The sequence below is a fragment of the Colwellia sp. E150_009 genome (assembly GCF_053543955.1).
On the sequence record NZ_JBHFOM010000012.1, the window covers coordinates 1 to 57,671 of the forward strand.

Here is a 57,671-nt window from a genome sequence, read left to right on the forward strand (position 1 = left end):
TGAATACGCCTATCTGTTTGGTGCTGTGTGTCCAGCAACAGGTGACACTGAAGCATTGATAGCACCATGCATGAATATGGATGTAATGGAAAAGCACCTAGCGTTAATATCAAAAAAAGTCCCAGAGGGGCGCCATGCAGTTATCGTTGTCGATGGTGCCGCTTGGCATCAATATCATTTAACGGATAAGTTCGATAATCTATCCATCATAAAGTTGCCTCCCTATTCACCAGAGTTAAATCCTATAGAGCAAGTTTGGCAATGGCTACGCCAAAATGAACTCGCCAATAGATGTTTCAAGGGCTATGACGATATTGTTGATGAATGCAGTAGAGCTTGGAATCGTTTTATATCTGATGCCTCTAGAGTGATCAAATTATGCTCTAGAGACTGGATAAAGGTGGGAACTTAATTAATGCAATTGGTATTAACCTAATACAAGCTAGTTATTGAGTAATAAGTCTTAACGTTTGATAAAGTATATTCTTTATTGAATTCACGACAAATATTAATTAAAAGGAAAGTAAGTTATAAAGCTTGCTACCCACCTCAGAGCGTGTCGTTATATAAAGATGTCGCGTGTTAGCTAAGTAGAGTGAACCAACCCATTAACATTGGCAATAAAGGACAAGCAATTAATGCTACTATTATTAATAAAATCTGGCCTGCGCCGGTAGTATCTTTAAAGTCTTCTTCGTGTGACATGCCTATTTACACTCCTATAAATTATAAAGGGGGCATTTTAACGAGTTATGAGTATAAAAAGAAGCTAATATTGATCTATATCAAACATAATGCTTGATGATATTTAAATAAAAATAAAAGATGTACAAAAAACAAACACAAAATACCCAACTGCTAATCTGGCTTTATAGCAACTATTTGTGCAATAGCTTGTTTGGTATGCTCTTGTGTAGGAACATCAACAACTCCTTCAAAACTATGCACTATTTTCCAACCAGAAAAAGTAGTAGTTAATTCACCTGTTTTTAATAAAAAATTAGTATTTTTAGGGCGTCCGAATTGCGCTTGTTGCTCGATAAATGTTTCATAAATAATCATACCACCAGGCATTATTGCTGCTTTAATTTGTTCAAATAAAGGTCGGTGTAAATAGCGAAAAACAATAACTGCGCTAAACAATTTATTTTTTAATGGTGTGATGATAGTTGGTACGGTGTCTAATGACACTGCATTGCTTTGCTCAAAATCTACGTGCCAAATGTTTGCTAGTGTTTGCTTATCTGTTGCTAACTTTTTTACCGATTGGTTGACTTGCTCAAGAGATTCGCTATTCACATCTGCAAAAGTGACATTAATATTGTTTTCAATTAAATATAAGCCATTTCGACCATTACCGCAGGCAAGATCAAGTACAGGTGCTTTTTCTCCCCCTTTTAACGCCTGTAGTGACACTAAATATTTATCTAGTAGTAATGAATGCTGCAAGTTAAGCACCTTTTATATACGAGTGTAGAAATTAATTGGATCGTAAAACAATGCATACTTTATACCGTGTATAGTATTAGGCAGACTGCGGAACAGAGTACGTACCAACAACATGCGCTACAGGTTTAGGGTCACCTTCTGAATATAATGAAACTTCTCCAACAACTAGGGTTCTACCCACCTTTAATAATTTGCATTCACCAATAATAGCCTTTTCTGATGACGGCTTTCGCATAAAGTTAATTGTCATACTGGTGGTTACCGTAAGCACAACAAGACCTAGTTCACCTAAAATAGCAACATATAACGCATAGTCTGCCACAGCCATTAAAACAGGTCCTGAAACAGTGCCACCTGGCCGTAATTCATCAAAGCCAACGGGGTGTTTTACAACTGATGATTGATTTCCCACTTGTTCAATTATGCATTTAGCTTGTGGAAAATCTGTTTTCATGAAATTTATAATTTCGTCTTTAGTGCTCAAAATTCTTCTCCCTAAAATGCAATCAAACCAGTTGAAGCAACTGTTATCAGTACAATTCACTTAACTGCTTTATTACTTTAACATTATCAGGAACTGGTTCTGTATTATTTTTGGAAAACCAAATAGCTTGAATACCAAAAGCTACGGCAGGTTTAATATCTTTTTCAAAACTATCTCCCACCATAGCCACATTAACAGGTAATACGTTTAATTTACCAATAATAGTATTAAGAAATTGAGGTGTGCCCTTTGATATCCCTGTATTAGCCTTACAAAAATATCCAGATATGAATTGACTTAAACCTACGCGCTTAAAGGCTTGTTGTATTTCTAATTCAGTTGAGTCAACTGCACCTGTAGCAATATACACTTGTGCAGTTTTAGATAATGTAGCTAAAGCTTCTTTAGCACCCGAAACCGCCTGAACAGTTTCCCATTCACACATTTTGCCAGTACTATCAGGGAAATCAACCATCAAGGTATCTCCCCAGTCAAATAAATAGACGCTTATCATCAACGTACCTTATACAAAAAACGGGATAGAAAGTAAGTTATCAACTAATATCAGTATTATAGCTCAAAGTAATTGCAAAAAACCTTATACAACTCTGTGCCTTGATTTACACTGGCGGAGGCAAAATGCAAAATGGGGATCACATCACGGTCTAAATAAACATTGTGTAAAGGATCGCCATCACCGTAATTATCCATACGTAAAATACGCGCTAATGGCTCGCCTGCTGGCAAGGGTTTACCAAATTCAGCTAAATAATCTACCATCCCCCCCATTGGCGAATATAAGGCTTTGTAGTCATCTAAATAACAAGCATACCGTGTCATTTTTTGAGGAAAATAACCATTAGGTTGCTTATATTGTGAAGTGATTTGTGAAGCAGTAGATTTATCATCTTCTTGTGTAATAACACCTTTATATTGCAAATAACTTAAAATACTTAAAGCATCCTTGTGTGCTACTGCTAAGTCAATTTGCTCTTGAGACCCTAGCTCAACGGTAAAACTTTCTTTCGCAAATATGCCTTCACCCATAACAAAATTTCTGCCTAGTTTTTTATACGCTTCTTGTAAACTCCACCACGGACAAAAGGTTGACTCATCCATCGCACCACCAAAATCATTAGGAATTAATAATGTGTGAGGAATATCAAAATAGCTTGCACTTGCCTTGGCATATTCAGGACAATATAAGTGTTTGCTCGAAATAGGACCCGTGTGTAAATCAAGTACCAAATCAGCTTGGTGTGCCATACGTTGCAGTTGATAAGCAATACGCTGCCCTGTCGTTAGCCCCCAAATGTTATGATCAAGTTTTTGCTCAATTTGTGCTAGTAATAATTGTTGAAAATTGGCCTGTATTTCATCGTCTGTAGCATCAATATTTTGCTCTGCAAAAGGTGCTATCACTGTTTCATCAAAATGATACATACGGTTCCAATTAACGCCAGTTATGGGGTCAAACCGACCTAGTGTATATTCACCATTTTTATGATTACAAGCAACGGGATTAGCATAAGGCACTAGCGTTATATTACTTTGAATATTGCAATTTTTTAATAATTCGAGTAACTGAAAAATTACGGCATTACCTTGTACTTCTGCGCCATGCATATTAGCTTGAATATACACATTAGGTACTTTACTTTTCAGACAAGCATTTTGGCCTGTTGGTTCAATGTCAAAAGAGTAAACGGGTACTGTCAGTTTAGCACCACTAGCCATTTCACCCATATGCATAATGCTTTTTTCAAAGGTATTAGTCTCGAAGTTATTCATATTTTCTCTCATCTTTCATCTCTCAAACAAAAGGTAATCTACTTTACATAAAATAAATTTACGCTAGATTTACGCTAAATAACTACTCGCTGGCTTAGCCGCTCTAATTTCAACTAATTCACCTTTTTGTACAACATATTCCGCCGCCAATTGATGGCATAAAAAGAATGGCATACTTTCAGTAAATCCATATGCACCACAGTAACCAAAAACTAATTCATCACCTATCTGAACATCTGAAGGCAATGGTAAATGACCTAGCTTATCCATACTAGTACATAGTGGGCCATGAATATCAAAATATTGCTCAGCTTGGTCTGACTGACGAAGTAAAGTCACTGGAAAAGGTTGTTCTGTAATTGCTGGGCGAATAATATGGTTAATGCCCGCAGCCAACACGAGTTGTTCTTGACCATAATTTATTTTTCTATCAACCACAGGCACAACATAATAACCACACTCTGCTACCGCAAAGCGCCCTAATTCTAACCAAAGTTCATCAACACCAGCTTGAGATTTAATATCGGCTAAATCACAAATAATTTGCTGCCAAGTTAAGGTTTTTCCTTCCCTAAGGTAGTCAATTCCTAAACCACCACCCAAATCTAAAACCTTCAGATCCATACCAATATCAGTGGCAAGTTGGGTTAGCGGTGCCACCATTTGTCTCCACAAAGAATACATTTTTTCATTACTGAGCATATTGCCCCATTGAAAAATATGTAAACCGCAAATATTTAAAGCGGAATAATCACTCACCTGTACGCTTTGCCATTCTTGTACTGACAAACCAAAAGGCGTTAAACTATTTCCCCCTAAAGGGTTTTTTTCACCGTCAGGCCATTGTAGCTGTACTCGCAATAACACCGTTGGCTTCCCAAAATGTTCATCCTGAACAATTTCATTAAGCCAAGTTAATTGGTTTAAACTTTCAACAACAAACGTAGCAACCCCTTGCCTTAAGAATGCCCTCAGCTGTTTTTTGGATTTAGCTGGTCCAGTATTAAGTATTCGATTAGGATTAATTCCTTGTGCTAACACTTGCGATAATTCACCTGAACTAGCCACATCAAAATTAAAACCTTCACTATCAAGAGTTTGAATTATTTTTGATAAGGGGTTAGCTTTCACAGCAAACCACAGCTTAATCACATCTTGCTGCTGTAATTTAGCAAGGTGTTGTTTTAAGGCATCAAGTTGATAAACAAAATAACCTTGCTCATCTTCTGGCGACTGATGCGCTAGTAATGCACTTTCAATAGAGGAGTCGAACCAAACGGGTTTAGTCATAATGCTTATCTCAAAATTGACTCTAACTCGAGTGCGGCATCACTTTGCTCGTCTCGATATTTTACAATTAAAGCACAAGCCATACTCAAGCCCTGTGCTTTTGCCCATTCGCCTTTAACAGGGCGTGTACCTGGCACTACAATAGCATTCTCAGGAATTTCAGCGCCTTTTTCACGCATCACTTCATTAACACAATCATACACAGGAACTGATTTAGATAACGTAACGCCAGGGGCTAAAACAGCGCCCTTTTTCACCACAATACCTTCAACTATTACAACACCTGCACTTAAAAAGGCATTATCTTCAATAATGACAGGGCTAGCACCAATAGGCTCTAATACACCACCAATTTGTACTGCGGCAGACACATGCACATTACGACCAACTTGTGCACATGAGCCAATTAAAGCATGGCTGTCTACCATTGTGCCACTATCAACATAAGCACCAACATTAATATAAGCTGGTGGCATAATAATAACGCCTTCGGCAACATAAGCACCTGCGCGAACAGAAGATCCGCCAGGGACTAAACGCACACCATCTTCGGGTGAAAATTGGCGAGCGGGTAAATTGTCTTTATCAACAAAGCCTAAATAATTATCTTCAAAACTAATATTTTTCCCTGCTTTAAACGCAGCTAAAATACCTTGCTTTACTTCAACATTAGCATACCAATTGCCATTTTCGTCTTGATTTGCTGCGCGTAATGCGCCTGTTTCTAACTGTGCTATAACATCTTGCCAGTTCATGCAATATTCCTGTTTTCATGTATATTTATAAAAGAAGATTGGCTAACCTGCGTTAACCATTGATTAATTTGTTCGTCAAAACCTAATAACACACTGCTATCAGATAATTCTAAGTGGGTAAGTGGTGCACGTAATACTGGTGTCTGAATATTGTGTTGTTGCTGCATTAACACTTTCACAGGAATGGGGTTAGCAACACAAAAAAGCGCTGCTACAGCGTTATTCCACAGGGGAAACATATTTTCAGTTTTACCAGCTAAACATAACTGTACGTAGCTTTGAGTAGCTTGTGGCCAAGCATTAGCACACACAGAAACCAAGCCTTTAACGCCTGCAGGTACTAAATACGGTAACATAGCATCTTCACCACTGTATAATTCAATATTGGGACAAGACTCACGATAATTCAAAAACTGAGTGAGATCGCCACTCGCCTCTTTCATAGCCCAAAAATTAGGATGATTCTGTAAGCTTTTAACTGTTTCTACAGGAATTGCCACACCACTGCGAGAAGGTACGTTGTAAAGCATACAAGGGTATTTTGCCGCGTCTAATAACGCCTCAAACCACTGCGTTTGACCAACAACACCTGGTTTCGCATAAACAGGCGTACCCAGTAAAAAACAGTCGATATTAAACTCATTACATTGCTGAATCCAATTGACTTGTTCTGGTAAATTGTAGCCTCCCACAGCAACCATTATTGGCACATTTAGCTGTAAGCCACATACAAACTCCACAATACTTAACTGCTCAGCATTGGTTAATGCTAAACCTTCCCCTGTACTGCCTAGTAGCAATAAAGCATTACCTGCTTGCGCTTGCGCAGTTGCAATATTTTTTAAACTAGTAAAATCAATGTGATTATTTTCAAGAAAAGGCGTAACTAACGCTGTCCATAATGGAAAGTCCTCAATACTGCGCACAGCATTACTTTGACTACCAATACTTTGGGAATTTATGTTTATAGATGATGTATTATTCATTGCTCTCGAACTCATTAATGATTGTACTGCGCACAGTACATATTAGTTCGGAGAACTTAACGGCATTCACTAAAAACCAAATAAAAATACCACGGTATTTTTGTAAACAGGGTGTTTACTGGCTTTTATGCAAAGGCCAGAAGCTCTCCACTCAATTATAACCTACACTGGGTAAGCTAATATCAGTGACAGTTGTTGGGATTCAGCCCAAGCAACCGATAACTATTTCATCAAATAAATAATTATCTCGGCATTAATCCCCCTTACTACTGTTATCAGAGTTTGATCTCTGGGCAATAAATATTGCAACAGTAGTTACCTGGTTAATGCTCCTCTTCTGGCCCCTTTAGAACTTCGCGGAATAAAAAAACCACAAAGTTATAATTAGGGACGCGGCTATTAAAACACTTCAAGCACTTTTTTGTCAATATTGAACGTCTCTAAAAGTTGAATTCAACAGGTTATTCAGTAGAATACTATCTTCTATCATATTCACTATTATACCCATTCATGCCAACGTCAAATATCAGCCAAGTATTATTGCGTAATGGTGCGCTATTATCTGCTAACACCCCATTGTTTATAAATTTAACGGCAGATGGCTTCATCGACCGTTATTTAGATGAAAACCCTAATGCAACAATTAGTTGTTATAACACCAATTATATTGACCACATGGCAATTAATAACAAGTACAGTGCTCGCGTTGCTTCACAATTTAACAGTGAATATCAAAGTGACCTAAAACATGACTTAGTCATCATCAACTTTCCAAAAAGTAAAGACGAATTAACTTTCACTTTCGCAATGATTGCTCCTTACTTACTTGAAAGCGCTAAAATAATACTCGTAGGCGAGAAAAAAGGGGGGGTGCAATCAAGTCCTAAATTAGCACAAAATTTTTTACAACACTGCCAAAAGATTGATGCGGCTCGCCACTGTTTAGTTTTTGCCGGCATTGTTAAATCTGACAGCCTAAATAAAGCATTCAATATTGATAACTGGTTTAAAAAATATCAACTATCTGTGAGCAATGTAACCTTAACCGTCGCTTCCCTTCCCGGTGTTTTCAGCCAGAAAAAACTCGATGTTGGAACCGCTTTACTGTTAAACAACTTACCAGAAGTAATGCAAGGAAAAGTATTAGATTTTGGCTGTGGTGCTGGGGTGATCAGTTGCTTTATAGGTAAAAAACACCCTAACACACACTTATCCTTACTTGATGTGAGTGCTTTAGCAATAAGGTCAGCGGAAGAAACACTTGCTCTAAATAATTTATCAGGTAATGTTTTTCCCTCAAATAGCTTATCCATGGTTAAAGATCACTATCAACATATTGTTTCCAACCCTCCTTTTCACCAAGGAACAAAAACCAGCTATCAAGCAACAGAAGAGTTTTTAAAAGGCATTAGCCACTACATGGCACCTCAAAGCAATATCACCATAGTCGCCAATAGTTTTTTACAGTATCAACCCATCATGCAACAACACATTGGTAAAACAGACAACCTTACCAGCAAGCAGGGTTTTACTATTTATTACAGTCAATTGAACTAAATACAGTGAAGCAAACTTGATATATTTATATTTTTCAGCGATGGTGACATTATGAATAAAAAAATCAAATTAATGTCTAATCAAAAGTTTTTATTTAGCTCAATTCTGGGAGGGGCTTTTTTTGTATTAACGCTCATTTTGGTTAGTACTATCTACATCGCTGAAACACAAGAAAAGTCGAGTTTAGAGAGAAACACACTCGCATGGGCAAATATTTTAGCGCAGGTAAGCGTTAACTATTTACTTAAAAATGATAACGATGCACTCAATGCCGAACTGAAAAAATTAGTTTCTCTAACTGATATCAGTTACATTCACATTTATAAAAAATTGAAAGACGATAGAATAACTTTCTTTACGGGTTTTAATAAAAACATTTATTATCCATCTATACCCGATAAAATAGCTCAAATACCAGAATTATCATCATTTAAATACCAAAAAAATCATTTAGAAGTGATCATTAAAATTGAACAAAATCAAACGATATACGGCTATCTGTATATTCAAATAAGTACAAAGTATATTGATGCTTTTAGTCGTGAATTAATATTTGATGCTGTACTGCTACTTTTATTGGGGTTAACACTCTTTGCACTCTTAGCACATATAATCAACAAGAAAATTAATCAACCAATCACGACACTAATAGAGTCAATACAAACAGTATCTCACAGTAAAAAATATCATCACACAATTAAAACACTGCCACTTATTGAATTTGATATTTTAGCCCAAAACATTAATTTTTTATTCAATAAAACAGCAAGACATCTCAACAAAGAAAATGAAAAATACCAACAAATACTTTTAAAAAATCAAAATTTAGAAATAAAAGTTCAAACAAGAACAGATGCTTTAAAAGAATCAAACCAAGAACTGCTATCAACATTAGAAAAACTTCATCAATTTCAAGGACAACTAGTTGAAACTGAAAAAATGGCTTCTCTAGGCGATATGGTGGCTGGTATTGCTCACGAAGTCAACACGCCTATTGGGCTAGGAGTTACTGCCTCATCATTAATGAGTGATCGCCTCACTGAAATTAAACAGGCTTTTGAAAATAAATCTTTAAAATCAAGTCAATTGAAAAAGTTCTTAAATCAAGGAGAGGAAAATATAGGAATAATTTATAGAAACTTGGAACGCGCTGCTAAATTAATTTCTAGTTTTAAAAAAGTAGCTGTTGACCAATCAAGTATCGACATACGTGTATTTAATGTTAAAGAATTAATTGACGAAGTATCAATAACATTAAAAGGAAAACTCACTAAACAACATATTGAACTTGTTGTTGACTGCCCTGAACATCTTATTATTGAAAGTAAACCAGGGCCTATTAACCAAGTATTGATGAACCTAATTCTAAACTCTCTTATTCATGGCTTTGAAAATAAACCAAATGGCACAATAGATATTAATGTTATATTTTTAAGTAACCAAGTGCATATTTGCTACAAAGACGATGGAATAGGTATTAATGAAAGCATTAAAACAAAAGTTTTTGCTCCTTTTACCACAACTAAGCGCGGTAGTGGTGGCAGCGGCCTAGGGCTTCATCTAGTTTATAATATAGTAACCCAAGCATTAAATGGGCACATAGACTTTGAAAGTAGCGCAGCGTTAGGCACCACATTTAACATAACCTTTCCTGCATCACTTGTTTCGCAGTAGTAAGTTATCACCATTAAATTCCACTAATATTAAGTAATGTAATTGTTATTTAATTCAGACTTAGTTACCATGGTTAACGAGATGTTAAATAAATTTCCAGCATGAATTAACACTATAATTTAAATAAATAATTTATTTTTTGCTAGAGAAAAACAACAAAAACTTACGGAAATAGCATGGATAATTACCAAGTCCTTATTGTAGAAGATGAAGATGTCACCCGTTTTAACCTGCGTAACTTATTTGAAGCTGAAGGCTATAAAGTCGTTGAAGCGACTGATGGGGAAACAATGGCGGCAATGCTTGGCCAGCATGAGATAAACCTTGTTATAATGGATATTAATCTTCCTGGAAAAAATGGACTATTACTTGGTAGAGAACTCGCTAGAAACAAAAATTTAGGCTTAATATTTCTTACGGGTCGTGATAGCGATATTGATAAAATTTTAGGGCTTGAAATTGGTGCTGACGATTATTTGACCAAACCTTTTAATCCAAGAGAATTGACCATCAGAGCTCGCAATATATTAAGCCGAATAGGAAAGAACAAAGCAGAAAATGATAGTGAATCGATACAAGCAATCGTTAATTTCAATGGATGGACATTAAATGGTAACTCTCGAGAAATGACAAGCCCTAGCGGTAACATTATTGCAATTCCTCGTGGAGAATATCGCGCATTACGTTTACTGATTAAAAATCAAGGTAATATTGTGTCTAGACAAGCCTTGATTAAAGAAATGACCGGACGTGATTTACGTAGCAACGATAGAACCGTTGATGTCACTATCAGGCGACTACGCAAACATTTTGAATCAGATATTAGTACGCCAGAATTAATTAATACCATACACGGTGAAGGTTATCGCTTTGTTGGGCAATCAGAGTAACCTAACGCAGTTACAATGTAATCAATGTAATCAATGTAATCAACGCATTATAAACTTGCTAACCAATGCATAAACTCAGCCATAGCTTGTTTATTATGCATATTAAGCTCTGCTAACTGTTGTGCCCTTCCCTCTTTGTTTGCATTTGTTTTTTCCATATTTTTCAGTCGAGTATATAAAGCTTTCAAACCAACACTACCCGCAGCCCCCTTCATTTTATGACAACGATCTTGCCATAATTTCACATTACCACTACATAGAGATTCTTCTATCTCTTGCAAATAAATCATTACTTGTTGTTCATACAAAGAAAACATTTTCTTAACAATGGGATAACCTAAACTTTGGGCATACTCATTAAGAAGATCAACATCTAACTCTATCAACTCATTACTTTCATTCATAAAATGACCTATATACACATAACCTATACATGACCCTAAATTGATTAAGTCATTATTTCCAATGCAGTTTAACAATTTTTCTCTGTAGCACCAAATTAATGACGTTAACACCACTGGTAAGAAGGGGTATACCAACGTAGAAACATTGTTCAAATAACGTACTTTCATCCAAAAAATATAGTGTTGTTGGGAGAATCGTAGACATAAAGAATTTAGTGTTGGATCAACCCGAAATTTGTTTAATAGTGTAAAATATACCTACTACTGTTTACGTAAGCCCTTATCTACATAAAAACGAACAAAGACTAAATACTGTCCCCCAGATAACCATGATAAATAATTATAGATGTCACTTTTGAGTAGCAAGAGTAAAGTAACTATGGTCATTCAATGCTTTGCTAATCATCATTGCACCTTCAAGTATGCTAACCGTGGTTATTGCAGAATGCGAAGGATTAACTTCACCATTAGCAGTATGTGCCGCATTTAACCATGCTAAATTTTTAACAAAAAATCGCTTTACTTCAACTTGAACTTTCTCTGGCAAACTTTCATTTTGAGCACCTAATAACCCACATAAACACATTTTATCGTCAGTCAACAAAGCACCTTTGAAAATTTTTGTATAAATATCAATTGGATTTTCGCCTCTTGCTTTAATGTCGTCTACATCACCTAATGCCGCTAAAAAAGCGTCAGTATATTGATGTGCTAACTCAGCGCCTAAATCAGCTTTAGTCGGAAAGTGATAATGCACACTAGCACTTTTAATTCCAACTTCGTTGGCAATTTCTCTAAAACTGAAATTGTTATAACCGCCTTTACGTACTTTATTTTCAGCGACTTTTAACAGTTCTTCTTTTTTGCTCATGATCATAATCCTATACTGGACGGGCAATTATCTAACACTAGATAGCCCATTACAAGGCATATCACTTTTAGTAAAAACCCATTAATTACCCGAATTTCATTAGAACAATCAAGATAATAACGCGATACAGCATCACAAAAAAACATTGAATAACACATAAATACTTGTTTACCTCTCCTACCCTAGTTTCAATTTTTCATTGTGAACGACAATAAAAAATCATTGTTTATCTATATTATATCTGTGTTTTTTAAATTATTACGCAAAAGAAATTCAAACAAACTTGTTGACTACCTATCGATAGGTAGCTTAATATTCGTTCGTTAGAAAACAAATATATTACTCAGGTCACTCAATTAAAACCTATGGATATATTTCAAAATTCATTTGATAAAATTAAGGTACTAATAATGATTGGATACACTACTATCGGTTCAAAAAACCTAGACAATGCGGTTTCTTTTTACGATGCTTTACTTACTCTAATAGGAGGTAAAAGAGTAATGGAAATGGATAGAATTAAATTTTATGGTACAGAGGCAGGTGGTGCAATGTTAGCTGTATGTACGCCCCATAACAATGAAGAACAAAGTTGTGGAAATGGTCAACAAGTTGCAATTCCTGGTGGATCGATTGAAGGTGCACAAGCGCTTTACAGTAAAGCAATTGAATTAGGTGCTACTGATGCAGGCGAACCTGGGCAACGTTTTGATTTCTTCTACGGTTCATATGTTTATGACTTAGATGGCAATAAACTTTGTTTCTTCCATATGACTTAATCGTTAATATAAAAACATTAAAAAGGTTGATAGTTTGTCAGCCTCTTTTATTCACCTGATTGAGGAACCAAAAATGAAAATTGCGGCCGATTTTAGTCAACGCGTTGTTGTGCATAGTGAACCCCTTGAATGGATTGAATCCCCCATGCCTGGGGTACATAGAAAACCACTTGATAGAGTAGGTGCTGAAGTTGCACGTGCAACAACCATAGTACGATATGCACCTGGCAGTAAATTTTCACCTCATGTTCACACTGGTGGCGAAGAATTTATTGTGCTTGATGGTGTATTTCAAGACGAACATGGTAACTTTCCTGCGGGTTCTTATATAAGAAACCCACCACAGTCGAAGCACCAACCAAGTTCAGATACTGGTTGTACTATGTTAGTAAAGTTATGGCAATTTCAACCCGATGATAGAACGCACGTTCGGTTACAAACAAATTTTATGGGCAGTGTTTCACCGGCAAACTTTAAGGGAATACATATTACCCCTTTGTATAAGGATACTATTGAAGAAGTGAGTATATTGCACTTTAAACCTGAAGCAGAGATAACACTTACTGTAACAAATGGTGCAGAGCTATTTGTATTATCAGGTTCACTAACTGAACAGACTGATATGTTAACCCAGCATAGCTGGATACGCGTGCCTGTAAATAGCAAAATTAACGCTAAAGCAGGTAAAGAAGGCGCTAAAATATGGCTTAAAACAGGTCATTTAATTGATGTTAGCAATCAAATTATGCGCGTAACAAATGCTTAGCTGCTGATAAAATGATACTTTGATGCTTAACCTGTGCCATAGAGTTTCTTAAAATTTGCTAAATTCCAGCCAATCATGACTTCATTACCAATTTTTAAAGCTGGTACAGAGCGAGCCCCTATAGCATCAAGCTCTTTTCTACCGCGCTGCATTTTGGCATTGATTAATCTGTATTTAATACCATTATCATCTAAGTATTTTTGAGCTTCACGACAATGAGGACATTTATCTGAAATATATAAAACAACACGTTTCATCATTAACCTTTACAAAACATTTTAAAGCTAACGATTTTACTGAACTATCAAACAAAAACAAAGATGAATATTGACGTGACAGCTGCCTGACAACAACAAGGAAAATCCCCTCCACTGAGAAAACCACTACCCTATTGACGTGCAAGGTTAAAATTTTCTCACGATGCACCCCATAAACGATGTAAAATATTGAAGTAGTATGAGGTTAAAAAATGAGATAGAATACGCGACCTTGAATTTACTTGTTGCGCGGTTAATTAGCTATCATCGCGCAGCCTTTGTTAAGTACCTATAGCTTAAAAGCGGAGTCATAATGACGACAATGATGCCTGATATTGCCAATCACACCACTGCACAAACCGAGGGAACACTGGACTGGGTTGGTATGAGCAATATTGAAATGCCCATAATGGTCGCCTCAAAAGGTGAAAGTGAGCGTATGGTTTCAGCGCATGTAAATGCGTTTGTAAACCTCAAAGAAGCCCAAGCAAAAGGCATTCATATGTCACGCCTTTACTTACTTCTAGATGAACTATCAACCAGTAACGTACTAAATTATCAAAGCTTAGTGACTTTACTTGATGGTTTTATTAGCAGCCATAATGATTTAAGTGATCAAGCCAAAGTAACATTTAACTTTGAATATCACTTACGTAGAAAGTCTTTAATCAGCGGTAAAGAAGGGTGGAAAGCATACCCTATCACGCTAACTGGTCATTTAAATCAGGGTAAACTGGCAATAGAAATGGCTATTGATGTGCGTTATTCATCTACATGCCCATGTTCTGCTGCTTTAGCTCGACAGCTAATTCAACAAGCATTTCAGCAAAAATTTACCAATGAAAGCCTTAATTTAGACACAATTCATGAATGGCTTGGCACAACTGACGGAATTGTTGCAACACCGCATTCTCAACGCTCTGTAGCTGAAGTAAAAGTTAAGCTTAACAATAATATCAGTAATTTTCCTATTACCAACTTAGTGGATTTAATTGAAGGTGCTTTACAAACGCCTGTACAAGCGGCAGTAAAACGTGAAGATGAACAAGAATTCGCCCGTTTAAACGGGCAAAACCTGATGTTTTGTGAAGATGCAGCACGTCGTTTACAATACTGTATGAATCAAGCCCAAGAATATGATGATTTTTGGCTCAAAATAAACCATCTTGAATCTTTACATGCCCATGATGCGGTTAGTATAACCACCAAAGGTGTTGTTGATGGCTACCAACCATAAAAATCTGCCAATAAGTAATTGAGCTGTTAGCCTCTTTTTTAAAAGTCTCTGCAGTAATGTAGCGGCTTTTTTTGTGTCTGTTTTTTCAATAATAAAGAAACATTTAGCGCTAATAAGTACTAAATAAAATTATTTTTAATAATTATTTTTCGCTGTATATATTCAAATAATATGCATATATATTCACAAAAACATTGACTCAACCTCTTTTTACGGGTAATTTTGCCGACCGCTTTAAATAATGATTTTCATTAATAGCATGCCACCTCATAAAGACTCAGTAGAAGTCTGGTGTTTAATGCTCAAGAAGCTATAAATAATAATATTCTGAAGGATCAGCAGCGTACAGTTTGGCATTAAAAATAGACAGCTTAAATTAGCAAATAATATAGCTAATAACATAGTTGATGAAATAGGAATAACCAATGAATAATATGAGCAAAAAATCACAAGGCCTTTACCGCGCCGAATTTGAACATGATAGTTGCGGTATTGGCTTTGTTGCCAACCTAAAAGGTAAAAAATCTCACGATATTATTGAAAACGCACTTACTATGTTGAGCTGCATGGAACATCGTGGTGGTACTGGCTTTGACGTCAAAAGTGGTGACGGCGCGGGTATACTTATTCAAATCCCACACGATTTTTTAAGCCAAGAAACTGCAGCCATAGGGCTTAACCTACCCAATGCTGGCGATTACGGCGTAGGTATGATTTTCTTTCCACGCGATAAAGCGCAAGGTGAAGCCTGTAGAGACATTTTAAACCAAAATATTATCGAACTAGGTTTAACATTAATAGGTTACCGTAATGTGCCTGGCGACAACTCAATGCTAGGTGCTGCTTCATTTGAAAGCGAGCCAAATATTGAACAAGTATTTATTGCCAAACCAACAGAATTAAATGCACAAGAGTTTGAGCGCAAATTATTTGTACTACGTAAATATACCTCACATAAAATTAATGCCACTATTGCTAAAGAACGTGACGAGTTTTACGTTACTTCTATGTCATCAACTAAAATAGTATATAAAGGGCAATTTACCACTGAGCAAGTTCGTCAGTATTATCTTGACCTTCAAGACGAACGTACTATCTCAGGTATGGCGATGTTCCATTCTCGCTTCTCAACAAACACGTTCCCAGCTTGGCGTCGTGCGCAACCATTTCGTTATATAGCTCATAACGGTGAAATTAACACCGTACGTGGCAATATTAACTGGATGAATGCCCGTGAAGCATTATTTAAGTCTGTTAATTTCAGCGATGCTGAATTAAAAATGTTAAACCCAATTTGTAATAATGACAATTCTGATTCTGCCAACCTTGATATGGCAATTGAGTTGTTAGTGCTTAGTGGTCGTTCATTAGCACAAGTTATGATGATGATGGTGCCAGAAGCATGGCAAACCCAAACAGATATGGATGCCACCAAACGTGCCTTTTACGAGTACTATGCGTGTATTATGGAACCGTGGGACGGCCCCGCTTCATTATCTTTTTCTGATGGTAATGTTATTGGCGCAACACTCGATCGCAACGGCTTACGCCCTTCTCGTTATTTATTAACTGAAGATGGCACCTTAGTTATGGGTTCAGAAACAGGTACCTTATGTGTTGATCAATCAACTGTCGTTGAAAAAGGCCGCTTGCAACCCGGCAAAATCTTTATTGCTGATTTAGAGCAAGGTCGTATCATTAGTGATGACGAAGTTAAAAAACAAGTCAGCTCAGCACAACCTTACGGACAGTGGATAGCACAAAATAAAATAGAGTTGAATCAGTTACCCGTGCCAACTGCTTCTATTGCGCAACCACCATTAGCAGAGTTACGTAAAATACAAAAAGCGTTTGGTTATACGAATGAAGATCTTAACTTAATACTTGCAGGTATGGTTGGTACATCAAAAGAGCCATTGGGCGCCATGGGTACCGATACGCCGTTAGCTGTGTTATCACATCGCCCACAACAACTATCACATTACTTTAAGCAATTATTTGCACAGGTAACTAATCCTCCTATTGATCCAATTCGTGAAGAATTGGTTATGTCGCTACGTGGTTATATTGGTAAATCTTTAAATTTATTAGAAGAAACAGCGGCACACTGCCATAAAGTTGAAATTGATCAACCTGTGTTGACTAACGAAGATCTACGTAAGTTACAACACATTGATAATGATCATCTGCAATCAAAAACTATTAGTATTACATTTAAGGCAAATGGCGGTGCTGGAGCGCTTAAAAAAGCTCTTGACCGTATTTGCTTATACGCAAAAAATGCGGTTGAAGATGGGTATTCAATTTTAATATTAAGTGATCGCGAAGTAGACAGTGATCATGTTGCTATCCCTTCTGTATTAGCAACAGCAGCTGTTCACCATTATTTGATTCGTGAAAAATTACGTTCTTACGCTGATATTATTTTAGAATCAGCTGATGTACGTGAAACTCATCATTTTGCAACGGTTATCGGTTACGGTGCTGCCGCAGTAAACCCTTATTTAGCACTTGAAAGTATGTTTGCTTTGCGCGACGAAGGTGTACTTGATACTAAATTAACAAATGATCAAATAACAGATAAATACACAAAAGCTGTTGGCAGTGGTTTATTGAAAACCTTCTCTAAAATGGGTATTTCAACATTACAGTCATATTTAGGCGCACAAATTTTTGAAGCTTTAGGTATTAATTCAGATGTTATAGATGAATATTTTACAGGTACAGTAAGTAGAATTGAAGGGTTAAGTTTAGACCAAATCGCCCAAGAAGCATTATTACGTCATCGTGAAGGCTTCCCAGAAGCAGACCGTATTGCTATTGAAAATTTATTACCAACAGGTGGTGAATATTCATGGAGAAATGATGGAGAACGTCATTTATTTAGCCCAACAGTTATTCGCTTATTACAGCATTCAACGGCAAGTAACGATACAAATCAATTTAAACAATATACAAAAACTGTTGATGAGCAATCTAAAGAAGCATTTACCTTGCGTGGTTTGCTTGAATTAAATAGCGATCGCCCTGCAATTGACATTAGCGAAGTTGAGCCAATTGAAAACATTTTCAAACGATTTGCATCAGGTGCCATGTCTTTTGGTTCAATATCATGGGAAGCTCATACTACATTAGCTATTGCCATGAACCGTATTGGTGGTAAGAGTAACAGTGGTGAAGGTGGTGAAGATCCTATTCGTTTTACACCATTAGAAAATGGCGATTCAATGAACTCGCGCATTAAACAAGTTGCGTCAGGCCGTTTTGGCGTTACCAGTCATTACTTAGCCAATGCAGACGAACTACAAATTAAAATGGCACAAGGTGCAAAACCAGGTGAAGGTGGTCAACTTCCTGGTGATAAAGTAGACGCGTGGATTGGTAAAACTCGTGGCTCAACACCAGGTGTAGGATTAATTTCACCACCACCACACCATGATATTTATTCTATAGAAGATTTATCACAACTTATTTTTGATCTTAAAAATGCTAACCGTGAAGCACGTGTTAACGTTAAATTAGTATCAGAAGCAGGCGTTGGTACAATCGCTTCGGGTGTCTCTAAAGCCTACGCTGATGTGGTATTAATTGCAGGCCACGATGGTGGCACAGGTGCATCACCATTAAGTTCAATTAAACACACAGGCTTACCGTGGGAACTTGGTCTAGCTGAAACGCATCAAACCTTAGTACGCAACAAATTACGTAGCCGTATCACCGTACAAACTGATGGCCAACTAAAAACGCCACGCGATTTAGCTATTGCGACTTTACTTGGCGCAGAAGAATATGGTATGGCAACAACAGCACTAGTAGTTGAAGGTTGTATTATGATGCGCAAATGTCATTTAAATACTTGTCCTGTTGGTATTGCAACACAAGATAAAGGCTTACGTGATAAGTTTACTGGCCGTGCTGATATTTTAGTTAACTTCTTCACTATGATGGCTGAAGGGTTACGTGAGATTATGGCAGAACTTGGCTTTAAGAGTATTGATGAAATGGTTGGTCAAACGCAATGTTTGAAACCACGCAGCGATGTAGATCACTGGAAATACAAAGGTATTGACTTATCACCACTACTACACAAAGCAGAAAGTGACGAAAGTGAAACACTGTATCAATCAATTGCGCAAAAACATTTAATTGACGATATTATCGATCGTAATATGATTAAAGATGCACAAGCGGCGCTTGACTCACAACAGAGTGTTGAACTTGAATATGACGTAATTAACACTGACAGAACTGTTGGTGCAATGATTTCTAATGAAATATCTAAAAAGTACCAAGCAGAAGGCTTACCTGAAAACACGATTAAAGTGAAATTTAACGGCTCAGCTGGCCAAAGCTTTGGTTGTTTCTCAGCCAAAGGTTTACGTTTTGAGCTCGAAGGTGATGCAAACGATTACTTTGGTAAAGGTTTATCTGGCGCTAACTTAGTTGTTTATCCAAGCAAACAAGCTAAATTCTCAGCAAGTGAAAACATCCTTATTGGTAACGTAGCTTTCTTTGGTGCTACTTCTGGTACTGCCTTTATTCGTGGTGTAGCTGGTGAACGTTTCTGTGTGCGTAACTCTGGTGCAACAGCCGTAGTTGAAGGTGTAGGCGATCACGGTTGCGAATACATGACTGGCGGTAAAGCAGTTATTCTAGGAAGTACGGGGCGCAACTTTGCCGCTGGTATGTCTGGTGGTGTCGCTTATGTTCTTGATAAAAACAAAGACTTCGCACCTAAATGCAATATGGAAATGGTCTCTTTAGAAACCGTTGACACTGACGCAGAAAGCGCAGAATTAAAAGCCTTAATTACCGAGCATTTTAACGCAACAGGTTCAGATGTTGCCAGTGAATTATTAGAAAACTGGAACAACAATGTTAAACATTTTGTCAAAGTAATGCCTGTAGATTACAAGCGAATGCAAGGTTACATGAATGACGTACGCACAAGCGGCAATTTTGAATCAGAATATGACATTGCCGTAAAAGCTTTCGATATCCATTTAAACAACATAGCTAGCGCAAAAGCTTAAGCTGCAAGGAGAATATATTATGGGAAATCCAACAGGGTTTATCAACGTAGGTCGTGCCTTGCCAACTGAACGTAAAGCAGACGAACGTTTAATTGACTGGCTTGAAGTATATGAAGACATTCCACTCAAAGACGTCGAGAAACAAGCTTCTCGTTGTATGGATTGTGGTGTACCGTTTTGTCAATCAGCAAAATCTGAATTTGCTCCGGCTGTTGCTGGTTGTCCAGTAAACAACGTCATTCCAGAGTGGAATGATCTAGTTTACCGTGGACGCTGGAAAGATGCTGTAGAGTTATTGCATAAAACCAATAACTTCCCTGAATTTACCGGTCGTGTTTGTCCAGCGCCTTGTGAAGGTGCTTGTGTACTAGGAATTAATGAAGACCCAGTAACAATCAAACTTCACGAAAAAGAAATTATTGATAAAGCATTTAAAGAAGGTTGGGTAGTAGCACAACCACCTTCTGCACGTACAGGTAAAAATGTTGCTGTTATTGGTTCAGGACCAGCAGGCCTTGCCGCTGCTGCACAGTTAAACAAAGCGGGTCATATGGTAACAGTTTATGAACGTGCCGATAGAATCGGTGGTTTATTAATGTACGGTATTCCAAACATGAAGCTGCAAAAAGAATTAGTACAGCGTCGTGTTGATTTACTAGCTGACGAAGGTATTGTTTTTGTAACCAACACAGAAGTAGGTAAAGACATTAGCGTTGAGCAACTTGAAAAAGACTTTGATGCCGTAGTGTTATGTATTGGTGCCACAGTTCCTCGTGATTTGCCTGTTGAAGGCCGTGAGCTTAATGGTATTCATTTTGCTATGGATTTTTTGAAAGCCAATACCAAAAGTTTGCTTGATAGTGAGCATAAAGATGGAAAGTTCATTAATGCCGCAGGTAAAAATGTTGTTGTGATTGGTGGTGGTGATACCGGTACTGACTGTATTGGTACGTCGTTACGCCATCAATGTGCAAGCGCCATTCAATTAGAGATTATGCCTCGTCCACCTGAAAAACGTGAAGAAGCCACGAATCCTTGGCCACAATGGCCAAAACGCTTGCTCGTTGATTACGGTCAAAAAGAAGCCATTGCTATTCAAGGTCAAGATCCGCGTCAATATTTAGTCATGACTAAAAAAATTGAAGGTGATGAACAAGGCAATGTAAAAGCGGTTCATACGGTTGATATTACCTGGGAGAAAAATGACAAAGGTCAAATGTTCCCACAAGAAGTTGCTGGCAGTGAAAAAGTGCTTCCTGCTGATATCGTCCTGATCGCCATGGGCTTTATGGGCCCTGAAGGTGGTTTAGTTGAGCAATTTGGCCTAGAGCAAGATAACCGTTCTAACATTGCTGCTGATTACGACAAGTTTGCCACTAGCAAGCAAGGCGTATTTGCCGCTGGTGATGGTCGTCGTGGCCAAAGCTTAATTGTATGGGCAATTGACGAAGGTCGACGTTGCGCACGTGAAGTAGATACTTATTTAATGGGTAAGAGTTATTTGCCTTAAGTTGATTAGCTTAAGCTTAAAGCATTAATTACCCCATACTAAAAAGCGCTTTGATAATATTTATCAAAGCGCTTTTTTTACTAGCGTCAATTAACTGCTTTCTCGCTGTAAACATAATATAGTGCCAGCAAAAGGTTAACCGATGAATGTCTAGTGCCCCTGGATTAAGGAAAAGCAGGCAGTGATGAGAACACACTAAGAGAGCCTCAATATGTGTTTGCCGTAAACGAGCGTTTAATGGCTAACTGACATAACGAAGAAGACGAATTTACTGATTGAAAACAATTAACTACCTAGCGGTAGCTAAAAGAACACTATTGCCTATTGACGCGAGATGGGCTCATATGTGTTATATGCCGTATTATGCTAAGATATCAACCTTTCCATTTAACTGTTTACCGTCAAGATCTTTTGGAAAACTAGGACACTCGCTTATAAAGTAAACCAGAAAAAAACAATAACACAAGTTAAATAGCCACTCAAAATAAGCCAAATGATTACTAATAAATCCTGTATGCGAATAATACTTACCAAATTTGTAAAATACAGTAGAAAACACGGTTTTTTAGACACACCAAGGACATCAGGCTTGATGTTTTGTTTTAAGATAAGTGGAGTGATAAACGTTAAGTCATTAAGTCGTTAAGCCGTTAAGCCGTTAAGCCAATAGTTTATCACAGCAATTGACATTAGTTCGCCGCTTTAATCCTTTATGTTCACAGTAATCAGTTAACACATCACTATGTCCTACCGCACCACGGAATAGCTTTCTAAAGTCTTTTGTCAAGGTTAACCAATTATCGGGACTTATGTTCAAGCGGTTAAGTAAAGCTGGTTGAATTGCTTCAATATAACCGGCTTTATCTTCACGAAAACAGCGACCAGTCAGTTCAATTAATTCAAGGTAATCTTTAAGCTCAAACGGTAAACCTTTTGGCATTGCTTTACGTGGGTTTCCTACAAATGGTAATAATAATTTGGGTTGTTTAGCTTTTTTAGCTTGTGCTACTCGCTCTTTTACACTGGTATGTGAGGATGTTTCTGGAGTTATGGCAATGTTAGCTCTAACAGGGTTTAAGTCTACATAGGCCATACAAGCAGCAAGTGCGGCTTCATCTAATAAGGCTTGTGATTTAAAACGACCTTCCCAAAAATGACCTGTGCAATTGTCTTCTTGATTGGCTTGTGTCGCAATACTTTGGTTGAGTATGCGCATAAACCAGCTGATATCCATCAAACGATTGCGATAAACATCTACCGTTTCAAGTAAAGAAGCCATAAGGTAGTCAGGGACTTCTTCTCCTCGGCAATATTTTTGCGTTAATAACGTACCTTTAAATAACTGATGCCAGCGATCAAGCACTTCAACTGTTGTCCACCCTTTTGCTGTGGCTTCATCAACAAAAAGTACCAAGTGCGTGTGATTACTCATCACAGCGTAAGCGCACACATCAATAGCAAACACTTGACTTAGGCTGAGTAATTTATCCTCTACCCAGCCGCGTCTGTGGTCAAAATTTCCCCCTGTGTTTTTATCTTCACCGCATAAAAAGGCGCGGCGAACACAACGAGAAATACAATGATAATAAGGGGTATCAACTAAGCTAATGAGTTGCTTTCTGGCAGTAGTCATAATAAGACCTCTGAATAATGGTTATAGATTAACCTTAGTTCAGTGGTTTATATTATTCAACTTTAAGCGACTGTCCTTGTTAATTTGTTAATTGCATGAGACAATAATACATTAAAACTTGCCTTTTAGAGACTCTGTGAACATAAATTTAACCCGTGATTTTCTACTTTGGAGAAATTCTACAGCCTCAACGCCGCATTAAGCGGTGAGAAACTGTTTGCTAAAATGTGAAGCGAAGCGGAACCGAGCAAACTGTTACGAATCCGACTTTAATGCCTTGTTAAGTAGCTTTTGACACCTTTCCGCCACGACTACCAAGTCTAGTAAGAATGTATTCAAAGAATTCAGGATTTTTCTCCGCATCACAAATCCTTTCTAACTCTACTCCTACTTGCGTAAATATTGCCTTACCTATGTCAATTGAATTTTTAGGTGTTTCTTCAGGGAACACTATCTCAGTACACTCTCCAAAGTAATATACTTTCGTAATTTTAGGCAGTTCAGTGTGAAGATAACCTGTTGACATTTGCAGTGTTATCAACCCAATATCTTGCAGGTGATTTAATTCATCAAACCCAATACCATTCTTCTTATAAATATCACTGTTCGTATCATAAATAATAGGAACAGGCTCATCAATCACCCATGTAAACTGACAGAGCCGTCTAAACATTTCAGCATCTTTCTTGTCCATGGAGCTTACAAAATCTACCGTTCGTTTAGAGAAACTACCCGGCTTAGTTGCCTCTCCTGATAGTAAACCTGACCATAGTGTTTGCATTTCTTTATCCGATATTTTGTCGCATTTATCAAAAAAGTGTGCAATCCAATCTTCTTCTAAATCATCAACTCTAGCTTCATTAGGTAAACTATGAATAGCTTGTGCTGTGATGCTTTCTATGTTTTTCTGTTTTCGTTCTTCTTGATTGATTAAACGATCGATCCCGCGCTGTTGAATCTCTGTTAATTCAAGGCTTGAAATAGCTTTGATTTTTTCAGCTTCCGCCTCAGCCACGGCCATTTTTTTAATACGTCGAGGCTCATATAATACGCCAACAGCACTAGATATTTTTTCAATTAATACAGTAGCTGGTTTTGATATATCACCAAAATTAACCACTGAACTTCCTTCAGCCATGACAAAACTCCTATTAGCTACTTAACAGCTTATTGAACACCATTTTGGGGGTTTATAACACCCCAAAACGGCGTATATTACATGTGTTAATAATTTCACTAAAAAACACCTTTGTAAACAGATAATTATATGTATTTTAAAATGGCTTTTTGTTGTTACGCCCCAAAACGCCTTGTAATAATGTTATAGGATAAAATTACAAACACAATGTAAATAAAACTATTAACTTGGCCTGAATAGCTGCTATAGGAAGACAGAACTGTGCTTTATATTTCTTTATCTAATAATAATTCATACTACTGCGTAATAAAATGAAAGTTTGCCATGATAAGGGTAGCAAGCACTGATATTTCACGTAGTCAAAAGATTACCTATTAATCATTGATCAATAATGATTTAGTTAAACTTTCTGTGAAGTATATTGGCGAGCTACGTTCATAGGCAATAGCATCATCTTCCGGGGTATTTAATATATTAGGCGGATAGCCATGGTTATAATTCATTCTGACACAGCGCAATGAATTACGCCCTACACGGGGTAAGCTTGTATTCTTTACTGCGCTAATTCAATCAACACCGCAGTGTACATTTTTAAATTCAATATAAATTGTTCCATGGTGATAAACTCATGTTCGGAATGCCCGGTGTATTCTTTACCTGGCATGGAAGGACCAAAGCTAACGGCATTAGGGAACAGCCTTGAATTGGTGCCACCACCGATAGCGACAGGTTTAGCGTCAGTAATACCCGTATAAAACGAGAATACATTTAGTAAGGTATCTATTTGCGGCGCATTATTTTGCACAAACGGTTCGCCAATGTAGTTTTTTAAATTGCTGAGAGTTACTTGATTCGCCTGCTGCCATTGTTTAAGCGTTAAATTAATCTCACTTTCTAACTGTGCTGCAGTTTTTCCTTTGGGGCGACGTAAGTTAATATTAAGCTCTATGCCCTGCTCTTTTTGCTTTAATACGGTTGCTTGTAAAGACATTGGCCCCATAAAATCATCGCTATAAGCAACATTGCCAAACTTTTCTCCGTATAAACCTGTACCTATATTATCATTAATAAAATTAACAAGCGCACCGCTAGCGTTGTTAGGCCAACGGGTAAATGATAATAAATCAGCTAAATAGGTAATCGCATTAACACCGTTTTCGGGTTTAGATGAATGAGCAGATTTTCCCAGCGCCTTTATCGTTAAAGCATTAGCCTGCCATTGATAATCATACTGAATACCTGAATGTGATTTGGCCGCTTGTTTTAGTTTAACTAATAACTTTTCATTGGCATTTTCGATTGTGGCTTGGGCGTCTTCGGGAATTTGGCTACCGAAAAAACCACCGCTAAAGGCACTTAAATGAACACTTTCAGAGAGCACCTCGTCATCGTCTGAATTCAAGTTAGGAAAGGTCATACTGATAGTGCCATAACCTTTCTCTGCTGTAACAACAGGATATTCAGCATCAAGAGTAATGTTTACTTGAGGTAAAGTGTGCTCCTTAATGTAAGCTTCTAACGGCGCCCAGTCAGATTCTTCAGCCATATAAACATATAATTCAATTCTTTTTTTGAGTTTAATATGCTTATCTTTAATTGATTTCATTGCATAAAGCGCATTCGAAATTGAGCCTTTATCATCTTCTGTTCCTCTGCCCACTAACTTTCCAGGCGCTGAGGTGAGATCAAGTTCAAAGGGAGATTTAGCCCATTTAGCCGGCGTCGCAGGCTGAACATCGCCATGCGTGATCATCCCAAGGCGCTCTTGGCTATTACCTAAACCGATGATGACAATATAGCCGTGGTCGGTGTAGTCTAATCCTAGCTGCTTAGCCTGCTGCGCCAGTTCTTGCTTAAACGCTTGATGCACTGGATTATCTGTTGAAGGTAAACCGTCAATGGCAACGGTATTAAATTTCACTAACTTTTCAAGGCTCATTAGCATCTGATCTTGATAAGTATCCGCAGCATACTGCGAAGTTTGTTTTGCTACATCACTCACCTTTGCTTGCAGCTGCAATGGTAGTAATAAGGCGCTAGTTAATAGTAATAAGTATAAAGATGGACGTTTCAACACTTGATGACTCCTATTTTTTTAAACACTTATCCCTGTAAACGAGAATAAATGCAAGGGATTGATGAAATTAGTTAAAGCAATGAGTTATTTCTGATATATCGCAAAAGATAAACCTAGCTTATTTGAAATGTTCGTTAATAGTTTTTCAAATTTGCTAGGAACATACGATTCAGGTGTCACATCGTCTAGTTCAACCGTCATATTTTCAGTGCTATTTTCCGTAACGTCTTCAATGTGGCTTTCGATGCTGTGTCCTTTGATGCATTCGATACTCAGCTTGATTTTCCCTTTTTCATTTATCGTAGTTGAAATAGGTTTTAAGATATTTTTAGATACACACATTGTTAGTCCTCCTTTGATAGGTGCTGTTATTTTGCATTGAACTATTTTATTGAACCAGCAATAATAATTAACATTTGCTATAAGCTGTGCTTATTACTAACTTATAGTACCAACCTTATTTAATTCATTAATTGAGATGCTCAAAATGGATAAACGATTAAAGCACTTAAACAATTTACGTAGTTTTGAGAGTGCAGCCAGACATGAAAGTTACAGTAAAGCAGCTGAAGAGTTATTTGTAACGCAAGCGGCCGTCAGCCAACAAATGCGACAATTAGAAACCTCGTTGGGTACTCGTCTTTTTACACGCAACGGTAGAAAAATGCAGTTAACAAATAGTGGCGAAAAACTCTATCAAGCAACTCACCTTGCATTTAACACGCTTGTGAAAGGCTTTAATAGTATTCAAACCGAAGAAGTTACGGGTAGTTTAACGATTACCTCAACTCAAGCTTTCACTTCACTCTGGTTGATGCCACGTTTGTTTCGGTTTTCAGTCAAACATCCTGAAATAGAAATCAGAGTACTGTCTTCCAATCGTATTGAAGATCTTCGTCAAGGACATATTGATCTAGCTATTCGTTTTAGAACGACCTTAGACAATGAAATTCACGACGAAATGGTTTATGACTTCGTTGGGGAGGATCATGTTTACCCTGTCTGTTCCCCACAACTGGCCAAAGAAATGAATTTCAAACAACCCCAAGACATTTTAAAGTGTTGGTTGGTTAATTTAGAACACGCAGGCTCTATTGATTGGACAACTTGGTTTAAACAGGCAGGAGTTGAAAATTATCAACATCATAAGAAATGGACACAAGTCAGTAGTGGTGATATAGCGTTAAGTGCCGTACTCAGTGGCCATGGATTTACGTTAACTTCTCGGGCTTTATACCCTCAATACGTAAACACGGGGCAACTCGTTATTCCATTTGGAATAAAACATCCCATCTCGTTTAAGCGGTATTATGTTTATGATCCAAATTCAGCTAAAAAAGCACGGCTCGATATTTTTCTTGCTTGGTTAAAAGAAGAAACTGACAATGAAAATCAAAACTTCCCTAACTTAACAAATTAAAGAAGAAAACAAATAGTTAAACTTAATAATTAGCATAAGCTAAATTTATCCCTTAAAAATCCTGTTGAAAAATTACGAGCAAAAGCTCTATTTCAATTGACCTTTTCCATGCAAATGAGTAATGTAAGCATCCCTCCTCTTGGATAAAAACGGAATAGTTAAACGCTTTTCTCTTACCTTTAATCCTTTTTTATTCTGTAACCAAGCGGATTTTTTATTAGGAGACAGTAATGCAGCTTTATGATCATAGCGTTCAACGTGAAAATTGTGGTTTTGGCTTAATCGCCCATCAACATGGTGAAACCAGCCATAAACTTATTAAAACTGCTATTTCAGCCTTAGATCGCATGCAACATCGAGGTGGCATTGCTGCTGATGGTAAAACAGGTGATGGTTGTGGTTTATTGCTACAAAAGCCAGATACTTTTTTTCGTGCTGTTGCTGAAGACAATGGTTGGAAGCTTGGTAAAAAATACGCAGTAGGTATGATCTTTTTAAACCCTGATCCTGTTGCTGCAGCCTTATCAAAAAAAATACTAGAAGAAGAGTTTGCTAACGAAAGTTTAACCCTTGTAGGTTGGCGAACAGTTCCTATCGACACCTCGGTATTAGGTAATGCAGCTATCAATAATATGCCAACAATTGAGCAAGTATTTGTTGATGCACCTCCAGGTTGGCGAAATCGTGATTTAGAGCGACGCTTATACATGGCACGTCGTCGTGCTGAAAAACGCATCACTGACGATGTATTTTATGTTGCTAGCTTGTCGTGTTTGGTCACTATCTATAAAGGCTTAATGATGCCGATAGATTTACCTAATTTCTATTTAGATCTTGCTGATATTCGCATGCAAAGCGCTATTTGTGTTTTTCATCAACGTTTTTCAACCAATACATCGCCACAATGGTATTTAGCACAACCCTTTAGATACTTGGCACATAATGGTGAAATTAATACCATTAATGGTAATCGTCAATGGTCACGTGCACGCACGTATCGTTTTAAATCCCCTCTGCTACCAGATTTACAAGAAGCCGCACCTTTTGTTGGTCAAACAGGGTCTGACTCCTCTTCTTTAGACAATATGCTTGAACTTTTTCTTGCAGGTGGTATGGATTTATACCGCGCTATGCGTTTATTAATGCCCCCTGCATGGCAAAACAGCACATTAATGGATGATGAATTACGCGCCTTTTATGAATTTAACTCCATGCACATGGAGCCTTGGGACGGCCCAGCGGGTGTGGTAATGACCAATGGTCGTCACGTTGCCTGCAACTTAGACAGAAATGGCTTACGTCCCGCCCGTTATGTAATCACCCGTAATGGCTTTATTACCCTTGCTTCAGAAGTAGGTATTTGGGATTACGGTGAAGATGAAGTTGTTGAAAAAGGTCGTGTGGGTCCAGGCGAAATGCTTGCGCTTGATACCTACACAGGCAAACTTTTTAACTCAAACGATATCAATAATGAATTAAAAGGTCGTCATCCCTACCGTGAATGGCTCAACAAACACGTTCGTCGTTTAATACCATTTGACGAGCTAGAAGCCAATCAAATAGGTGTGCGCGTATTCTCTGATACTGAAATGAATCAATACCATAAAATGTTTAATTACAGTTATGAAGAAATTCATCAAGTGATTAAAACATTGGCAGAAAACGGCCAAGAAGCGACAGGTTCAATGGGTGATGACACCCCAATGGCCGTTTTATCAAGTAAACCACGTGTGTTATATGATTATTTCCGCCAACAATTTGCCCAAGTGACCAACCCACCTATTGACCCATTACGCGAACGTTATGTTATGTCGCTTGGTACCTGTATTGGTCGTGAGCATAACGTATTTAACGAGACATCAGGGCATGCCGATCGCATGCTGTTTTCTACTCCTGTATTAATGTACACTGGTTTAAAACAGTTACGTGAATTAGACCCCGCTCATTATCGCTCAGACACATTAACCTTAACGTATGATAGCGACGAAGGGTTAGAGGCTGCTATTAACCGTTTATGTGATGAAGCCGAAGATTTAGTCAAAAATAAAAGTACGGTTATTCTGGTACTTTCTGATAGGCAGATTCATCCTGGATTATTAGTGATTCCTGCTGCGATGGCGGTTGGTGCAGTACAAAAACGTTTAGTTGATCAGCAACTCCGTTGTGATTCAAACATTATTGTAGAAACTGCTTCTGTACGCGACTCACACCAATATGCCGTATTACTAGGGCTAGGGGCTACCGCCATCTACCCTTATTTAGCTTTTGAAACCATTGAGCAATTGGTTGAACAAGGCCAAATTAAATTAAGTGCTCGTGATGCGGTAGTTAACTATCGTGAAGGTATCAACAAGGGGTTGTTAAAAATACTGTCTAAAATGGGAATTTCAACCATAGCCAGTTATCGTTGTGCGGGGTTGTTTGAAGTTATTGGTTTAAATGACAACATAATAAAATTATGTTTTAGTGATTTACCAAGCCGCATTCAAGGCGCTGATTTTTCTGATATTGAACAAGACAATATTAATCTTGCTCGTAAAGCGTTTTTACCTCATCAAAAAATGTCTCATGGCGGCTTACTTAAATACGTACATGGTGAAGAATACCATGCCTTTAACCCAAATGTAGTGAACTACTTACAACGTGCCGTACAAAACGGCAATTATGATGATTACCGTAAGTTTGCTGACGAAGTAAATAACCGCCCAATCGCAATGCTGCGAGACTTATTAGTATTAAAAGATGATTGTGAAACCATTGAGCTTTCGCAGGTTGAAAGTAGCAATGAAATGTTTAAACGTTTTGACTCTGCTGCTATGTCAATTGGCGCGTTAAGCCCCGAGGCTCATGAAGCACTTGCCATTGCAATGAATCGTTTAGGTGGTAGCTCAAATTCTGGCGAAGGTGGTGAAGACGAACGCCGCTTTGGTACTGTTAAAAACTCTCGTATTAAACAAATTGCTTCGGGTCGTTTTGGGGTAACGCCACACTATTTAGTGAATGCTGATGTATTACAAATTAAAGTAGCACAAGGGGCAAAACCAGGTGAAGGTGGACAATTGCCTGGTGATAAAGTATCACCATTAATTGCAAAATTACGTTACTCAGTACCAGGTGTCACGCTTATTTCACCGCCTCCCCACCATGATATTTATTCAATTGAAGATTTAGCACAGCTTATTTTTGACTTAAAACAGGTCAACCCTAAAGCAGTTATTTCTGTGAAGTTAGTTTCTGGCCCTGGTGTGGGAACCATTGCTGCAGGTGTTGCCAAAGCATATGCTGATTTTATTACTATTTCAGGTTATGACGGAGGTACTGCAGCTAGCCCATTAACGTCTGTAAAATACGCTGGTTGTCCTTGGGAGTTAGGCTTAGCTGAAGCACATCAAGCCTTAGTTACTAATGGTCTACGTCATAAAGTACGTTTACAAGTAGACGGTGGCTTAAAAACGGGTATAGATATTGTTAAGGCTGCCATATTAGGCGCAGAAAGTTTCGGATTTGGTACTGTACCTATGGTGGCATTAGGCTGTAAATTTTTACGTATATGTCACTTAAATAATTGTGCAACGGGTGTAGCAACACAAGACGAAGTGTTACGCGAACAATTTTTCAAAGGCTTACCTGACCAAGTCATGAATTATTTTAAATTTATTGCTCAAGATGTACGTGAGATTCTTGCGAGTTTAGGCGTTAAAAGTTTAACTGACATTATTGGCAGAGTAGACTTACTAACACAAATTGAAGGCATTAGTGCCAAACAACAAAAATTAGACTTATCACCAATTATCGCCCCAGTTGTTGCTAGTGATAATACGGCACTGCATCAAACAGAAGCAAACAAACCGTTTGATCAAGGACAATTAAATCAGAAAATGGTCGCTATCGCACATGAGGCGGTTGCACACAGCAAAGGAGGCGAATACAGATTTTCTATACAAAATACCGATCGCTCTGTTGGGGCAACCTTATCAGGTGAAATAGCGCGACAACATGGTGATCAAGGGATGGCGGCTTCACCTATTACTTTCCATTTATCTGGTACAGCAGGTCAAAGCTTTGGTGTTTGGAATGCAGGAGGTCTACACCTTAAACTTACAGGTGATGCCAACGATTATGTGGGCAAAGGCATGACAGGTGGAATAATAACGGTTATGCCACCCAAAGGGGTTGAATACCAAAGCCATAAAACAATGATTATGGGTAACACCTGTTTATACGGGGCAACTGGCGGTAAACTATACGCTTGTGGCCGTGCAGGAGAACGATTTGCTGTACGTAATTCGGGCTGTCATGCGGTTGTTGAAGGCACTGGCGATCATGCCTGTGAATACATGACAGGTGGTATTGTCACAATATTAGGTGATATTGGTGTAAACTTTGGCGCGGGTATGACAGGTGGCTTTGCCTATGTATTAGATGAAAAAGACGATTTGGATATACGTATCAATCCTGAGTCTATTGAAATGCTAGCTATTGACGAGCTCAGCATTCATAAAGAACATTTGCGTGGCATAATCAATCATCATTTTGAAGAAACAGGCAGCCTACGCGCACAGGAAATTTTACAAGATTTTGATAAATTCGCACCACTATTTAAATTGATTAAACCAACGGCAACCGATGTTAAGACTTTACTAGGCCATCGTAGTCGTTCAAGTGCTGAATTACGCGTGCAAGCACAATAAATAATTGATAAGGAAAAAGTACAATGAGTAAAAATGTTTATCAATTTATTGATGTAAAACGAATTGATCCAGCTAAAAAACCAATCAATGAACGTAAAATTAACTTTGTTGAAATTTATCAACCCTTGGGTAATGAACAAAGTGCAGGCCAAGCAGATCGTTGTTTAGATTGCGGTAATCCATACTGTGAATGGAAATGCCCCGTGCATAATTATATTCCTCAATGGTTGGAGCTAGTAACTGAAGGTAAAATTTTTGAAGCGGCTGACTTATGTCATCAAACCAATAGTCTACCTGAAATGTGTGGCCGCGTATGTCCACAAGACAGATTATGTGAATCTGCGTGTACCCTAAATGATGAATTTGGTGCTGTGACCATCGGTAATATTGAAAAACACATTACCGATACCGCCTTTGCTCAAGGTTGGAAACCTGATTTATCTGAAGTAGTTAAAACAGGCAAACGTGTTGCGGTTATTGGTGCTGGCCCTGCTGGTTTAGCCTGTGCCGATGTATTAACCCGTAATGGAGCTGATGCAGTAGTATTTGACCGTCATGCCCAAATTGGTGGTTTACTCACGTTCGGAATTCCGTCGTTTAAACTAGAGAAAAGTGTTATTCAAAAGCGTCGTGAAATATTTGAAAATATGGGTATTGAGTTTCGTTTAAATACCAATGTTGGCGTTGATATCAGCTTTGAAGAAATCAGCAATGAATTTGACGCGGTATTCTTAGGGCTTGGTACCTATAAAGACATGAGTGGAGGCTTTGAAAATGAAAGTGCACCAGGTGTTTATAACGCACTAGACTTTTTAATAGGTAATACTCAAAATGTAATGGGAATTACAAAGGAACAATCTAACCAAGTAAAACCTTACGTCAGTTTTAAAGGTAAGAAAGTGGTCGTGCTTGGTGGTGGTGATACCGCAATGGACTGCGTGCGTACATCAATTCGTCAAGGTGCTACTGAAGTGACCTGTGCCTACCGTCGAGATGAAGCTAATATGCCAGGTTCTCCGCGCGAAGTGCAAAATGCAAAAGAAGAAGGCGTTAACTTTGCCTTTAACCTACAGCCACTCGATATTGCTATTGATGATAAAGGCAATACTATCGGGGTTAAATTTGTTAAAACCCAACTTGGCGCACCAGACGCTGATGGACGCCGTAATCCAGAACCCATTGAAGGTAGTGAATTTGTCATGGAAGCAGACGCGGTAGTTATCGCCTTTGGTTTCTTACCAAGCCCGCCACAATGGATGATAGACGCAGGTGTTCAACTTGATTCTCGTGGTCGTGTACTTGCTGTAGATAACAGTGATTTTGCCTTACAAACCAGTAAACAAAATATTTTTGCTGGTGGTGATATGGTGCTGGGATCAGATCTTGTGGTTACCGCTATCGATCAAGGTAGAAAGGCCGCGCTAGGTATTTTAGATTATGTTACTGCATAACCTGTAACTTACTACTTAAGATATGCTAATTTAAGCACTAAAAACCGCTATTGTTTTTCATAATAGCGGTTTATGCTTTAAAGTATGTAATACCAATTCAGATTGCTAACTCACACATTTTTCATAAATTTTATCTTTCGCTAAGTACAACAACTGTCTGTTTTTTTTACAATACTCACGCTTAAAAAATTTTTAGTTTGCAAATAAAACTCTATTCATCTGATTTTAAATAGTAAAACAAAACATGGTATGAAACATGCGTGAACATTAGCGCTCAATATAATTAATTACAAGATGAGGTTTTTAATGAATAAAATTACATGTATAGGACGCTTACGAACCGTAGCTTTGACGATAATAACAGGATTAAGCATTTTCGTTTTTACAACACCAAGCTACGCAGGCTTTATTTCTTATGATATTCGTAAAACACCGACTATTATTAATTCAGTTGGCAGTATTGAATTTATCATTGACGAAAGTAGTGAGAAAGCAGGCCTTGGCTCTAATGATATTAATGGTGCAACACTTGGTGATATTACCAACCTACATATTGACCGTTTAGATGATCGTAGTCGATTTACAACGGGAAGTGGTCCTTATGTCGCTCCTTATCTAAATTTTTGGATAACTGATGGTTTTGGAAATTTTGCCGTTGCGGCAAATGAGCCGTCAAATGCAGCATTTCAATCACTGTATAATAATGGCTATGATTTATCTTTTGCTGATTTGAGTAACAAAGTAGTAAAAATATATGAAAATAGCGATATGTCTTGGTTGCCCGATATTGGTTTTGGTGCGGGTATTGGTTTAACCTTTGCCGATTTAGCTAGTTTTAAAATAGCACCACCAACCATAGCTGAATTAACTACTGGTTGGACGGGACTTGGTACAGGAGCCCCTAGAGAGCTAGTTACTAATATTGCCTATGGCGTTAATTGGGTTTTTGGTGATACTTTAAGCAATTATGTATCAGGTGATGACGGCTATATAGTGGCTAATGCCAGAGTAGCAGCTTCTACGTCTACCAAAGTTCCTGAACCTACTACTTTATTATTACTTGGTTTAGGCCTAGCTGGCACAGTAGTGCAGAAACGAAAAAAACGCTAGTACGGAGAAATACCGAACGAATAAAAAATAATTTACTACTACATTCGTTTATGTGATGAGGTTTACTTTTTCAAGTAGCCTCACCCGCTATACTTAACTACAAGTAATTGTTATATTGAGCTAAATTCTGTTTGGTACCATATATATTATTATTAATAAACTTGTAATGCACCGCTAGCGAAGCTAAATACTTTTCTTTTAGATCAAACAAAAATAACGACTGTTAAGGTCCATAATAATGCTGCTAATACAGCGGCATAAGTTGCAGGAACTATTTGCGATTTTACATGATCCATCATATCGCAGCCTGTAGTCATTGAACTTAAAATAGTGGTATCTGAAATTGGCGAACACTGATCGCCATAGACACTGCCGTTTAATACAGTCGCAAAACATATCATCATAAATAATTCAGGATTATCAATTCCAGTACTTTGTGCAATAGCCCAAGCAAGCGGCATAGACAAAGGAAATGCAATAGCGAAAGTTCCCCAACTTGTCCCTGTTGAAAAGGCTATAATCATTGCCATCATTTGTAAAATAACAGGTAATAGCCAATAAGGCACTTGGGTAGAAAGCAGTGAAACTAAATACACACCACCACCAATTTGTTTACTAATAGCCCCTATCGTTACAGCTAACATTAAAATAACGGATGCGAGTACTACGCCTTTTAAGCCATTACCAAAACCATCAATAATATTACTTAGCGACATTCCCTTCCCTAATGCGATAAATGCACTGAGTAGTAATGCCACACCAAATGCCCAATTTATTTTAGGTGAACCATAGAAAACAAAGGTTAGCACTGCAGTAGTAATCAAGGCGATTAATGGTAAGATAAATTCAAGTACATGCGCTTTATAACCTTTTGGAACATTACAAACCTGTAGTTCTTTTGCACTTAATGGCTTGGCATTAGGCGCATCTAACTCCCCAGTTGTCGCCGCTCTGTGGTGGGCTGCGCGAATGCGTTTTCCAGAAAAGGGGGTAATATTTAAGCTAAGCAGCAAAGTACCTATAACAGCAAAAATACCGTAAAAACTAAAAGGAATGGCAGAGAAGAAAAAGGCGATACGATCCGCCTCCGTCGCTAAAAAAGCAACGCCTGGCACATATATCAAGGCTTGCACATACGCTGGCCATGCATTAAAGGCAATAACAACAGCAATGGGCGAGGCGGTAGAATCAACAATATAACTCATTTCTTCATGGCTAATTTTAGCTTTATCAGCTAAAGGACGCACTGTTGTACCCACAAGCACAGTACTCATAGTACCACCTTGAAAAAACAGCACTCCCAAAAACCAAGTTACTAACTTAGCTGACCGCTGGCCACGCACAAAATGTTGCGTCATATAGTCAGCAAAAGCTTGTGCTGCCCCTGTTTTTGACCAAATACCGAGCAAACCACCCAATAACCACAAATACAAAAGTAATAAGCCGGCAGTACCTACTTGCGCCATAGAGGGTATTAATATTTGATCAGTAAGATCATATTGACCCATCATAAACGCACCTATCGCAATACCACTTAAAAGTGCAGTTAGTGGCTCTCTGGTTAACCAAGACAATAAAATGGTGATAAACGCAGGTAATAAAGACCAAAGCCCATAATGATAGGCAGTACCTACTATCGTCGGTTTAACGTAAAAATTTACATACAAGGCAGAGCCAATACCAAACACAAGTAAAATTAAAGCAAATGAATTACGTGTATATTTTGAAGAATCAAATAAAGCATTAGAGCACATTTAATACTCACCAGTTGTCACTCGTTGATAAACACAAAAATCTAAATCATAGATATTTGTTTCATCGCTTATTCGTAGTTCACTACTCACCTTTTGCCAACTGCCATCATCATAATGAGGAAATTGAGTATCACCATCAATATCAGCTTTAATATGAGTAACATATAAACGATCAGCATTAGGTAAACAGTGCTTATAAATAGCTCCTCCCCCAATAACCATAATTTCATCTATCTTTTCTTCAGCACTCTTACGGCTATTAAAATGTTCAATTAAAGCTAAGGCTTCTGCAACGGAGGTAACGACATCAACATCTTCTGAACCTTTACCTTGAGGAATATAATTTTCATCACGAGAAATAACAATATTTCTTCGTCCAGGTAATGCTCTACCAATCGACTCATAGGTTTTTCTACCCATAATAACAGGCTTACCTAAAGTTACCTTTTTAAAATAGGCTAAATCAGCGGGTAAATGCCATGGCATGTCATTATCTTTACCAATAATATTGTTGTCAGCTGTAGCAACTATCATAGAGAGAATGGTCATGGTGTTCCTAAGAGTTTATCGAGCTATAAAAAAGAGTCATGATAATCAATCATTACTCTGGTGTCGATACAATCGATAAAGTGTTAGCAGAATACATAAGCGATAGTATACATTCAGGTCACATCAAGACAAAAACACTATAATCTAATCAATAAAATTAGCTCAAACACTCTAATTACTGAGCAATTTTTACTCGAATCTTATTTTTAGCAACTCTTGTTTCATGCAGGCTAGACATTGCTAATTTTGCTTCAGCTTCGTCTGGCATTTCAACAAAAGCAAAGCCCTTTGATTTACCTGTTTCTTGATCGAGCACTAAATTACATTCAGTGACAGTGCCATGAGTAGAAAATAAGATACGAATTTCTTGCTCTGTTGTTGTACGAGAAAGGTTGCGAACTAAAAGTTTCATAATGAACCATTGGTATGTTATTGCGATCTGAATTGTCTCATATATTTTAATTAGACCAAACGATATTATGCGAATAGCTTAAATAAAATATTATACAGCATACAATTATAAAGCACTCTACAGCGCTGCTCACAAAAAAAGACTCATGATAATCAACCAAGAGTCTTTTTATAAGATAGAATTAACAGTTCAAACTATTGACGATACTCGACTTCTACATCATAATCGTCTTCATTCCAATCATCGTCATCAAGGTCATCACCTAAGCCATCAGATGCTATCGCATCTTCATGGTAAGTATCCCACTTAAATTCAACATTTTTACCATCAACAACTTCCTCTTCTTCTGGTGGTAATTCTTCGATGAAAGTCATAACTCTTTGGCATAATTCTTCTGTGCCTATTTTATTGAACGCTGAAATACTATGCACTTCACCTTGCCAATCAAGCCCAGCTAAAATAGTATCAGTTAATTCTTTAGCTTCATCTTCGAACATTAAATCAAGTTTATTAAATACAATCCAACGTGGCTTACCTGCAAGTTTTTCATTATGCTGCTCTAGCTCACTAATAATAGTTTTAGCGTTTTCAAGTGGATCCGATCCATCTGCTGGCATAATATCAATAATATGCAGAAGAATACGACAACGCTCAAGGTGTTTTAAAAATTGTGTGCCTAAACCAGCACCATCAGCGGCACCTTCAATGATACCTGGAATATCAGCGATAACAAAACTACGTTGTGTATCTAAACGTACTACCCCCAAGTTTGGCACTAAGGTTGTGAAAGGGTAATCGGCTACCTTAGGTTTTGCTGCCGATACGCTACGAATTAAGGTTGATTTACCCGCATTAGGCAAGCCTAATAAACCAACATCAGCCAATAAGAGTAACTCTAATTTAAGATTACGTATTTCACCTGGGGTACCATCGGTTCTTTGTCTAGGTGCGCGGTTTGTACTGCTTTTAAAACGTGTATTACCTAAACCGTGCCAGCCACCTTTAGCTACCAATAATTTTTGGTCTACATGGGTTAAATCACCTAATAGCTCACCTGTGTCAATATCAGTAACACGAGTACCAACAGGTACTTTCAACACCAATTCTTCACTACTTTTACCTGTACAGTCACGACTTTGTCCGTTTTGACCGCGTTTAGCACGATGGAAACGTTCAAAACGATAATCAATCAGTGTGTTAAGGCTTTCATGTGCAACAAGGTACACATCACCACCATCACCACCATCACCACCGTTAGGGCCGCCAAACTCAATATATTTTTCTTTACGAAAACTGACACAGCCGTTACCGCCGTCGCCAGCTTCAACTCTGATTTCAACTTCATCAACAAATTTCATGGTGCTTTAAACAACCCTAAATTCTCATGGTTTATATACTTGTTAGTATAAACCATTTTGTATAAATATTCCGCGAATACTTTCAACCAATATTATAAACAAGTATCGGTAAAAATGATTTCAACTCTGTTTTTCAAACCAAAAAAAAACCTCGCATGATGCGAGGTTTTTATTAATCGACTCTAAATTAGTCAGCAATAATGCTAACAAATTTACGATTTTTTGGACCTTTAACATCAAACTGAACTTTACCGTCAGCTAATGCGAATAAAGTGTGGTCTTTACCGATACCCATATTGTTTCCTGCATGAAAACGAGTTCCACGTTGACGAACAATGATGTTACCCGCTAACACTGATTCACCACCAAAACGTTTAACACCTAAACGTTTAGCTTCTGAATCACGACCATTTCGTGTACTACCTGCAGCTTTCTTATGTGCCATGTTAAAATGCTCCTAATTAGCCGTTAATACCAGTAATCTTCACTTCAGTGAACCATTGACGATGGCCCGCTTGTTTGCGTGAATGCTTACGACGTTTGAATTTTACAATAGTAACTTTATCAGCACGACCTTGGTTAACAACCTCAGCCACTACTTTACCACCTGCAACGTAAGGCGCGCCTACGTTGATGTTTTCACCATCGGCGATCATTAAAACGTTATCAAATTCTACTGCTGCGCCTACTTCAAGTTCAAGTTTTTCTAGGCGAACTGTTTGCCCTTCGGTTACACGATGCTGTTTACCACCGCTTTGGAATACCGCGTACATAGCTACTCCGTACTGCGTCATCTCTTAGTTAAGTTAAATGACGCTAAATTTAAAAATATAGGGCGCGAATTCTACGCTAAGAAACCGAACAGGGCAAGTATAAAAGTAATCATTTATAAAGTTTTTCGTTCATTCAATGAAATAAAGGGGAAATACAAAACAAACTAATTGGAAACCGTCTTTGCGGCTTTATTGTCAGCCAATATAGTGTAGAATTTACCTATAAAACTGATCGAAAAGGTGGTTATAGTATAAAAAACCTCCTAGCCCAAATGGAAATTAAGTACTGTGGATATAAAAGCAATTCAAGCACTATCTCAACATGACATGACTAAGGTAAACAACCTTATTTATGAACAATTACATTCAGATGTCGCTTTAATCAATCAATTAGGCATTTATATTGTTAATGCTGGTGGAAAACGTATGCGCCCTATGTTGACAGTATTGACAGCACGGGCGTTAAACCAAGCAAATTCAAGTCCATTAAATGATGAACATTGTATTATAGCGGCAATTATTGAGTTCATTCACACGGCAACCTTATTACATGATGACGTTGTCGATGAATCTAATATGCGTCGAGGTCGTAAAACGGCCAATGCATTATTTGGTAATAGCGCTAGCGTTTTAGTAGGAGACTTCCTTTATACACGCTCTTTTCAAATGATGACAAAGTTAGGTGACATGCGCATTATGGATATTTTATCTGATGCCACGAATATTGTTGCTGAGGGTGAGGTATTACAACTAATGAACTGTAATGATCCTGATACTACCGAAGAAAGCTATATGAAAGTAATTTACTGCAAAACTGCTAAGCTATTTGAAGCAGCCACGCGCCTTGCTGCTGTTATTACTCAACAAGACAAAGCAACGGAACAAGCAATGGCCGATTATGGTAAGTACTTAGGTACAGCTTTTCAATTAGTTGACGATATTATGGACTACACTGCTGATGCGAAAGAAATGGGTAAAAATGTTGGTGATGATTTATCTGAAGGTAAGCCAACATTACCCTTACTTTATACTATGGAACATGGTACTGATGCGCAAAAACGGCTTATAAGGGAAGCAATAGAGCATGGAAATGGTATGGAGAATTTAGAAGAAATTCTCTCGGCTATGAAGCAAACAGGTGCTTTAAATTACACCCAAAAAAGAGCAGAGATTGAAGCAGACAAAGCCATTAATGCCTTATCTATTTTACCCGAATCTGACTATAAACAAGCACTAACTGACTTGGCGCATATTGCTGCTAATCGCAGTGCTTAATTTATTGCGTACCAACCAACATTGAATATTAACGTAATTTGCGTCCTAATCCTTTTTACAATAATATTTATTTGTATTAAACCCCGAGTGAGACAACCTTAATGAGTTCAGATAACATATACGAAAATAACCCATTACATGGGGTAGGATTAGAACAAGTGCTCACGGAGCTAGTTGAACATTACGGTTTTGAAATTCTCTTTGCTTACTTAAACCTAAACTGTTTTAAAACCAATCCAAGTATTAACTCAAGTGTTAAATTTTTAAAAAAAACAGAGTGGGCAAAAGATAAAGTTGAAGGTTTTTATTTATATCAATATAAAAGTTTACCGCGCGCTGATGATAGCCAGTTTGAATTACCTCCTCGTGATCGCATTATACCTACACATCAAAAGCCAGGAAAACCAGCTGAATTGAGCTTTGAAGACGCTGAGCGCCTTCGCCAAAAAAAGGCTAAAAAAACACGTGAACGCTCATCAACACCAGACAATCCCTGGGGTAGATAATAGATAATTCTGAAAATGTAGCAAATGTTAAAATTTAATTGATTTAGCACAGTAAAATCGATGATTTAGGTTGTTTATTCTTGTATTTGCCACTAACGTGAATAGTAGTTAAAAATATAGGGGAATCAATATGCCATTGATTGAATGGTCAAATGAGTTAAGTGTTGGTATTAAAAGTATTGATGAACAACACAAGAAACTAGTTAATATGATCAATGCGCTTCATGATGCCAAACTGACAGGTGGCTCAAATGAGTTATTGGGAAAAATATTTACTGGCTTAACCACTTATACCCAAAAACATTTTACTTATGAAGAGAATATGTTTGCTGAATACGGTTATAGCAACGCTGAGGAACATAAAAAACAACACAATGACTTAATTGCGCAAGTTATCGAATTAAAAAATAAATTTATCGACAATCCGCAAGGTACTATCAGTGATGATTTAATTTTATTTCTTAAACGTTGGTTAACTAATCACATTATGCGAACAGATAAAGAATATACAGACTTTTTAATTTCGAAAGGAGTTAAATAAAGCAAGTTAGATTAATAAAAAAGCGACAAGTTATCAAAAAACTGTCGCTCTATTATAGACAGACAGTAGTGGGGACTTTAATCATGCGATTAAGGTCCCTTTTACCTTTGGCTTTACGCCATAAAATCGATACCTTCTTGGATATCTTTTTTCAGCGTAGCTAACATATCATCTTTAGCTTTTTGTTCAAAAGCACTTAACTCACCGTAAGGTAAAATTTCAATTACGCCATTCACACCTAAACGAACTGGATGAGAAAAATAAGGTGCATCGCCGTTGTCTACCGCAACATAAGCATAATCCACAACGTCTTCGCCTTGTAAACCTTTAACTAAAGACATACAAAAACGTGCTGCGGCTGCCCCCATAGATAAAGTAGCAGATCCGCCACCAGCTTTTGCTTCAACCACTTCAGTACCTGCATTTTGAATGCGCGGTGTTAAGGCAGCAACTTCTTCATCTGTAAAGCTTACACCTTCAACTTGAGAAAGTAATGGAAGAATAGTTGTACCAGAGTGACCACCAATAACGGGAACTTTTACTGAAGCAACATCTAAGCCTTTTAGTTCTGCAACAAAAGCTTCTGAGCGAATAACATCTAACGTTGTAATACCAAAAACACGATTAGCATCATATGTACCTGCTTTTTTGAATACTTCAGCAACAATTGGTACAGTGCCGTTTACAGGGTTAGTGATAATACCAACTAATGCTTTAGGACAAGCTGCAACAATGCCTTCAGCTAATACTTTGATAATACCCGCATTTACATTGAATAAGTCAGCACGGTCCATACCTGGTTTACGTGGCATACCCGCTGGAATTAATACAATATCAGCACCAGCTAAAGCACCATTTAAATCATCACGACCAAAACCAGCAACTTTTACATCCGTAGGGATATGAGATAAATCTACTGCCACACCTGGAACAACTGGAGCAACATCATAAAGCGATAACTCAGACCCTGCTGGTAATTGAGTTTTTAATAGTAAAGATAATGCTTGTCCAATGCCGCCTGCTGCGCCTAAAACTGCTACTTTCATGTGTTCTCTCCGATATTTAATAGGGGTAAACTAAGGTCAAATTAACCTTTGATTCATTTTAACAAAAAAATTTGAGTAAATACGTAAAAATTTGCTGCGCAAAAGATATAGCATAGACAACAAAAAAACAATTAAAAATCATTTATAGCGTATATTTGTTTATATGATAACGTATAATGCTCAGCTGAAAAAACTCAACTTTAGTATTATAGCGTTTGAAATAATGCGCCCTTTAAGAAAGGTTTTGATATCACACAATGAATCCCCAACAAAAACAAGAAGCACTTATACAGGCATTTAAAGATTTATTAAAACAGGAACAATTTGGCTCTCAAGGTGAGATTGTTGAAGCGTTGAAAACGCAAGGTTTTGATAATATTAGTCAATCTAAAATATCACGCATGCTGAGTAAGTTTGGTGCGGTTCGCACCCGTAATGCTCGTCAAGAAATGGTATATTGTTTACCAGCTGAACTGGGTGTACCCACAGCACAAAGCCCATTAAAACAATTAGTGTTAGAAATTGAACACAATGGCATTATGATCATCATTCAAACAAGTCCAGGTGCGGCGCAATTAATTGCCCGTTTACTCGATAGCTTAAGTAAAAGTGATGGTGTACTCGGTACTATAGCAGGTGATGACACTATTTTTATTGCCCCTACCGATGTAAATAACATTCAAAAAACAGTGAATAAATTGGAACGGCTTTTTAGTAAAGCACTGAGTTAATTTTAGTCTCATATTAAAACAAACTAGATAGCCGCATGTTCTATCGCTTGTAAAATGCTCATCAAAAGTAATTTTGGGGTGATCGGTTTAGCAATATGTAAGTTCATCCCTGCTGATAAACTAAGTTGCTGATCTTCTACCCGCGCATGAGCGGTCATAGCGATGATAGGAAGATTTTGATATTTTTTATTTTTTCTTATTTCTTGTGTTGCAGTTAGCCCATCCATTACTGGCATTTGAATATCCATTAACACCACATCAAATAACTTTTTTTCAAGTGCCTCTAACGCCTTTTGACCATTATCCGCAATAGTGACATTAGCTTTCATACTCAAGAGTAATTCTTTAGCAACCAATTGATTTACTAAGTTATCTTCAACTAATAACACGTTCACATTGGCTAAATCACTTCTATTATCCTCATTTTCACCTGATTTTAATGGTAAATAATTCAATGATTGAGTAGATGTACTCAAAGCTAAGCTGCCTTTACCTTCTGCTTTGTCTTGTAAAAGGTGTCTTACTGATTCGGCTATTTTATCTAATGAATAACGATATAGTGGGGTATCAAGTAAAATATAAGGCATTTTCATTGTCTCAAGTTGTTTGCATATTTTACTACTCAACTCGCACATTACTGATTGACAAAATGCGATTAAATCTATTTTTTTCAACAAATCAATATTCACTGTACCTTGAGAAAAAACATCTTCACTAACTAGTAAAACATTTTTAAGGCTTTTTTGATTTTTAGAAACGAGCTTTTTATTTAAACTATCACTACTTAACATCACTTCATTAAATTCATTTAGCTCGTCCAAGCCATTAAATGAACGATATGTCCAGGACAAGTGTGCTATTGTTTCAATACAACTCTTAGACAATACCTGCCTAACACTACATAAATTAATGGGTAATATTTCAGTATCTAAATGGTAAAGTCCCCCTGATTGTTTGATAATTTCTTTACTTGGTATAGAAAAAGGCAGCATAAAGTTAAACTCACACCCCTTTCCTAAATCACTTTGTAGGCTAATTTCCCCTCCAAGTAATTTCACTATTTGCTGACAAATAGATAAACCCAAACCTGAGCCACCATACTTCCTTGTCATTGAAATATCTGCCTGAGAAAAAGCATCAAATAAATGAGCTTGATTCTCTTTAGCGATACCAATACCTGTATCTTTCATTTTAAAGTGTACTAATGCATCCGTATTGTTTGAAGTGACAATCTCAATAGACAAGGCAACTTCACCTTGGTCTGTAAACTTAATTGCATTATTCAATAAATTCGATATAACTTGTACTAACCGCATTTCATCACTCATAAGATAACGAGGCACATTGACAGACAATTCTACGCGCATCATGAGATTTTTTACATGAATGTTAGCCGCATTCAGCTTGAGCGCTTTATCAATAACCACTGGTAAATCAACCACTTCTCTGGCTATATGCATTTTACCTGCTTCAATTTTTGATAAATCAAGCAATTCGTCAATAAGATGTAATAAAGAAAAAGCCGCTGTTTGCGCATTAGCTAAATAGTGCTGTTGCCGTGAATCTAATAATGTTCGGGTTAATAAACTCATCATGCCTTGTATTGCATTAATAGGTGTTCTGATCTCATGGCTCATATTAGCCAAAAACTGTGTTTTTACTTGGTTAGCATTTTCAGCTTGGTTTTTAGCATTCTTTAATGCTAACTGTGTCGCTTGTTGTGCTGTTACATCTTGTAAAATAGTGATAGTGCCTAACACTTCATTCTGAGCATTGGTAAATTGATTACAATAACCTTGGTAGCTTCTATCACTTGTTTCAATCAACGCCTGTTGCGGGTATTCTGAGTGATTACTTTTATTCAAACAATCAATTTCAACGGCTAATTCTTCAGGCATAAATTCTCGTGCTTGACAACCTAACATTTGACTTTCTAATCGACCACTTAATTGCTCAAAAGCCTGATTACACCCCATTAAATCTCCACTAGGAGCATTAAAAATAATTAATTCAGGGATAGCATTCATCACAGAACGTAACAAAACATAATCACGTTGATGTTTTATACTACTTTCTAGTAATGCTTTAGTTTTTTCTAGTACTCTACTATCTAGCACTTCATTTTGTTCTTTTAATTGTAAAAGTAAGCTTCTATTTTGAGTAAAAATATCTTCAACTAGAGTAAACCAATGTAGCCAATCAGCTGTAGCCTTCACTTTACCAGGATCACCTTGAGCGCAATACTCTATATGACTAATAAAATCGTGTGTTGGTTTAATAAAACTACGCTTTGTCATGGCATTTACTAACATTAAAAAAGCAAATAAACCAATTAACAAAATGGTAAACATATAAATAAAATGGTTGCGTAGCGGGGAAATAAAACTTGAGTAGGGTTGGTATTTTAACAGAGTCCAACCATTGATGGGTAACGTGTGCTTTTCAACTAACCAATCACCAATCTGCGATGAGTCAGCTAATTGAGCTAAATTGCTTGGATTTAACTCATGTAACGCTTCAGGCAACAACTTCTGCCATGAGGTTCGATAACTTAAAGGCGCCTCACCTTTTTGTTTAAAAATTAAAATATCATTCCTTTGATTAAGTAAAACTAAACGTTGGTCTGCTGAGGTTAACTCGGGTAAACTTTTCTGTAATCGGGCTAAACTAACATCAATAATAACCGCACCTAACATATCGGTATTACGGTAAACACCAATACCTAAAGAGAAGTTTATGCCCGTACCCGCAGCATCAATATAAGGAGATGACCATACAACTTTATTATTTTCCACTCCAAGTGCTTGTATTTTTTTAGCGTGAACATTGGTAAGCATCCTATCACTAAATCGCCAACTATCACGGCCAATCCACGGGTAAATATTGACAAATTGTTCAACAGAAATGTAGTAAAACCAGTTTGCTTCTGCAATTATTTTTTGCGCTGCAACAAAAGCTGGCGTTAATGCATTTGCCATAGCTATTTCTTGCTTCTTTTCTAAGAAAAATTTATCTATTTGACCAAAGCCAGTAATATTTCCACTGATACGCTTGTTTTCTTCTAAGGAGCTACGGATAGGCTTATCCAGAAAAAATAATGAACCATCTTGTCTTAAAGGCGGTATTTTCGCATGTAGTTCATCTGGGTATTTAAGATTGTATTGAGCAAACTCTTGAATACCAGTAAGTGCTTGCTCACTTTGTACTAGCATTGAATTTAATTGATTAGCTTGTGCCGTTAACTGTTTTAATCCCCGTAACTTATGCTCCGACAATTCACTATAATAACGAAGTGATGCCGCAGTAAGCGCAACAAACACAATAACAATAAAGGCAACAACAACAGCCGTATTATATCGCCTAAATACAGTGTTCTCTGCTTTTTTATTTAACACACTTATGTCCTAGCCAAAATTCATTACATGCTTACGTTAATGTACTCAACAATAGTACACAAGCATTATATTTTTTTGACAAGTAATAGCGCGTGTAATGCTAACTTGATAGCTATTATTGCAGTGTAAATTTTGCTTGTTGGCTAATATTGTCTAATGAATTACCAAGTAACACTTCAAATTCTCCAGCCTCTGCCAGCCAATCTTGTGTGTTTTCATCCCAAAAAGACAAATCGCGCATGGTTAACTTAAAACTAACAGTTTGTGTTTCTTGAGGTTGTAACATAACTTTGGTAAAACCTTTTAACTCTTTAGTTGGACGAAGAACGCTGGATTTTATATCACGTAGGTAAAGCTGTACCACTTCTGCACCAGCAATTAACCCCGTATTTTTAACCGTTGCAGTAACGACAATGTTGTCATTATTCGCAACAGTGTTTTTCGATAGTTTAATATTGCTGATGTCAAACTGCGTAAAAGACAGTCCGTGACCAAAGCTAAATAATGGTTTAATTTTCTGTTGTTCAAACCAACGATAACCAATAAAAACCCCTTCCTTATATAAACTCTCTTGTGCGTTATAATCATTTAGAACAATAGGGGCTGTATCTTCAAGACGAGCAGGTAAGGTTATAGGCATTTTACCACTTGGATTAACTTTTCCTGTTAATATATCAGCAAATGCATGACCTGCTTCCATACCGCCATACCACCCCCAAACAATCGCATTAGCCTTTTCAACCCATGGCATTTCAACAGCAGAACCAGCCACTAAGAAAACAATGGTTTTAGGGTTAACTTTGAGCAATTTTGTGATAATTTCATCTTGTGAGTTGGGTAATTTCATGTCAGCGCGATCAATTGATTCTCTATCGTCGGCATGACTCAAGCCACCAAAGTAGATAACTGCATCTGCTTTTTTTGCTGCCGTTAAATAGTCTGCTTCACTTGCAAATAACTCGCCTGGGGCATTCCAACCTAATGTGAAATATTCTTGTCCATCATATTGAATCTCAAAAGTATACTCTTCACCTTCTTTTAGGTTGACATCATAATTCAACACGGCTGAATCGCTTATTCCTTCTTGATAGGCAATAACAACTTCATTGTTTATTTTTAAATTAAAATTGCCCTGTACTTCAACCTGTAAATGATGAATACCCGTCGCTAATGGTTTAATGTTAGCTGACATAATAATATGCTGAAGGGAAGATTTTTTCTTCGACTTAAACTGTGAATCAACAATCCAAGATTCTTCAATTATTGTTTTTCGTGCTTGTTCCGCGTAATAAGAAATATTCCACGCAGGTGTGCCTGTCCAATGTCGGCTAGCAACATAATCACTAGCTATTGGAGATAACTCACTACTCTTTGCTCTCATAACGTTAATATGAACATTATGTCCAAATGCAGCTTTTAGTCCTGCTAATGGAGTCACTTCATACAAAGATTTAACTTCAGATGAACCACCACCCGTACCATGTTTTTTATCAGCATTAGGGCCAAGTACTAATATGTTCGTTATTTTAGTGCTATCTAAAGGCAATACTGGCGTTGATTCAACACGTTTGTTTTTAAGTAAAACAACGCCTTCCGTCGCTATTTTTCGTGCTGCAGCTTGATGAGCTTTAGTATTTCTACTACCGCGTTTTCGACTATTATCGTACATACCAATAGTATGTTGCACCCTCAATAATCGTCGAACTTTATCATCAACTATCGATTCAGGAATTTTGCCCTCTTGCACCATTGTCAGTAACGGCTTAGCAAAGAAATAATCTTGATAGTCTGCAACATCAGTTCCCATTTCAAGATCAAGACCATGCATAGCCGCATCAAAGGTATTAATGTCAACATTCCAATCGGTAAGTAAAACGCCCTGATATCCCCATTCTTCTTTCAAAATATCCATCACTAAATGCTTACTTTGATTCGCATTAGTACCAAAATATTGGTTATACGAGCCCATCATACCTAACACGCCAGCTTCTTTAACAGCAGCTTCAAATGCAGGTAAGTACACTTCTCTCAAAGTACGTTCAGTTGGTTTTGCATTAACACCTGTTCTATTTAACTCTTGGGTATTCAACGCATAATGCTTAACAGTAGCTGCGACATCATTTTCTTGAATTGCTTTTATTTGTGGAACAACCAATTTAGCCGCTAATATTGGATCCTCGCCCATGTATTCAAAGTTTCGGCCATAAAGTGGTAATCTTGCTAAGTTTACACCTGGGCCTAAAATAAAATCTTTTTTCCTGTCTCGTGCTTCTGCACCTAATACTTGACCATGTAATCGAGCTATTTCAACATCCCAACTTGCGGCAACTGACGTAAGATGTGGTAAATAAGTCGCGTAATCATCAGTCCAACCAGCCGATGCCCAACTGTGCTTTTGTATTTGATGGCGAACACCATGAGGACCATCAGAAAGCCACATTTCTGGTATATTAAGACGTTCTATCGCATTAACATGAAACTTACCACTCGCGTGCGTAAGCGATACTTTCTCGGCTAACGTCATCTCATTCAATAAACGGGTAACATCTGTTTCAACTGAGGCTAGACGATTACTTGGTGTTTTGTTGGTTTGTACTTTTTGTACTTTTTGTACTGTTTGTACTGTTTGTACTGTATGTGCTGAGTCATTTTGACACGCCGTAACTAACATAGCTAACATAGCTAACATAGCTAAAAAGGTGAAGTTAATTGCTTTTAATATCTTTTTTGTTTTTATCATCATAAGTCTGCTTCTATCATTTATCATTATAAGATTTTGTAAAATAACCTGTTCTATTGAATTAATTTCAATTTTTTAAAAACATCGGCGGTGATATAACCTAAATTTTTATCACCATTAACAGGCTTAATATCTGTTGATCCCATAAAGCTTTCTCTTTCTTTTGAACCATCGTTATCACAATAAGCCAACATAAAACCTAGCGTTTTACCAAAAGTTAAGGTTACTGGTTGCTGATTATTTTTATTTGAAGATAATGTAAAAGTATCATCAAAAACACGAAGCGCTACCTCCCAAACAATTTTATAGGGCTTACTTTTACTTCGTCGCCAAACACTATTAAGATGTTCATTTAACAAAACAAAATTTGTTGAACCATCGCTATTATTAGGGCCAATATCAACTACTTGGTTATCTAGCGCTATATGATAAGCAAAGGCATTAAAATTAAATTGATGGTTACCACCTGAACCGTCTTCATCGATAAATATTTCTAAGCAATCATCATCCCAATAAAAGTGTAACGGATCAGCATGTTGATCAATTAATATGTCATCGACAACTTCAACCAACAAATAAAGCTGCTTTGCATCCCATAGCACTTTAAATCTGCCACTAAAATCGTCCGCTGTTGGTTGGCTTCCCGACATTAAATAATCTAAAGGCTGCCATGATGCTAATGCCCAAGCAGTTTCATCTTCCATACCATCTACTAAAATTTCTGCTGGTGTTTTGTGTGCAAGGAGTAGGTTTTCACTATCATCATGGGCAATAGCCACATGACAAAATATAGCCATAATACTGTAAGTAAAAATTAAAAAATTCACGATAACTTTATTCATATTAGACCCTTTTTAGTGTTTGCTGAACATGCATGATAATTTGGCGATAAACCTCATCTAATGAGCCACTGACATCAATTTTAGTAGTATGTTCCTCATCATTATTAACTTCTTCCATTGTTAAAAATTGGCTTGTTAGTAGTTCTGGTTTAAAGAAATGATTTTTACGGTTTAGCATGCGCGATCTAATTATATTTATATCAGCCTGAAGATAATAAAAGTGCGTATCAAATTGTAGTGAGCGCAAGCAATTTCTGTGTTTACGTTTTAAACCAGAGAATGCTAATACCACATTTTTATTTTCCGATTGTAATTTTACAAGTTTGTCCCTGACCGCATTAACCCAGGGTTTTCTCATGGCATCATCAAGGGGAAGATTAGCAGCCATTCGCTGCTTAGCTTGTGGGGAATGAAAATCGTCTGCATCAATAAATTCAACCTCCATTTTATTACAAAGATATTGGGCAAGTTTTTCACCAATAACTGATTTACCTGAGCCACTAACCCCCATCACAACATAAAGTGAAAGTGTTGCTGTATTGTGTTGTTTATCATTAACAAACTTAGTCATTGGAAGGCACCAGAATATGTACTTGATACGTTTTATCTATTTCGAGATTAGTTAATTGGTTATCTGGCCTCAACTCACCATCCAAATAAGTTTCCAATTTATCGATTTGAATAGATTTTTCAATAACATATACCAGTTTCGCTCCACGAAATAATCGTTGCCCAGATATACGGTTTAAACAACTAGGTAATTTAGGAGCAACATACAAAACACCATTCCCTCCTTTTAAACCACACAATTCTTCTACTAAACAACGATATAACCAAGCCAATGTACCCGTATTAAATAGCTGACTTGATCGCCCTGCTTGTTTTGGATATTGATAATAAGCACCACGATAATAATTAGGAACAAATACTGCTAATTGACCACTTTTATCAGCATTCTCTAAGGAAGGTATTATTTTTTTAAGCACATCAAAAGCCAAATCATTTTCATTAACTTGATATAAACTGTAAGCATAAAAAATGGCAGCATGATTATAAACAGAACCATTTTCTGAAACGCCAGGGTGCTTTTGTGTGATTCGACCGATGTCTTCAACCATGCTGGTGTAGCTTGGTGCTAACATCATGACACCATAAGGCGTCATTAATTGTTCAGTAATAGCTTTTATCATCAATTGCTGTTGCTCTGGCGATGCAGCACCACTTAACATTGCCCAGCTTTGCGGATTTAAATATATTTGGCCTTCATTATCTTTAGCTGTTCCAAAAATACGATTTTCATCTGTTATACCTCGAGCAAACCAGTTGTCAGCCCAAAAATACAAATTAACTGCTTTATTCATAGTTAATGCGGCTAATCGATAATCAGCACACTTTTTCATACTTATGTTAATGGCATATTCTTCGCATAAATCACACCATGTATTCAGCGCACAAGCAGTAGCAAGTGAAAGCCAACTTGAAACCCCCTTACCTTTGTAACCAACCATGTTCATTGGATCGCACCAATCACCCTGCTCAATTAAGCTTAAGCCCCGATGATCTGTTGCCTTTAATAACCAATCTAACGCAAGCATTATATGTTCACTGAAAGTTTTACTTTTATCAGAGTCGGCAAATGGAATCTTGGCTGAAAGCAAATCTACATCGCCAGTTTCATTTAAATACACTGCCAAGCAAATAGGTAACCAAACACAATGATCAGCATGGGGAATTTGATTAATATATTTAAGTTCGGCTTGCTCATGTAACAAAATACCGTCAGGCAAAGCACCACTCAATAGTTGTTGTGACAACGCTAAAATTAAAGCATCACGCGCAACATTAGGATTGATATAGCACATGCCCATATTATCTTGAACATAGTTACGTGTTTGTGGATCTGTACTTAACCGATTTACATCACCATGATAAAACATTTGTCTGGGTAACCAATGATTGATGAAATCATCAAACTCAGTATCCTCTGTGTTTATTTTTAAGCAAGCTTTTCCTTGTGCAATATAATCATCGTAATCTTTTTGTGCTTTTTCCTGTTTTGTTTCTCCAAAATAGCGTTTACTTATAGTAGAAATTTCTAATTCATCTTTTGCTGGACCAAATAAAAACTGAAAAGTCGTACTTTCATGCTCAGCTAATGATTCTCTATATTGAACAACAGCCACTGGGGTTTCGTATCTAGCATCGTCATTAGACAGAGTTAATCCTTTTAACGCATCAGGGGCATAAAGCCCTCCTTCGCCTTCAAAAGTAAATTGATTAGTGTGCCAAGCAATCGGTTTTTTATCTGCTAGAAAATAGGTTTTATCTTTTAACTCTTTATTCTTAAAATACTGAGCAACTTTTTGATAAGGTGTCACTGCACTAGCGACAATACCGTTAAGTTCTTCATCAAATCTCGCTGATTGATTCATCCATGACATATAACCAACAGTAAAATAAGGATAGATACTTATATTCCGCTTCCCTCCGTTCCTTCTCAAGTTTTTTACTGACAATGACCAGCGTTCAACAATGTCGTGCTTGCTCAAACTTATAGCTATTTTTATGCTCAGATCAAGGTGCTCTATTAACCAATAAATTTCGCTGCTAGTTTGAACAAAGCTAAATTTGTCTAATGTTACCCTCATTGGTTCATAAGGTACCGAGAAGCAATGTTTTAGATCTTCATCTTTAATATAAAAAAATCTAGCTGGATGATGAGTAAAGTAGTTATGCTCTGGTTGAATAAAGGTTTTTTCTTCGATATTAGGCGCATAAGAATATTTTCTCGGCTCTGGTTGCATATACTGTGAATTAACATATCCACGACAATTCACTTGTACAACCATCTTTTTATTCCACAAAAAACCACTCGCTTTTGGCATTTTTATCGGGCAATCTAGTTCAACATTTACACGTGACTTTTTCTCTGTATTAACCCTATTACCCATTATGCATAGCCTCATTTTTATCCTGTTTTACTGCTGTGTGTTTTCTTTGGTGTAAGCCTTTTTGCACATCTTTGAGTGTTTTATTGTCTAATGAGTACAACATGATGAGCGGAATAGCTAATGCAGCAAAAAGCGCAGGAATAATTGTCAACAAAAGCACTATGCCATGCTCTGATGCACCTGTTTGTACTTGATTAGCAACATAACCCAGTGAGGCAAGTAACCAGCCGATTGTTGCCCCTGCTAGTGCTCCCCCTAATTTTTGCGCAAAAGCGGCAGCAGAAAATATCATTGCTGTTGCTCTTCTACCTGTTTGCCATTCTGAAAAATCAGCAGTATCGGCATACATAGAAAAAACGAGCGGTGACTTAGGTCCTAATGCTAAACCAATCATAATTTGCAGCAAAAACATCAACACAATATTGTCTTTAGGAACAAAATAGAATGCGATAGATAAACTGGCGACTATGCCCATTAAAATAATTAACAAGCGACGCTTATCTACATAAAGTGTTAGCAAAGGGGTCAATGCTGCGCCAATGGCCAAAGCAATCATGTAGACCATGGCAAAACTGCCAATTAAGTCAGGTCGTTGCACATAATATTTAAAATAAAATGTACCTGAACTTGCGCGTAATGAAATAGTGATCATGATGATGAGTGCTAAAGCAAATAACACCAACCAAGGCTTGTTTCGCCCTAAGTCTTTAATATCTTGTAGAATTGGCGTTTTTTGCTCTGGTGGTGGAGAAATACGCTCTTTAGTACCATAAAATGTTAGCGTGAATAACAGCGCTGAAATACAACCATATAACCCCATGGTAAGTTGCCACCCCAAAGCCTCATTCCCTTGTCCCAGATATAAAACTAGTTCTGGCGTTAAATAAGCTACAAGGCTTCCTCCTGAAAAGGCACCAATAAACCGAAAACTTGTGAGCGTGGTACGTTGTTGTGAATCACTGGTTATCACGCCGAGTAACGCACCATAAGGCACATTAATAAAAGTATAAGCTAGCATCATAAAAATATAGGTGCCATAAGCCCATATCAATTTATTATCTTCGCTAAAATCAGGTACTGTAAATGTTAAAACTCCCGCCGCAACAATAGGAATAATACCCCACAATAAATAAGGCCTAAACTTACCCAAACGGGTTTTAGTTCTGTCTGCCAATGCGCCCATGAAGGGATCAGAAAATGCGTCTATTAAGCGTGTAACAAGCATTAAAGTACCTACAGCCGCTGCTGAAATACCAAAAACATCGGTATAAAAAATAAATAAAAACACATCAAATACACGCCAATAAAAATTGGATGCTACATCGCCACAAGCATAAGCAACTTTTTCTTTTAAGCGCAATTTATTGTTCACAAATGAATACCTTATTGAATAATAGATTTTTAATGCTTCAAATTTATATGCATACCTATTCAAATAAAATCATTATTAATTCAATAAAACAGTCATATAACAATAAAATGTAAGCGCTTACAAAGTAATTCATATTTTTTATAAACACAATAAAAACTTACAAAAATAATTTATTAAAAACATTAATCGTTTGTTTTTAAAAGTTTTATTACAATTAAATATTCTTTGTTGTTGTCGTGTTCAAATTATTTATGGCAACAAATTTCGGTCATATCGTAGAATTATAAAAATAGTTATTGACCTTCATCATTTAATACTCTAATTTAAATGTAAGCGCTTTCATTTGTTTGTATTTTAGTTCTTTAAACACGATACTAAATAATTAATGAAAGCGCTTACTACAATAGATAATTATAAAACATGTAAATTGGTGGGAGATAAACATGATTCAGAGTAAATTTATTAAAACAAAAGTAGCAACAAGCTTATCATTAATATTAGGCGCTACGGCACTACCTGCAATATCAGCAGAAGAAGTAGCCTTAGAAGAAAGTTTAGAAGTAATTACAGTTACAGGTATGCGTTCAAGTATTAAAGAGTCTACAAGATTAAAGCGTGATGCCTCAGGTGTGGTTGATGCTATATCAGCAGAAGATATTGGTAAATTTCCTGATACTAACTTAGCTGAATCTCTGCAACGTATAACGGGTGTTTCAATTGATCGAGATAACGGTGAGGGAAGTAAAGTCACTGTTCGTGGTTTTGGGCCTGATTACAACATGGTCACGTTAAACGGTCGCACTATGCCAGCATCAAGCTTACCCGCTGGTGGAGGGGTTTCAAATTCACGTGCTTTTGAGTTTTCAAATTTAGCCTCAGATGCTGTTAAATCAGTTTCTGTTTATAAAACGGGCAGAGCCAATGTTGCCACGGGTGGTATTGGTGCGGTTATTAATATTGTAACAGGTAAACCGCTAGACAACCCTGGTGTGCACGCAAGTGTTGGTGCCAAAGCAATAATGGATACCAGTAACCGTGTAGGTGATGATGTTACTCCAGAGTTATCTGGGCTACTGAGCTGGACTGATGAAGAAGAAAAATTCGGTGCTTCTTTAACGGTAAACACTCAAACAAGACATAGCTCAACTTCTGGCGCATTTGTAAATGAATGGCGAACAAGTTTATACGATGGTACGATTCCTCAAGCAGCTAGTGATATTCAGCTTTCTAACGAGCCTGAGCTAGGCCAAATCTACTCCATGCCATCAGATTTACGCTACTTTATTTCGGATCAAGAACGTGAACGCACTAATGCGCAATTAACGTTACAATTTAGACCTGTAGAAGCATTAACAGCAACGTTAGATTATACCTATTCAAAACAAGACACTTTTCAATCACGTGCTGAACAATCTATCTGGATGGACACCTACAAATCAAACTTAGGTTTTGATAGTGAGACGGCAACTACACCTGTTGACTACAATGAAGATCGAGGTGATAAAGCACCACGTGATTTAGGTTTAGCACTACAAGAGCTTAATCAGGTAAATGAAAATGACTCAATAGGTTTAAACATTAAGTATGAGGTGAATGATTATTTCACGCTAACTTTTGATGGCCATAGTTCAACTGCAGAAAGCTTACCAGATGCACCTTATGGAACTTGGGTAAATGCGGGTTTAGGTGCCAATATTGTGGCTGCTCAAAGTGTTGATTATAGTAAAGACTACCCTATAATGAATGTTGAGTTTGACGATTGTGACGAAAGAAGAGGCTTAAATTGTAACGGAGTACTTGACCAAGATGATGTCGGTACATCAATACTTGACATGAACTATTCATCACAAAAAACAGATATTGATGAGTTTCGCGTTATTGGTGCATATGAATTTGAAGAAGGCAGTATCGAGTTCGGTATTGAATCTCGTTCAATGGAAAGTCATTCTGTACAAAGTCTAACTCGTCATACTATGGGTAACTGGGGCATTGAAAACCCAGGTGAATTACCTGATAACTACTTAACCTTAGTTGACTTTACTAGTGAAATTAATGACTTTGATAAGGTCGGTGCTTTTAATCAAGGTTTCACAGGTAGTGCTTCACAAATAGGTGAGTGGGCTGCTGGTGAATACGGCTTTGATTTTGTTGCTAATGGTGCAGCGGCTACAGA

46 protein-coding genes and 1 riboswitch (1 of these 47 running past the window's edge) are annotated in these 57,671 nt (G+C 37.3%); of the genes, 18 read left to right on the top strand and 28 right to left on the bottom strand.

Features of this window, described 5'->3' with window-relative positions:
- Window positions 1-412: IS630 family transposase (locus tag ACE1OF_RS07485; protein ID WP_448893656.1), on the top strand; the 412-nt coding region annotated here is incomplete at its 5' end.
- 170 nt (window positions 413-582) lie between these two features.
- Here the strand turns inward: ACE1OF_RS07485 and ACE1OF_RS07490 are convergent.
- The 8 genes from ACE1OF_RS07490 to dapA form a co-directional block, all read right to left on the bottom strand.
- Window positions 583-705 (bottom strand): hypothetical protein, encoded by a 123-nt coding sequence (locus ACE1OF_RS07490; protein ID WP_448893657.1) that lies wholly within the window; start codon window positions 703-705, stop codon window positions 583-585.
- Window positions 706-858: 153 nt separating this feature from the next.
- The gene (locus ACE1OF_RS07495) at window positions 859-1,449 is read right to left on the bottom strand and encodes a methyltransferase domain-containing protein (RefSeq protein ID WP_448893659.1); all 591 of its coding nucleotides are present in this window, start codon (window positions 1,447-1,449) and stop codon (window positions 859-861) included.
- A gap of 76 nt (window positions 1,450-1,525) precedes the next feature.
- On the bottom strand, window positions 1,526-1,933 hold the full coding sequence (locus tag ACE1OF_RS07500; protein WP_448893660.1) for a PaaI family thioesterase: 408 nt from the start codon (window positions 1,931-1,933) through the stop codon (window positions 1,526-1,528).
- Window positions 1,934-1,979: 46 nt separating this feature from the next.
- Window positions 1,980-2,447, bottom strand: coding sequence for an HAD family hydrolase (locus ACE1OF_RS07505; RefSeq protein ID WP_448893662.1), 468 nt, complete (start codon window positions 2,445-2,447; stop codon window positions 1,980-1,982).
- A gap of 56 nt (window positions 2,448-2,503) precedes the next feature.
- Window positions 2,504-3,724, bottom strand: coding sequence for a succinylglutamate desuccinylase/aspartoacylase family protein (locus ACE1OF_RS07510; RefSeq protein WP_448893663.1), 1,221 nt, complete (start codon window positions 3,722-3,724; stop codon window positions 2,504-2,506).
- A gap of 69 nt (window positions 3,725-3,793) precedes the next feature.
- Window positions 3,794-5,014: a PLP-dependent decarboxylase gene (locus ACE1OF_RS07515; RefSeq protein WP_448893664.1), complete on the bottom strand. Its 1,221-nt coding sequence runs from the start codon at window positions 5,012-5,014 to the stop codon at window positions 3,794-3,796.
- A gap of 5 nt (window positions 5,015-5,019) precedes the next feature.
- On the bottom strand, window positions 5,020-5,769 hold the full coding sequence (locus ACE1OF_RS07520; protein ID WP_448893665.1) for a 2,3,4,5-tetrahydropyridine-2,6-dicarboxylate N-succinyltransferase: 750 nt from the start codon (window positions 5,767-5,769) through the stop codon (window positions 5,020-5,022).
- Window positions 5,766-6,755, bottom strand: coding sequence for a 4-hydroxy-tetrahydrodipicolinate synthase (dapA, locus tag ACE1OF_RS07525; protein ID WP_448893666.1), 990 nt, complete (start codon window positions 6,753-6,755; stop codon window positions 5,766-5,768). Before dapA ends, ACE1OF_RS07520 begins: the two co-directional genes overlap by 4 nt.
- A gap of 132 nt (window positions 6,756-6,887) precedes the next feature.
- A riboswitch (Lysine riboswitch) is annotated at window positions 6,888-7,100 on the bottom strand.
- Between the two features lie 165 nt (window positions 7,101-7,265).
- Between dapA and ACE1OF_RS07530 the strand changes: the two genes are divergently transcribed.
- The 3 genes from ACE1OF_RS07530 to arcA all read left to right on the top strand — a co-directional run bounded on the left by ACE1OF_RS07530 (window position 7,266) and on the right by arcA (window position 10,876).
- On the top strand, window positions 7,266-8,312 hold the full coding sequence (locus ACE1OF_RS07530) for a methyltransferase (RefSeq protein ID WP_448893667.1): 1,047 nt from the start codon (window positions 7,266-7,268) through the stop codon (window positions 8,310-8,312).
- Between the two features lie 51 nt (window positions 8,313-8,363).
- On the top strand, window positions 8,364-9,986 hold the full coding sequence (locus tag ACE1OF_RS07535) for a sensor histidine kinase (RefSeq protein ID WP_448893668.1): 1,623 nt from the start codon (window positions 8,364-8,366) through the stop codon (window positions 9,984-9,986).
- Between the two features lie 176 nt (window positions 9,987-10,162).
- Window positions 10,163-10,876 carry a two-component system response regulator ArcA gene (gene arcA, locus ACE1OF_RS07540; RefSeq protein ID WP_448893669.1) on the top strand — a complete coding sequence of 238 codons (714 nt, stop codon included), beginning with the start codon at window positions 10,163-10,165 and terminating at the stop codon, window positions 10,874-10,876.
- Window positions 10,877-10,923: 47 nt separating this feature from the next.
- Here arcA and ACE1OF_RS07545 read toward each other — a convergent pair whose 3' ends face one another.
- Together ACE1OF_RS07545 and ACE1OF_RS07550 are read right to left on the bottom strand one after the other, a co-directional pair.
- Window positions 10,924-11,280, bottom strand: a complete 357-nt coding sequence (locus ACE1OF_RS07545; RefSeq protein ID WP_448893671.1) for an Hpt domain-containing protein — start codon at window positions 11,278-11,280, stop codon at window positions 10,924-10,926.
- 349 nt (window positions 11,281-11,629) lie between these two features.
- Complete coding sequence (locus ACE1OF_RS07550; protein ID WP_242284290.1) at window positions 11,630-12,151, bottom strand: TetR/AcrR family transcriptional regulator; 522 nt, start codon at window positions 12,149-12,151, stop codon at window positions 11,630-11,632.
- Window positions 12,152-12,561: 410 nt separating this feature from the next.
- On the opposite strand from ACE1OF_RS07550, the gene ACE1OF_RS07555 reads away from it, so the two are divergent.
- Both ACE1OF_RS07555 and ACE1OF_RS07560 read left to right on the top strand, forming a co-directional pair.
- Window positions 12,562-12,930, top strand: coding sequence for a VOC family protein (locus ACE1OF_RS07555; RefSeq protein ID WP_448893672.1), 369 nt, complete (start codon window positions 12,562-12,564; stop codon window positions 12,928-12,930).
- 73 nt (window positions 12,931-13,003) lie between these two features.
- Window positions 13,004-13,696 carry a cupin domain-containing protein gene (locus tag ACE1OF_RS07560; RefSeq protein ID WP_448893673.1) on the top strand — a complete coding sequence of 231 codons (693 nt, stop codon included), beginning with the start codon at window positions 13,004-13,006 and terminating at the stop codon, window positions 13,694-13,696.
- 26 nt (window positions 13,697-13,722) lie between these two features.
- On the opposite strand, the gene ACE1OF_RS07565 is transcribed toward ACE1OF_RS07560, so the two are convergent.
- Window positions 13,723-13,956, bottom strand: coding sequence for a glutaredoxin family protein (locus ACE1OF_RS07565; protein WP_448893674.1), 234 nt, complete (start codon window positions 13,954-13,956; stop codon window positions 13,723-13,725).
- Window positions 13,957-14,266: 310 nt separating this feature from the next.
- Between ACE1OF_RS07565 and folE2 the strand changes: the two genes are divergently transcribed.
- The 3 genes from folE2 to ACE1OF_RS07580 all read left to right on the top strand — a co-directional run bounded on the left by folE2 (window position 14,267) and on the right by ACE1OF_RS07580 (window position 21,733).
- Window positions 14,267-15,190 carry a GTP cyclohydrolase FolE2 gene (gene folE2, locus ACE1OF_RS07570; RefSeq protein ID WP_448893675.1) on the top strand — a complete coding sequence of 308 codons (924 nt, stop codon included), beginning with the start codon at window positions 14,267-14,269 and terminating at the stop codon, window positions 15,188-15,190.
- Between the two features lie 425 nt (window positions 15,191-15,615).
- Complete coding sequence (gene gltB, locus ACE1OF_RS07575) at window positions 15,616-20,223, top strand: glutamate synthase large subunit (RefSeq protein WP_448893676.1); 4,608 nt, start codon at window positions 15,616-15,618, stop codon at window positions 20,221-20,223.
- 19 nt (window positions 20,224-20,242) lie between these two features.
- Entirely contained in the window at window positions 20,243-21,733 is a 1,491-nt protein-coding gene (locus tag ACE1OF_RS07580) for a glutamate synthase subunit beta (RefSeq protein WP_448893677.1), read from the top strand.
- 658 nt (window positions 21,734-22,391) lie between these two features.
- Here ACE1OF_RS07580 and ACE1OF_RS07585 read toward each other — a convergent pair.
- The 4 genes from ACE1OF_RS07585 to ACE1OF_RS07600 all read right to left on the bottom strand — a co-directional run bounded on the left by ACE1OF_RS07585 (window position 22,392) and on the right by ACE1OF_RS07600 (window position 26,923).
- Complete coding sequence (locus ACE1OF_RS07585) at window positions 22,392-23,366, bottom strand: transposase (RefSeq protein ID WP_448893678.1); 975 nt, start codon at window positions 23,364-23,366, stop codon at window positions 22,392-22,394.
- Window positions 23,367-23,646: 280 nt separating this feature from the next.
- Window positions 23,647-24,504, bottom strand: coding sequence for a DUF2806 domain-containing protein (locus ACE1OF_RS07590; protein ID WP_448893679.1), 858 nt, complete (start codon window positions 24,502-24,504; stop codon window positions 23,647-23,649).
- A 553-nt stretch (window positions 24,505-25,057) separates the two neighbouring features.
- Window positions 25,058-26,581, bottom strand: coding sequence for a dipeptidase (locus ACE1OF_RS07595; RefSeq protein WP_448893680.1), 1,524 nt, complete (start codon window positions 26,579-26,581; stop codon window positions 25,058-25,060).
- 84 nt (window positions 26,582-26,665) lie between these two features.
- Window positions 26,666-26,923, bottom strand: a complete 258-nt coding sequence (locus ACE1OF_RS07600; RefSeq protein WP_448893682.1) for a hypothetical protein — start codon at window positions 26,921-26,923, stop codon at window positions 26,666-26,668.
- 145 nt (window positions 26,924-27,068) lie between these two features.
- On the opposite strand from ACE1OF_RS07600, the gene ACE1OF_RS07605 reads away from it, so the two are divergent.
- The 4 genes from ACE1OF_RS07605 to ACE1OF_RS07620 all read left to right on the top strand — a co-directional run bounded on the left by ACE1OF_RS07605 (window position 27,069) and on the right by ACE1OF_RS07620 (window position 35,253).
- On the top strand, window positions 27,069-28,001 hold the full coding sequence (locus tag ACE1OF_RS07605; RefSeq protein WP_448893683.1) for a LysR substrate-binding domain-containing protein: 933 nt from the start codon (window positions 27,069-27,071) through the stop codon (window positions 27,999-28,001).
- A 230-nt stretch (window positions 28,002-28,231) separates the two neighbouring features.
- Complete coding sequence (gltB, locus tag ACE1OF_RS07610; RefSeq protein ID WP_448893684.1) at window positions 28,232-32,692, top strand: glutamate synthase large subunit; 4,461 nt, start codon at window positions 28,232-28,234, stop codon at window positions 32,690-32,692.
- A 23-nt stretch (window positions 32,693-32,715) separates the two neighbouring features.
- Window positions 32,716-34,143, top strand: coding sequence for an FAD-dependent oxidoreductase (locus ACE1OF_RS07615; protein ID WP_448893685.1), 1,428 nt, complete (start codon window positions 32,716-32,718; stop codon window positions 34,141-34,143).
- 306 nt (window positions 34,144-34,449) lie between these two features.
- Complete coding sequence (locus tag ACE1OF_RS07620) at window positions 34,450-35,253, top strand: PEP-CTERM sorting domain-containing protein (RefSeq protein ID WP_448893686.1); 804 nt, start codon at window positions 34,450-34,452, stop codon at window positions 35,251-35,253.
- A 203-nt stretch (window positions 35,254-35,456) separates the two neighbouring features.
- On the opposite strand, the gene ACE1OF_RS07625 is transcribed toward ACE1OF_RS07620, so the two are convergent.
- The 6 genes from ACE1OF_RS07625 to rplU form a co-directional block, all read right to left on the bottom strand.
- On the bottom strand, window positions 35,457-37,007 hold the full coding sequence (locus tag ACE1OF_RS07625) for a Na+/H+ antiporter NhaC family protein (RefSeq protein WP_448893687.1): 1,551 nt from the start codon (window positions 37,005-37,007) through the stop codon (window positions 35,457-35,459).
- Window positions 37,008-37,556, bottom strand: coding sequence for a type 3 dihydrofolate reductase (folA, locus tag ACE1OF_RS07630; protein ID WP_448893688.1), 549 nt, complete (start codon window positions 37,554-37,556; stop codon window positions 37,008-37,010).
- 175 nt (window positions 37,557-37,731) lie between these two features.
- Window positions 37,732-37,968: an RNA recognition motif domain-containing protein gene (locus tag ACE1OF_RS07635; RefSeq protein WP_448893689.1), complete on the bottom strand. Its 237-nt coding sequence runs from the start codon at window positions 37,966-37,968 to the stop codon at window positions 37,732-37,734.
- Window positions 37,969-38,162: 194 nt separating this feature from the next.
- Window positions 38,163-39,326: an Obg family GTPase CgtA gene (gene cgtA, locus ACE1OF_RS07640; protein ID WP_448893690.1), complete on the bottom strand. Its 1,164-nt coding sequence runs from the start codon at window positions 39,324-39,326 to the stop codon at window positions 38,163-38,165.
- Window positions 39,327-39,513: 187 nt separating this feature from the next.
- Entirely contained in the window at window positions 39,514-39,771 is a 258-nt protein-coding gene (rpmA, locus tag ACE1OF_RS07645) for a 50S ribosomal protein L27 (RefSeq protein ID WP_448893691.1), read from the bottom strand.
- 16 nt (window positions 39,772-39,787) lie between these two features.
- Window positions 39,788-40,099, bottom strand: a complete 312-nt coding sequence (gene rplU, locus ACE1OF_RS07650; RefSeq protein ID WP_242284241.1) for a 50S ribosomal protein L21 — start codon at window positions 40,097-40,099, stop codon at window positions 39,788-39,790.
- Window positions 40,100-40,387: 288 nt separating this feature from the next.
- Between rplU and ispB the strand changes: the two genes are divergently transcribed.
- From ispB to ACE1OF_RS07665, 3 genes are all read left to right on the top strand, one after another.
- Window positions 40,388-41,374, top strand: coding sequence for an octaprenyl diphosphate synthase (gene ispB, locus ACE1OF_RS07655; RefSeq protein ID WP_448893692.1), 987 nt, complete (start codon window positions 40,388-40,390; stop codon window positions 41,372-41,374).
- Window positions 41,375-41,475: 101 nt separating this feature from the next.
- Window positions 41,476-41,880, top strand: coding sequence for a VF530 family DNA-binding protein (locus ACE1OF_RS07660; protein ID WP_448893693.1), 405 nt, complete (start codon window positions 41,476-41,478; stop codon window positions 41,878-41,880).
- Window positions 41,881-42,010: 130 nt separating this feature from the next.
- Complete coding sequence (locus tag ACE1OF_RS07665; protein WP_448893694.1) at window positions 42,011-42,421, top strand: bacteriohemerythrin; 411 nt, start codon at window positions 42,011-42,013, stop codon at window positions 42,419-42,421.
- Between the two features lie 113 nt (window positions 42,422-42,534).
- Here ACE1OF_RS07665 and mdh read toward each other — a convergent pair whose 3' ends face one another.
- The gene (gene mdh, locus ACE1OF_RS07670; RefSeq protein WP_448893695.1) at window positions 42,535-43,467 is read right to left on the bottom strand and encodes a malate dehydrogenase; all 933 of its coding nucleotides are present in this window, start codon (window positions 43,465-43,467) and stop codon (window positions 42,535-42,537) included.
- Window positions 43,468-43,724: 257 nt separating this feature from the next.
- Between mdh and argR the strand changes: the two genes are divergently transcribed.
- Window positions 43,725-44,198, top strand: a complete 474-nt coding sequence (gene argR, locus ACE1OF_RS07675; RefSeq protein ID WP_448893696.1) for a transcriptional regulator ArgR — start codon at window positions 43,725-43,727, stop codon at window positions 44,196-44,198.
- Between the two features lie 23 nt (window positions 44,199-44,221).
- On the opposite strand, the gene ACE1OF_RS07680 is transcribed toward argR, so the two are convergent.
- From ACE1OF_RS07680 to ACE1OF_RS07705, 6 genes are all read right to left on the bottom strand, one after another.
- Window positions 44,222-47,593, bottom strand: coding sequence for an ATP-binding protein (locus ACE1OF_RS07680; RefSeq protein ID WP_448893698.1), 3,372 nt, complete (start codon window positions 47,591-47,593; stop codon window positions 44,222-44,224).
- 115 nt (window positions 47,594-47,708) lie between these two features.
- The gene (locus tag ACE1OF_RS07685; protein WP_448893699.1) at window positions 47,709-50,336 is read right to left on the bottom strand and encodes a glycoside hydrolase family 3 C-terminal domain-containing protein; all 2,628 of its coding nucleotides are present in this window, start codon (window positions 50,334-50,336) and stop codon (window positions 47,709-47,711) included.
- A gap of 50 nt (window positions 50,337-50,386) precedes the next feature.
- The gene (locus ACE1OF_RS07690; RefSeq protein WP_448893700.1) at window positions 50,387-51,175 is read right to left on the bottom strand and encodes a sugar-binding protein; all 789 of its coding nucleotides are present in this window, start codon (window positions 51,173-51,175) and stop codon (window positions 50,387-50,389) included.
- 1 nt (window position 51,176) lies between these two features.
- Window positions 51,177-51,746, bottom strand: a complete 570-nt coding sequence (locus tag ACE1OF_RS07695; RefSeq protein WP_448893701.1) for a gluconokinase — start codon at window positions 51,744-51,746, stop codon at window positions 51,177-51,179.
- Window positions 51,739-54,126, bottom strand: coding sequence for a GH36-type glycosyl hydrolase domain-containing protein (locus ACE1OF_RS07700; RefSeq protein WP_448893702.1), 2,388 nt, complete (start codon window positions 54,124-54,126; stop codon window positions 51,739-51,741). Before ACE1OF_RS07700 ends, ACE1OF_RS07695 begins: the two co-directional genes overlap by 8 nt.
- Complete coding sequence (locus ACE1OF_RS07705; protein ID WP_448893703.1) at window positions 54,119-55,498, bottom strand: MFS transporter; 1,380 nt, start codon at window positions 55,496-55,498, stop codon at window positions 54,119-54,121. Before ACE1OF_RS07705 ends, ACE1OF_RS07700 begins: the two co-directional genes overlap by 8 nt.
- Window positions 55,499-55,941: 443 nt before the next feature.
- Between ACE1OF_RS07705 and ACE1OF_RS07710 the strand changes: the two genes are divergently transcribed.
- Window positions 55,942-57,671 carry the 5' portion of a TonB-dependent receptor gene (locus ACE1OF_RS07710; protein WP_448893704.1) on the top strand. It continues 1,249 nt past the right edge of the window, so only the first 1,730 of its 2,979 coding nucleotides appear in the window; it begins with the start codon at window positions 55,942-55,944; the stop codon falls past the right edge of the window.

Excerpts from the sequence above, each read along its gene's own strand:
- ACE1OF_RS07490 (WP_448893657.1), bottom strand. The coding sequence starts at position 705 with ATGTCACACGAAGAAGACTTTAAAGATACTACCGGCGCAGGCCAGATT.
- ACE1OF_RS07505 (WP_448893662.1), bottom strand. The coding sequence starts at position 2,447 with ATGATAAGCGTCTATTTATTTGACTGGGGAGATACCTTGATGGTTGAT.
- ACE1OF_RS07510 (WP_448893663.1), bottom strand. The coding sequence starts at position 3,724 with ATGAATAACTTCGAGACTAATACCTTTGAAAAAAGCATTATGCATATG.
- ACE1OF_RS07515 (WP_448893664.1), bottom strand. The coding sequence starts at position 5,014 with ATGACTAAACCCGTTTGGTTCGACTCCTCTATTGAAAGTGCATTACTA.
- ACE1OF_RS07520 (WP_448893665.1), bottom strand. The coding sequence starts at position 5,769 with ATGAACTGGCAAGATGTTATAGCACAGTTAGAAACAGGCGCATTACGC.
- dapA (WP_448893666.1), bottom strand. The coding sequence starts at position 6,755 with ATGAATAATACATCATCTATAAACATAAATTCCCAAAGTATTGGTAGT.
- ACE1OF_RS07530 (WP_448893667.1), top strand. The coding sequence starts at position 7,266 with ATGCCAACGTCAAATATCAGCCAAGTATTATTGCGTAATGGTGCGCTA.
- ACE1OF_RS07535 (WP_448893668.1), top strand. The coding sequence starts at position 8,364 with ATGAATAAAAAAATCAAATTAATGTCTAATCAAAAGTTTTTATTTAGC.
- arcA (WP_448893669.1), top strand. The coding sequence starts at position 10,163 with ATGGATAATTACCAAGTCCTTATTGTAGAAGATGAAGATGTCACCCGT.
- ACE1OF_RS07545 (WP_448893671.1), bottom strand. The coding sequence starts at position 11,280 with ATGAATGAAAGTAATGAGTTGATAGAGTTAGATGTTGATCTTCTTAAT.
- ACE1OF_RS07550 (WP_242284290.1), bottom strand. The coding sequence starts at position 12,151 with ATGAGCAAAAAAGAAGAACTGTTAAAAGTCGCTGAAAATAAAGTACGT.
- ACE1OF_RS07555 (WP_448893672.1), top strand. The coding sequence starts at position 12,562 with ATGATTGGATACACTACTATCGGTTCAAAAAACCTAGACAATGCGGTT.
- ACE1OF_RS07560 (WP_448893673.1), top strand. The coding sequence starts at position 13,004 with ATGAAAATTGCGGCCGATTTTAGTCAACGCGTTGTTGTGCATAGTGAA.
- ACE1OF_RS07565 (WP_448893674.1), bottom strand. The coding sequence starts at position 13,956 with ATGATGAAACGTGTTGTTTTATATATTTCAGATAAATGTCCTCATTGT.
- folE2 (WP_448893675.1), top strand. The coding sequence starts at position 14,267 with ATGACGACAATGATGCCTGATATTGCCAATCACACCACTGCACAAACC.
- gltB (WP_448893676.1), top strand. The coding sequence starts at position 15,616 with ATGAATAATATGAGCAAAAAATCACAAGGCCTTTACCGCGCCGAATTT.
- ACE1OF_RS07580 (WP_448893677.1), top strand. The coding sequence starts at position 20,243 with ATGGGAAATCCAACAGGGTTTATCAACGTAGGTCGTGCCTTGCCAACT.
- ACE1OF_RS07585 (WP_448893678.1), bottom strand. The coding sequence starts at position 23,366 with ATGACTACTGCCAGAAAGCAACTCATTAGCTTAGTTGATACCCCTTAT.
- ACE1OF_RS07590 (WP_448893679.1), bottom strand. The coding sequence starts at position 24,504 with ATGGCTGAAGGAAGTTCAGTGGTTAATTTTGGTGATATATCAAAACCA.
- ACE1OF_RS07600 (WP_448893682.1), bottom strand. The coding sequence starts at position 26,923 with ATGTGTGTATCTAAAAATATCTTAAAACCTATTTCAACTACGATAAAT.
- ACE1OF_RS07605 (WP_448893683.1), top strand. The coding sequence starts at position 27,069 with ATGGATAAACGATTAAAGCACTTAAACAATTTACGTAGTTTTGAGAGT.
- gltB (WP_448893684.1), top strand. The coding sequence starts at position 28,232 with ATGCAGCTTTATGATCATAGCGTTCAACGTGAAAATTGTGGTTTTGGC.
- ACE1OF_RS07615 (WP_448893685.1), top strand. The coding sequence starts at position 32,716 with ATGAGTAAAAATGTTTATCAATTTATTGATGTAAAACGAATTGATCCA.
- ACE1OF_RS07620 (WP_448893686.1), top strand. The coding sequence starts at position 34,450 with ATGAATAAAATTACATGTATAGGACGCTTACGAACCGTAGCTTTGACG.
- ACE1OF_RS07625 (WP_448893687.1), bottom strand. The coding sequence starts at position 37,007 with ATGTGCTCTAATGCTTTATTTGATTCTTCAAAATATACACGTAATTCA.
- folA (WP_448893688.1), bottom strand. The coding sequence starts at position 37,556 with ATGACCATTCTCTCTATGATAGTTGCTACAGCTGACAACAATATTATT.
- ACE1OF_RS07635 (WP_448893689.1), bottom strand. The coding sequence starts at position 37,968 with ATGAAACTTTTAGTTCGCAACCTTTCTCGTACAACAACAGAGCAAGAA.
- cgtA (WP_448893690.1), bottom strand. The coding sequence starts at position 39,326 with ATGAAATTTGTTGATGAAGTTGAAATCAGAGTTGAAGCTGGCGACGGC.
- rpmA (WP_448893691.1), bottom strand. The coding sequence starts at position 39,771 with ATGGCACATAAGAAAGCTGCAGGTAGTACACGAAATGGTCGTGATTCA.
- rplU (WP_242284241.1), bottom strand. The coding sequence starts at position 40,099 with ATGTACGCGGTATTCCAAAGCGGTGGTAAACAGCATCGTGTAACCGAA.
- ACE1OF_RS07660 (WP_448893693.1), top strand. The coding sequence starts at position 41,476 with ATGAGTTCAGATAACATATACGAAAATAACCCATTACATGGGGTAGGA.
- ACE1OF_RS07665 (WP_448893694.1), top strand. The coding sequence starts at position 42,011 with ATGCCATTGATTGAATGGTCAAATGAGTTAAGTGTTGGTATTAAAAGT.
- mdh (WP_448893695.1), bottom strand. The coding sequence starts at position 43,467 with ATGAAAGTAGCAGTTTTAGGCGCAGCAGGCGGCATTGGACAAGCATTA.
- argR (WP_448893696.1), top strand. The coding sequence starts at position 43,725 with ATGAATCCCCAACAAAAACAAGAAGCACTTATACAGGCATTTAAAGAT.
- ACE1OF_RS07685 (WP_448893699.1), bottom strand. The coding sequence starts at position 50,336 with ATGATGATAAAAACAAAAAAGATATTAAAAGCAATTAACTTCACCTTT.
- ACE1OF_RS07690 (WP_448893700.1), bottom strand. The coding sequence starts at position 51,175 with ATGAATAAAGTTATCGTGAATTTTTTAATTTTTACTTACAGTATTATG.
- ACE1OF_RS07695 (WP_448893701.1), bottom strand. The coding sequence starts at position 51,746 with ATGACTAAGTTTGTTAATGATAAACAACACAATACAGCAACACTTTCA.
- ACE1OF_RS07700 (WP_448893702.1), bottom strand. The coding sequence starts at position 54,126 with ATGGGTAATAGGGTTAATACAGAGAAAAAGTCACGTGTAAATGTTGAA.